The 55,693-nt window shown below is 60.8% G+C and carries 56 protein-coding genes and 2 tRNA genes (2 of these 58 cut by a window edge); 34 read left to right on the top strand and 24 right to left on the bottom strand.

The annotated features are described in order from the left end of the window. Positions 1-1,103: the 5' portion of a HAMP domain-containing sensor histidine kinase gene (locus I6E81_RS05005; RefSeq protein ID WP_197106271.1), read on the bottom strand. The gene continues 619 nt to the left of window position 1, outside the view; 1,103 of the gene's 1,722 nt are visible here — the first part of the coding sequence; it begins with the start codon at positions 1,101-1,103; its stop codon lies beyond the left edge, outside the window. A gap of 93 nt (positions 1,104-1,196) precedes the next feature. Next, the gene (locus I6E81_RS05000) at positions 1,197-1,889 is read right to left on the bottom strand and encodes a response regulator transcription factor (protein WP_197106270.1); all 693 of its coding nucleotides are present in this window, start codon (positions 1,887-1,889) and stop codon (positions 1,197-1,199) included. A gap of 143 nt (positions 1,890-2,032) precedes the next feature. On the opposite strand from I6E81_RS05000, the gene I6E81_RS04995 reads away from it, so the two are divergent. Continuing rightward, a complete protein-coding gene (locus I6E81_RS04995) occupies positions 2,033-2,305 on the top strand; it encodes a hypothetical protein (protein WP_197106269.1) in 273 nt (90 codons plus the stop codon). Positions 2,306-2,315: 10 nt separating this feature from the next. Here I6E81_RS04995 and I6E81_RS04990 read toward each other — a convergent pair whose 3' ends face one another. Further along, the gene (locus tag I6E81_RS04990) at positions 2,316-2,879 is read right to left on the bottom strand and encodes a hypothetical protein (RefSeq protein ID WP_197106268.1); all 564 of its coding nucleotides are present in this window, start codon (positions 2,877-2,879) and stop codon (positions 2,316-2,318) included. 10 nt (positions 2,880-2,889) lie between these two features. Then, positions 2,890-3,078, bottom strand: a complete 189-nt coding sequence (locus I6E81_RS04985; protein WP_197106267.1) for a hypothetical protein — start codon at positions 3,076-3,078, stop codon at positions 2,890-2,892. Between the two features lie 181 nt (positions 3,079-3,259). Between I6E81_RS04985 and I6E81_RS04980 the strand changes: the two genes are divergently transcribed. Beyond that, a complete protein-coding gene (locus I6E81_RS04980) occupies positions 3,260-3,730 on the top strand; it encodes a nucleoside deaminase (protein ID WP_197106266.1) in 471 nt (156 codons plus the stop codon). A 67-nt stretch (positions 3,731-3,797) separates the two neighbouring features. On the opposite strand, the gene I6E81_RS04975 is transcribed toward I6E81_RS04980, so the two are convergent. The 3 genes from I6E81_RS04975 to I6E81_RS04965 are packed head-to-tail and all read right to left on the bottom strand — an operon-like array spanning position 3,798 to position 7,581. After that, the gene (locus I6E81_RS04975; RefSeq protein WP_197106265.1) at positions 3,798-5,447 is read right to left on the bottom strand and encodes a DNA repair helicase XPB; all 1,650 of its coding nucleotides are present in this window, start codon (positions 5,445-5,447) and stop codon (positions 3,798-3,800) included. A gap of 24 nt (positions 5,448-5,471) precedes the next feature. Further along, positions 5,472-7,328: a helicase-associated domain-containing protein gene (locus tag I6E81_RS04970; RefSeq protein WP_197106264.1), complete on the bottom strand. Its 1,857-nt coding sequence runs from the start codon at positions 7,326-7,328 to the stop codon at positions 5,472-5,474. Continuing rightward, entirely contained in the window at positions 7,315-7,581 is a 267-nt protein-coding gene (locus I6E81_RS04965; protein WP_307783812.1) for a hypothetical protein, read from the bottom strand. The genes I6E81_RS04970 and I6E81_RS04965 overlap by 14 nt, the downstream gene beginning before the upstream one ends. A 64-nt stretch (positions 7,582-7,645) precedes the next feature. Between I6E81_RS04965 and I6E81_RS04960 the strand changes: the two genes are divergently transcribed. Both I6E81_RS04960 and I6E81_RS04955 read left to right on the top strand, forming a co-directional pair. Next, positions 7,646-8,029, top strand: a complete 384-nt coding sequence (locus I6E81_RS04960; RefSeq protein ID WP_197106262.1) for a cold-shock protein — start codon at positions 7,646-7,648, stop codon at positions 8,027-8,029. After that, a complete protein-coding gene (locus I6E81_RS04955) occupies positions 8,022-8,678 on the top strand; it encodes a DUF3027 domain-containing protein (protein WP_197106261.1) in 657 nt (218 codons plus the stop codon). The genes I6E81_RS04960 and I6E81_RS04955 overlap by 8 nt, the downstream gene beginning before the upstream one ends. On the opposite strand, the gene I6E81_RS04950 is transcribed toward I6E81_RS04955, so the two are convergent. Next, positions 8,675-8,920, bottom strand: coding sequence for a DUF2530 domain-containing protein (locus tag I6E81_RS04950; RefSeq protein WP_197106260.1), 246 nt, complete (start codon positions 8,918-8,920; stop codon positions 8,675-8,677). The genes I6E81_RS04955 and I6E81_RS04950 overlap by 4 nt on opposite strands. A gap of 9 nt (positions 8,921-8,929) precedes the next feature. After that, positions 8,930-10,042 carry a phosphoserine transaminase gene (serC, locus tag I6E81_RS04945; RefSeq protein WP_197106259.1) on the bottom strand — a complete coding sequence of 371 codons (1,113 nt, stop codon included), beginning with the start codon at positions 10,040-10,042 and terminating at the stop codon, positions 8,930-8,932. A gap of 40 nt (positions 10,043-10,082) precedes the next feature. Here serC and I6E81_RS04940 point away from each other — a divergent pair, with 40 nt between their 5' ends. The 18 genes from I6E81_RS04940 to I6E81_RS04855 all read left to right on the top strand — a co-directional run bounded on the left by I6E81_RS04940 (position 10,083) and on the right by I6E81_RS04855 (position 26,208). Then, positions 10,083-10,784, top strand: a complete 702-nt coding sequence (locus I6E81_RS04940; protein ID WP_197106258.1) for a metal-dependent transcriptional regulator — start codon at positions 10,083-10,085, stop codon at positions 10,782-10,784. A gap of 336 nt (positions 10,785-11,120) precedes the next feature. Continuing rightward, positions 11,121-11,618, top strand: a complete 498-nt coding sequence (locus I6E81_RS04935; protein WP_197106257.1) for an HNH endonuclease — start codon at positions 11,121-11,123, stop codon at positions 11,616-11,618. A gap of 80 nt (positions 11,619-11,698) precedes the next feature. Beyond that, entirely contained in the window at positions 11,699-12,697 is a 999-nt protein-coding gene (locus I6E81_RS04930) for a CHAP domain-containing protein (protein ID WP_197106256.1), read from the top strand. A 67-nt stretch (positions 12,698-12,764) separates the two neighbouring features. Further along, positions 12,765-13,163, top strand: a complete 399-nt coding sequence (locus I6E81_RS04925; RefSeq protein WP_197106255.1) for a hypothetical protein — start codon at positions 12,765-12,767, stop codon at positions 13,161-13,163. Positions 13,164-13,220: 57 nt separating this feature from the next. Next, positions 13,221-13,292, top strand: a tRNA-Arg gene (locus I6E81_RS04920). A gap of 114 nt (positions 13,293-13,406) precedes the next feature. Further along, entirely contained in the window at positions 13,407-13,835 is a 429-nt protein-coding gene (locus I6E81_RS04915) for a hypothetical protein (RefSeq protein WP_197106254.1), read from the top strand. 95 nt (positions 13,836-13,930) lie between these two features. Then, positions 13,931-14,533 carry a glycerol-3-phosphate responsive antiterminator gene (locus I6E81_RS04910; protein WP_197106253.1) on the top strand — a complete coding sequence of 201 codons (603 nt, stop codon included), beginning with the start codon at positions 13,931-13,933 and terminating at the stop codon, positions 14,531-14,533. A gap of 201 nt (positions 14,534-14,734) precedes the next feature. Continuing rightward, positions 14,735-15,520: a glycerophosphodiester phosphodiesterase family protein gene (locus tag I6E81_RS04905; RefSeq protein WP_197106252.1), complete on the top strand. Its 786-nt coding sequence runs from the start codon at positions 14,735-14,737 to the stop codon at positions 15,518-15,520. Further along, a complete protein-coding gene (locus I6E81_RS04900; RefSeq protein WP_197106251.1) occupies positions 15,517-16,272 on the top strand; it encodes a glycerophosphodiester phosphodiesterase family protein in 756 nt (251 codons plus the stop codon). Before I6E81_RS04905 ends, I6E81_RS04900 begins: the two co-directional genes overlap by 4 nt. Beyond that, positions 16,269-17,102, top strand: coding sequence for a glycerophosphodiester phosphodiesterase family protein (locus I6E81_RS04895; protein WP_197106250.1), 834 nt, complete (start codon positions 16,269-16,271; stop codon positions 17,100-17,102). The genes I6E81_RS04900 and I6E81_RS04895 overlap by 4 nt, the downstream gene beginning before the upstream one ends. Further along, the gene (locus I6E81_RS04890) at positions 17,099-18,181 is read left to right on the top strand and encodes an ABC transporter ATP-binding protein (protein WP_197106249.1); all 1,083 of its coding nucleotides are present in this window, start codon (positions 17,099-17,101) and stop codon (positions 18,179-18,181) included. Before I6E81_RS04895 ends, I6E81_RS04890 begins: the two co-directional genes overlap by 4 nt. Next, the gene (locus tag I6E81_RS04885) at positions 18,178-19,059 is read left to right on the top strand and encodes a carbohydrate ABC transporter permease (RefSeq protein ID WP_197106248.1); all 882 of its coding nucleotides are present in this window, start codon (positions 18,178-18,180) and stop codon (positions 19,057-19,059) included. Before I6E81_RS04890 ends, I6E81_RS04885 begins: the two co-directional genes overlap by 4 nt. Then, positions 19,056-19,994 carry a carbohydrate ABC transporter permease gene (locus tag I6E81_RS04880; protein ID WP_197106247.1) on the top strand — a complete coding sequence of 313 codons (939 nt, stop codon included), beginning with the start codon at positions 19,056-19,058 and terminating at the stop codon, positions 19,992-19,994. The genes I6E81_RS04885 and I6E81_RS04880 overlap by 4 nt, the downstream gene beginning before the upstream one ends. Before the next feature lie 86 nt (positions 19,995-20,080). Then, positions 20,081-21,406, top strand: coding sequence for an extracellular solute-binding protein (locus I6E81_RS04875; protein WP_197106246.1), 1,326 nt, complete (start codon positions 20,081-20,083; stop codon positions 21,404-21,406). Between the two features lie 194 nt (positions 21,407-21,600). Further along, entirely contained in the window at positions 21,601-24,258 is a 2,658-nt protein-coding gene (locus tag I6E81_RS04870; RefSeq protein ID WP_197106245.1) for an HAD-IC family P-type ATPase, read from the top strand. A gap of 241 nt (positions 24,259-24,499) precedes the next feature. Then, on the top strand, positions 24,500-24,967 hold the full coding sequence (locus I6E81_RS04865) for a plastocyanin/azurin family copper-binding protein (RefSeq protein ID WP_197106244.1): 468 nt from the start codon (positions 24,500-24,502) through the stop codon (positions 24,965-24,967). A 56-nt stretch (positions 24,968-25,023) separates the two neighbouring features. Then, a complete protein-coding gene (locus I6E81_RS04860; RefSeq protein ID WP_197106243.1) occupies positions 25,024-25,695 on the top strand; it encodes a hypothetical protein in 672 nt (223 codons plus the stop codon). A gap of 93 nt (positions 25,696-25,788) precedes the next feature. Further along, positions 25,789-26,208 (top strand): hypothetical protein, encoded by a 420-nt coding sequence (locus I6E81_RS04855; RefSeq protein ID WP_197106242.1) that lies wholly within the window; start codon positions 25,789-25,791, stop codon positions 26,206-26,208. Here the strand turns inward: I6E81_RS04855 and I6E81_RS04850 are convergent. From I6E81_RS04850 to I6E81_RS04840, 3 genes are all read right to left on the bottom strand, one after another. After that, complete coding sequence (locus tag I6E81_RS04850) at positions 26,171-27,478, bottom strand: ABC transporter permease (protein WP_197106241.1); 1,308 nt, start codon at positions 27,476-27,478, stop codon at positions 26,171-26,173. The genes I6E81_RS04855 and I6E81_RS04850 overlap by 38 nt on opposite strands. Next, on the bottom strand, positions 27,475-28,173 hold the full coding sequence (locus I6E81_RS04845) for an ABC transporter ATP-binding protein (protein ID WP_197106240.1): 699 nt from the start codon (positions 28,171-28,173) through the stop codon (positions 27,475-27,477). The genes I6E81_RS04850 and I6E81_RS04845 overlap by 4 nt, the downstream gene beginning before the upstream one ends. 85 nt (positions 28,174-28,258) lie before the next feature. Further along, entirely contained in the window at positions 28,259-28,555 is a 297-nt protein-coding gene (locus I6E81_RS04840; protein ID WP_197106239.1) for a hypothetical protein, read from the bottom strand. Between the two features lie 135 nt (positions 28,556-28,690). Between I6E81_RS04840 and I6E81_RS04835 the strand changes: the two genes are divergently transcribed. Continuing rightward, positions 28,691-29,587, top strand: a complete 897-nt coding sequence (locus I6E81_RS04835) for an SDR family oxidoreductase (protein ID WP_197106238.1) — start codon at positions 28,691-28,693, stop codon at positions 29,585-29,587. A gap of 224 nt (positions 29,588-29,811) precedes the next feature. Next, positions 29,812-31,029: an ammonium transporter gene (locus tag I6E81_RS04830; protein ID WP_197106237.1), complete on the top strand. Its 1,218-nt coding sequence runs from the start codon at positions 29,812-29,814 to the stop codon at positions 31,027-31,029. 167 nt (positions 31,030-31,196) lie between these two features. Here the strand turns inward: I6E81_RS04830 and pdxH are convergent, their stop codons facing one another. Both pdxH and nhaA read right to left on the bottom strand, forming a co-directional pair. Further along, entirely contained in the window at positions 31,197-31,838 is a 642-nt protein-coding gene (gene pdxH, locus I6E81_RS04825) for a pyridoxamine 5'-phosphate oxidase (protein ID WP_197106236.1), read from the bottom strand. A 37-nt stretch (positions 31,839-31,875) separates the two neighbouring features. Further along, entirely contained in the window at positions 31,876-33,183 is a 1,308-nt protein-coding gene (gene nhaA, locus I6E81_RS04820) for a Na+/H+ antiporter NhaA (RefSeq protein WP_307783814.1), read from the bottom strand. Positions 33,184-33,384: 201 nt separating this feature from the next. Here nhaA and I6E81_RS04815 point away from each other — a divergent pair, with 201 nt between their 5' ends. Further along, a complete protein-coding gene (locus I6E81_RS04815; protein ID WP_197106235.1) occupies positions 33,385-33,666 on the top strand; it encodes an iron-sulfur cluster assembly accessory protein in 282 nt (93 codons plus the stop codon). Positions 33,667-33,744: 78 nt separating this feature from the next. On the opposite strand, the gene I6E81_RS04810 is transcribed toward I6E81_RS04815, so the two are convergent. Next, positions 33,745-35,043 (bottom strand): hypothetical protein, encoded by a 1,299-nt coding sequence (locus I6E81_RS04810; RefSeq protein ID WP_197106234.1) that lies wholly within the window; start codon positions 35,041-35,043, stop codon positions 33,745-33,747. A gap of 262 nt (positions 35,044-35,305) precedes the next feature. On the opposite strand from I6E81_RS04810, the gene I6E81_RS04805 reads away from it, so the two are divergent. After that, complete coding sequence (locus tag I6E81_RS04805; RefSeq protein WP_231603975.1) at positions 35,306-38,956, top strand: ATP-binding protein; 3,651 nt, start codon at positions 35,306-35,308, stop codon at positions 38,954-38,956. After that, positions 38,956-39,204 carry a hypothetical protein gene (locus I6E81_RS04800; protein ID WP_197106232.1) on the top strand — a complete coding sequence of 83 codons (249 nt, stop codon included), beginning with the start codon at positions 38,956-38,958 and terminating at the stop codon, positions 39,202-39,204. The genes I6E81_RS04805 and I6E81_RS04800 overlap by 1 nt, the downstream gene beginning before the upstream one ends. A 60-nt stretch (positions 39,205-39,264) precedes the next feature. Here the strand turns inward: I6E81_RS04800 and mscL are convergent, their stop codons facing one another. The 3 genes from mscL to I6E81_RS04785 are packed head-to-tail and all read right to left on the bottom strand — an operon-like array spanning position 39,265 to position 40,648. Continuing rightward, entirely contained in the window at positions 39,265-39,666 is a 402-nt protein-coding gene (mscL, locus tag I6E81_RS04795; RefSeq protein ID WP_197106231.1) for a large conductance mechanosensitive channel protein MscL, read from the bottom strand. A gap of 30 nt (positions 39,667-39,696) precedes the next feature. Further along, positions 39,697-40,050, bottom strand: a complete 354-nt coding sequence (locus tag I6E81_RS14605) for an FmdB family zinc ribbon protein (RefSeq protein WP_197106230.1) — start codon at positions 40,048-40,050, stop codon at positions 39,697-39,699. A gap of 7 nt (positions 40,051-40,057) precedes the next feature. Continuing rightward, complete coding sequence (locus I6E81_RS04785) at positions 40,058-40,648, bottom strand: 5-formyltetrahydrofolate cyclo-ligase (protein WP_197106229.1); 591 nt, start codon at positions 40,646-40,648, stop codon at positions 40,058-40,060. 38 nt (positions 40,649-40,686) lie between these two features. Here I6E81_RS04785 and galU point away from each other — a divergent pair, with 38 nt between their 5' ends. The 3 genes from galU (at position 40,687) to I6E81_RS04770 (ending at position 43,315) form a co-directional block, all read left to right on the top strand. Then, entirely contained in the window at positions 40,687-41,577 is an 891-nt protein-coding gene (gene galU, locus I6E81_RS04780) for a UTP--glucose-1-phosphate uridylyltransferase GalU (protein ID WP_197106228.1), read from the top strand. A gap of 3 nt (positions 41,578-41,580) precedes the next feature. Beyond that, positions 41,581-42,240, top strand: coding sequence for a GNAT family N-acetyltransferase (locus tag I6E81_RS04775; RefSeq protein WP_197106227.1), 660 nt, complete (start codon positions 41,581-41,583; stop codon positions 42,238-42,240). 136 nt (positions 42,241-42,376) lie between these two features. Next, positions 42,377-43,315 carry a hypothetical protein gene (locus I6E81_RS04770; protein ID WP_197106226.1) on the top strand — a complete coding sequence of 313 codons (939 nt, stop codon included), beginning with the start codon at positions 42,377-42,379 and terminating at the stop codon, positions 43,313-43,315. 92 nt (positions 43,316-43,407) lie between these two features. Here the strand turns inward: I6E81_RS04770 and I6E81_RS04765 are convergent, their stop codons facing one another. The 3 genes from I6E81_RS04765 to I6E81_RS04755 form a co-directional block, all read right to left on the bottom strand. Continuing rightward, positions 43,408-45,042, bottom strand: a complete 1,635-nt coding sequence (locus I6E81_RS04765; RefSeq protein WP_231603865.1) for a cation acetate symporter — start codon at positions 45,040-45,042, stop codon at positions 43,408-43,410. Next, on the bottom strand, positions 45,039-45,320 hold the full coding sequence (locus I6E81_RS04760) for a DUF485 domain-containing protein (RefSeq protein ID WP_231599878.1): 282 nt from the start codon (positions 45,318-45,320) through the stop codon (positions 45,039-45,041). The genes I6E81_RS04765 and I6E81_RS04760 overlap by 4 nt, the downstream gene beginning before the upstream one ends. A gap of 162 nt (positions 45,321-45,482) precedes the next feature. Further along, on the bottom strand, positions 45,483-47,498 hold the full coding sequence (locus I6E81_RS04755) for an AMP-binding protein (protein WP_197106224.1): 2,016 nt from the start codon (positions 47,496-47,498) through the stop codon (positions 45,483-45,485). A 119-nt stretch (positions 47,499-47,617) separates the two neighbouring features. On the opposite strand from I6E81_RS04755, the gene I6E81_RS04750 reads away from it, so the two are divergent. Both I6E81_RS04750 and I6E81_RS04745 read left to right on the top strand, forming a co-directional pair. Beyond that, entirely contained in the window at positions 47,618-48,472 is an 855-nt protein-coding gene (locus I6E81_RS04750) for a LuxR C-terminal-related transcriptional regulator (RefSeq protein ID WP_197106223.1), read from the top strand. Between the two features lie 77 nt (positions 48,473-48,549). After that, positions 48,550-48,625 (top strand) — tRNA-Ala (locus I6E81_RS04745). A 54-nt stretch (positions 48,626-48,679) separates the two neighbouring features. Here the strand turns inward: I6E81_RS04745 and I6E81_RS14600 are convergent. From I6E81_RS14600 to I6E81_RS04730, 3 genes are all read right to left on the bottom strand, one after another. Beyond that, a complete protein-coding gene (locus I6E81_RS14600) occupies positions 48,680-51,334 on the bottom strand; it encodes a LuxR C-terminal-related transcriptional regulator (RefSeq protein WP_197106222.1) in 2,655 nt (884 codons plus the stop codon). Positions 51,335-51,441: 107 nt separating this feature from the next. Beyond that, positions 51,442-53,196 (bottom strand): biotin carboxylase N-terminal domain-containing protein, encoded by a 1,755-nt coding sequence (locus I6E81_RS04735; RefSeq protein ID WP_197106221.1) that lies wholly within the window; start codon positions 53,194-53,196, stop codon positions 51,442-51,444. Between the two features lie 78 nt (positions 53,197-53,274). Next, positions 53,275-53,919 carry a nucleoside triphosphate pyrophosphatase gene (locus tag I6E81_RS04730; RefSeq protein ID WP_197106220.1) on the bottom strand — a complete coding sequence of 215 codons (645 nt, stop codon included), beginning with the start codon at positions 53,917-53,919 and terminating at the stop codon, positions 53,275-53,277. A 21-nt stretch (positions 53,920-53,940) separates the two neighbouring features. On the opposite strand from I6E81_RS04730, the gene I6E81_RS04725 reads away from it, so the two are divergent. Together I6E81_RS04725 and I6E81_RS04720 are read left to right on the top strand one after the other, a co-directional pair. Then, positions 53,941-55,173 carry a class I SAM-dependent RNA methyltransferase gene (locus tag I6E81_RS04725; protein WP_197106219.1) on the top strand — a complete coding sequence of 411 codons (1,233 nt, stop codon included), beginning with the start codon at positions 53,941-53,943 and terminating at the stop codon, positions 55,171-55,173. Between the two features lie 81 nt (positions 55,174-55,254). After that, positions 55,255-55,693 carry the 5' portion of a response regulator gene (locus tag I6E81_RS04720; protein ID WP_197106218.1) on the top strand. 272 nt of this gene lie beyond the right edge of the window, so only the first 439 of its 711 coding nucleotides appear in the window; the start codon lies at positions 55,255-55,257; its stop codon lies off the right edge, out of view.

Raw genomic sequence — 55,693 nt, 5'->3', positions numbered from 1 at the left:
TCTGCCTTGACGATCGCGTCGGAGTCAATGCGGGGGTTGGTGTTGATGACGGTGACGACGCGGCCGGTCGAGGCACGAGCATCCATCGCGGCATCATTGGCCAGCGGCAAGAGGTCGACTTCGGTGAACTGCACCGGTTTGCTGCCATCGATGCGCGCCAGCTCGAGGAGGTCTTCGACGAGCCCGCCCATGCGGATCGCTTCTTTCTCGATGCGCTCCATGGCCTGAGCGATGTCGTCCGACTTAGTGATAGCGCCCATGCGGTACAGCTCGGCGTACCCACGCACGGTGACGAGGGGGGTGCGAAGTTCGTGGCTGGCGTCACCGACGAAGCGGCGCATCTGATCAATCGTGCGCGCGCGGTCGGCGAATGCGCGGTCGATTCGGCCAAGCATGGAGTTGAGGGAGCGGTTGAGCCGCCCCACTTCTGTGTTGGGGGTGGCGACAGAGAGTCGCTGATCGAAGTCCCCGTCGGCAAAACGCGCAGCGGTCGCTTCCACTTCGCGCAGTGGCGCGAACGTCGAGGTGACCAAGAGGCGCGTGAGCGCTCCACCGACGATGACAACGGTGAGGCCGAAGAACAAGAAGATGGCGGCGTAGCGAGCCACAATGGCGTTGGAGTCGCTCAAGTCGCGGGCGATGACGATCGTCACAAAGTCAGGGCCGATGGTGCTGATCGCGGGGTAGGCAATCACTCTCCATTGCCCTCCGATGGCTGTGCTGGGAAGAGTGAACGGGGCGGTCTGTGAGTTTGCAACGGCGATCGTGAGGCCGTCGAGAACGGGGCGCGAGGCATCCTCTTCCCGGCTGTTGCAACGCATGCTGCCGTCGTGGTTGAGCACCGCGAAATAGAGGTCATTGGGCAGGCGAGACACACTGCACTGAGGATCGCGGGTCGTGCCGGTGTATTGGATGCGGCCATCGAGCCCATCGGCGGCGGCGGTGATCTTGTCGTCCGTTTGCTCGATCAGATAGTCGCGCAACACTGCGGCGGTTCCGACACCGGCAACGAGGAGCCCCATGGTGAGCAGAAGCACCGTGACTCCGGTGACCTTGGTGCGCAAAGAGATGCGGCTCCAGGCGTCGGGGATGTTCTCCTGCATGATAGTGAACGGTACCTTGCGTGTCTGGGAATCGGGAACGAATATGGCCAGCCGAACATGAACAATTACATGTCAGCTGGCCATCGTTGGTGGTTACGGCTTTGCTGCCTTCAGCATGTAGCCGAATCCGCGCTTGGTTTGGATGATCGGCTCTTCGGTGTGCTGATCGAGCTTGCGGCGCAGGTAGGAGATGTAGCTCTCTACGATGCCGGCATCGCCGTTGAAGTCGTACTCCCACACGTGATCGAGGATCTGAGCCTTCGAGAGCACGCGGTTGGGGTTCAGCATGAGGTAGCGAAGCAGCTTGAACTCGGTGGGGCTGAGTTCAATTTGTTCGTTGCCGATCGATACCTCGTGGGTGTCTTGGTCCATCGTGAGGTCACCGGCGCGGATGATCGTCTCTTCGTCATCTTGCATCGTGCGGCGAAGAATCGCCTTGATGCGGGCAACGATTTCATCGAGGCTAAACGGCTTCGTGACGTAGTCGTCACCACCGACGGTGAGGCCGGTGATCTTGTCTTCGGTGTCGTCTTTTGCCGTGAGGAACAGGATGGGGGACGTGTAGCCGGAGGCACGGAGGCGTTTGGTCACGCCAAAGCCGTTCATGTCCGGCAGCATCACGTCGAGGATGATCAAGTCGGGTTCTTCTTCGAGAACAGCCGAGATGGTCTGGGCGCCGCTTCCTACCGCGCGCACCGCAAATCCCGCGAAGCGCAAGCTCGTCGTGAGCAGATCGCGAATGTTCGGTTCGTCGTCAACAATGAGAATTTTCGGTCCGTCAGCCATGTGCCCAGTATCTGCGTGTTTCCTGAATGTGACCTGATAGCTCAGGGCGTGTCGGCAAGTTGTTCACCAGATCGTTCATTGAGTATTTGTTAATTTTAAGCATAGGGTGGCTGCATCGAGATCAGGCGAAGGGGAATCAACTGATGAAGAGATTGATCATAGGAACGCTTATCGCATTCGGCGTGGGAGCCATCGCACTCGCCGCCATCACGCTTCTGTCGAACCTCGCTCGGTCGCAAGACATTACCTGGTGGAGCGTCAATGGGGTCACCCCAATGTGGCCACTCAGCGTCGGATTCGGCGCTCTCTGGCTGATGGCCCTGAGCTTCGCTTTTCTCGTTGTGCTTTCGGTGGTCGGCCTGGCGAAAGACTTCATGATCAAGCGTCGTGCTCGCCTCGAGGGCGAACCAGTCTGAACGAAGTCGGTTATCCGGTGAGTTGAAACAGGTACGCGAACGCAGTTTTTGTGTACGCGATACCTCGACCGCTGGCGCGAATGAGGTCGGCGGTGGCCTGTTCTGGTTTCTTGGGAATCAGATAGCGATCGAGATCGCTGCTGTCGATTCTGTAGCGTCCATCGCGGTGGTGGACGCCGCCCACCAGGGTCAGACGTGGATCAAGGGCGGCGAGGCTTGCATCCCCGTGGCTGCTATTGGCCAGGAAGAGCCCGCGCGGCGCCAGATACCGCGCGCAGGAATCCCATGCGGGGCCGGTGAACAGGGCAATGATCAGGTCGAAGGATGCGTCGGCCAGCGCAAGCGGCTTCAGGAAATCGGCCTTGAGGAAAGTGATCTCGGCCGCGGCTCCCGGCAACGTGGCGCCTTCCAGCTCACTCCGGACCCGCTCGGCGTCGGCGAAGAACGCGGCGGCCCGGCGGTCGGTATCGACATAGGTGACGGCGGGGATGCTGGTCGAGGGAGACAGATCGAGGTAGCTGCCCACATTGAGGGCAGCGACCGGTGCCCAGTGCTCGAGCAGTGCGCGGTACATGCCTGACCGATCACCGATCGACTCTCGATAGCTCAGCCACGATGGGCTTGACTGCGATGACGTGGACGATGGCGACTGTGGCATAGAAAGGGGCCCCTGGGCTCTGTGGTGGGGTTCCACCGTAGCCGGTGCGGTAGCTCTCAACGGTTTGCACGATGCGGCATCCGGGCACCTCGACTTCAGGGTTACCCGGGAGCACACTGGAACGATGGATGACTCAGCCGACACCGTCGTGGGCGGCGTGTCGCCTCCTGCGCCATTTGACGGGCGCGATGCCTCCGCGTAAGTTCGCGGTAATTATTTAGTGGCACGCATCAAACATTTCTATTCATGCAACTCCTTGACTGCCGAGGATACGCACGCCCCGCAGAGGAACCGTCATGAGCGCAACAGATTCCACGAGCATGATCGAAGATGCAATGAGAGCCGCACTCGCGTTGTCACGGCAGGCAATCCAAGCGGGAGAATTTCCGTATGGAGCCGTCGTCATCGATTCGAGCGGTGCGATCGTGGGGCGTGCCCACGATCGTGTCGAGACGGATGACGATCTCACCAGTCATGCAGAAATAATGGCGGTGAAAGATGCCGTTCGCAACCACGGGCGATCCCTTGCCGGATGCACCCTCGTGAGCGGAGTCGAGCCCTGCGCCATGTGCTTCTCTGCCGCCTGGACGGCGGGCGTCGAGCATCTGGTTTTCGGCCTCAGCATGAGTGAAATGCTCGAACTGCGGCCCGACGCCCTCGACGAGATCTCCATCGATTCCACTGCGCTGAGCGCGCTCACTACCCGACGCCTCAGCGTTGCATCGGGTGTGCTCGCCGAGGAGTGCCGAGCCCTCTGGGCGCGCTAGTCCAGAGGCAGCGCTCGGTTGAGGCCAGCAGCGCGACTGGATGCTGGGCGGAGAATTCGCAAGCGACCTAAGCCGTCAGGTCTGCGGCATCCAGAATCGTGTAGCTGTAGCCCTGTTCGGCCAAGAACCGTTGGCGGTTTTGTGCGAAGTCTTGGTCGACCGTGTCGCGTGCCACGAGCGTGTAGAAGTTGGCGGGCAGGCCGCTCTCCTTGGGGCGAAGCAGGCGGCCAAGACGCTGAGCTTCTTCTTGGCGAGAGCCAAATGAACCACTAACTTGCACGGCGACGGTCGCCTCGGGCAGGTCGACCGAGAAGTTGGCAACCTTTGACACGATGAGCACCTTCGTGACGCCGTCGCGGAACTCTTGATACAGACGCTCGCGCTCCGGAACGGAGGTGGCACCGGTCAGCTTGGGAGCATTCAGCTGCTCAGACAGATCATCGATCTGGTCGAGGTATTGCCCGATAACGAGAATGCGCTCGCCGGCGTGCTTTTTCACGAGCGCGCGCACCACTTCAGTTTTAGCGGGTGCTGTTGCGGCCAGTCTGTAACGTTCGTCATCAGCGGATGCCGCGTACTCAAGCCGCTCGCTCTCGGGGAGGTCAACGCGCACCTCGAAGCAGCTAGCGGGGGAGATGAAGCCCTGGGCCTCAATCTCTTTCCACGGGGCATCGAAACGTTTGGGGCCGATGAGGGAGAACACGTCGCCCTCGCGCCCATCTTCGCGAACAAGCGTCGCGGTGAGGCCGAGGCGACGGCGTGCTTGCAGATCAGCGGTGAGCTTGAACACGGGCGCAGGCAACAAGTGCACTTCGTCATAAATGACGAGGCCCCAGTCGAGAGCATCCAGCAACGCAAGGTGGGCGTACTCGCCTTTTCGCTTCGCCGTCAGGATTTGGTAGGTCGCGATCGTGACAGGCAAAATCTCTTTCACCTGCCCCGAATACTCACCCACTTCTTCTTCAGTGAGGGTGGTTCGCTTCAAGATTTCGGCTCGCCACTGGCGCGCAGAAACCGTATTGGTGACCAAAATCAGGGTCGTGGTGTTGCTTTGCGCCATCGCGCCGAGGCCCACCAAGGTTTTGCCGGCGCCACAGGGCAGCACGACGACGCCTGAACCGTGGTCGAAGAAATTGTCGATGGCGTGCTGCTGGTACTCGCGCAAACCCCAGCCCGAGGCATCCAGATCAATCTCGTGAGGGGTGCCTGGCGTGTAGCCGGCGTTGTCTTCAGCCGGCCAACCGAGTTTCAACAACTCTTGCTTGAGCTGCCCGCGGGCCCATGGCTGGACCACAAAAGTGTGGTCGCCGCGACGTTCGAACAGCAGGCTTGCGACCTTCTTGGCGCGCGTGATCTCGCGCAGCACCGCCGGGTCAGTGGCAGTCAGGGTCAACGCGCCGTCGTCATCACGATCAATGACGAGGCGGCCATAGCGGCCAACCGTCTCAGCAATATCTACGCTGACACTCTGCGGGATAGGAAACTTCGAATACTTCTCGAGCGTCTCCAGCATCGCGGGAGCGTCGTGACCTGCGGCCCGAGCGTTCCACAGTCCCAAACGCGTGATGCGGTAGGTGTGGATGTGCTCGGGGGCGCGCTCCAGCTCCGCGAAAACGGCCAAATCATGGCGCGCGTCTTCGGCCAAAGGGTGCGCTACCTCAAGCAGAACCGTGCGGTCAGACTGCACGATCAGAGGTCCGTCGGGTGCTGTGTTCATCCGACCTAGACTACGCCCGGATGCTTAGCGTTCGTTGGTGGCTTCCACCCCGACGATGCTCTTCAGCGGTAGCGTTCGCTCAATATCGGCTGCGCGGTCGAGGCCGCGCATGCGACCAGCTGCCACGCTGGAAGGTTCGAGTGTGTACTGCACGAGATGGCCATCTGGCATTTTTACCGTGACAAACAGCAGCAGTTTGTTGCGAATCGCGACCTCGATTTGTCGCGACAACCACGCCTGATCTTCATCGCCGGTGGCGCCACCCTGGCCACTGCGCAGCTTCGCCAGCAACTTGTCTGGGCCGTCATCTTGAGGCTCTTCTGTGCTTGCAGCACTGACTTGGTCGCGTCGCAGTGACAAGATTGCGCCCTCCGAGTTCTCGGCGGCAACCGGGTAACGGGCATCGCTCAGCGCCCAAAAGAGCTGCTCGACTCCGAATCGCGAGACCAAACGGTCGCCCTCGAGGCGCAATCCGAAGGCACCAAAGTTGGGATCAACCGCGATCGACTGCAGAAGCACTGAGTCAGGAGAAATGACGTAGCTGCCGGCCGCCCCTTGCTGGCCAACCCGCACTAGGCCGTGGCGGCCCGCAGCCTCCGTTAGCAAATACTCGACGGGCTGGGGAACCCCCGTCAATGAGATGTCAGTCAAGAAGCTTCGAATGCTGTCAAGCGTCTCGCCGAGCGTCATGGCATGGTGCAGGCTCGATCGCGAGATGCGATAGGTGGATGCCAGGGCGCGGGTCTCGACGTCGGCAATGACGCGCAGCCGAGCATCCAATTGCGGCGCCAACGGTCCTGGCGAAATCACGCTGAGGTCGGGCTGCACATAAACCTGATGCACTTCGTTGGGAAAGACCGCGGCCATGGCGGCGGTTGCTTCTGTCGTTGTGCGGGTGAGCAGGGCAACGCCTGCGCTGCTGGGGAGGCGATTGGCCGTGACGCCCAGGAGGCCAGCATCGCGGGCGTAGCGACGCACCTTCTCGAGCATCGACTCAACCCCGGCGGGGAATAACCAGCGCGTGTAGTCCTCGACGCCGTCGCCCCAGAAGCTGTGAGTGCGGTCGGCCAAGATGGTGCGGATGTCGTCAGGAATTCCCTGATGCCACGCCTCAGCCAAGTGCACCCAGCGTTCAGCCGCGCCGCGCGACATCCACTCGGTGGCATCGGCGGTTGGCATCCACTGGGCATTCGTGGTGGCGATGAGACCGGCACGTTCTGCGATGTCGACGAGGCCGGCGATCTTGTCGAGAGGAACCGACATCGCTGCCGCCAGCCGCTTTGAGTCGGGGAGGGAGACTCCGCCGCGCGCCAAATCGCGCACGGGACTCGAACGCAGCTGATTGATGAGTTCGGTGACTTCGTTGGTGGTCGCGAACGCGTTCTCGGCGGCGATGCTGTCGATACTGTCGCGCTCGGAGGGTTCAACCGACGTGAGAGTGGACGGTGCGGGAGTGTCGAGCAGTTCGCCCGTGGAGGGCAAGCCATCGAATGGCCAACCTGCCAACTGATCGGTTACGCCGTCAGGGGCGCTGTAGCGACCGCCACGATGAATGAGCAGGGCCAAGCTCACGAGCCGATCGAGTCGACGCTGAACGGCCACCTCGTCGTCACCAAAGTGCCCGACGGCAGAGGCGACTTCCTGCGCGGTAAGGGACGCAGTGTCGGCGACCACCGCGAGAGTGGCAAGCGTGGGGCGGTCGAGATCGCGCAGCACGCGTTCAACCGAGGTGGACTGCTGCAGAGCATCCGCTAGGTCAAAGAAGTCGCTTACAGAGTTGCCGCGCACCGTGCGTGAGCGCAACAACTCAAGAAGTTGATCGTCGTCTAGTGCCCGCAGTTGAGCGGCGAGCAGAAGAGCCGCATCGCTAATTGTGGCCATTCCTATATTCACGTTGGCGACGGCGGCCATTCAACACGAGAAGGGTGATGATGAAAACGACGCCCAAAGGCAAAGCAAAGTAGGGCATAGTGATCACTACGGGCCACACACCGTAATCGAATACGGTTTGGCCCACTGCGGTAGCAACGACTACGGCGACAAAGCTAAGCACAGCGAGTGCGATCGAGATGGCGACCAGGTATGCGAGCACACGCTCGATGCGAAGGTCGCGTTCAGTTGAGTGATTTGTCACGTTGACAAGGATACGCGCCCGTTTACGTTCTAAGCTTGAGTCACGACTACAAAGGAGCATGCCCATGCCTACCGGCAAGGTTAAGTTTTACGACGACGAGAAGGGTTTTGGCTTCATCATGAGTGATGAAGGCCAAGAGGTCTTCTTGCACGCCTCAGCGCTGCCTGCGGGCACGACTGGGATCAAGGCGGGTACACGCCTCGAATTCGGCATTGCTGACGGCAAGAAGGGCGCTCAGGCGCTCTCCGTGCGCGTCATGGATGCTCCTGCAAGCATGGCCAAGATCAACCGCAAGCCCGCCGATGACATGGCCGTGATCATTGAAGATCTCGTCAAGCTCATGGACGGCATCGGTTCTGGCCTCAAGCGCGGTCGTTACCCTGATAAAACCCACGGCGCCAAGATCGCCTCCATGCTACGTAAAGTTGCGGACGAACTAGATGCCTAATAGCCAGTACGAAAAGCTTGCTCGGGGAGCACTCCTCGAGATCACCACTGATGCGTCGATTGGTGCGCTCGTCGGTGAGCAGATCGAAAGCGAAGGCACCGTTTCGGTACTCTTCGCTTCGGCTCTGCCGGGCTATCCGGGCTGGAATTGGACCGTCAGCGTTGCTCACGTTGAGGGTCAGGACCCCACGGTTCTTGAAGCAGAACTCATGCCGGCCGAGGGCGCACTGCTCTCGCCCGACTGGGTGCCGTGGTCTGAGCGTCTTGCGGAGTACAAGGCCGCGCAGGCCGCTACTGAAGCGGCGGATGCTGAAAAGGCTGCTGCAGAAGAAGCCGACGACGATCTTGACGACGACGATGACGATGACGAGTTCGGCTCGTCCGTCTTACACGGCGGTGACCTCGACGGCGTTGACATTGATGCATCGGATGATGATGAGTCAGACGACGACGATGACGACGAAGAGTCAGACGACGACTACGACACTGGCGCATTTCGCGGCGGTGACCACGAGGGCGTGAGCGTTGATGACCTCGACGAGTCGGATGACGACGACGACGATGATGACGATTCAGACGATGCTGAACTCGACGACGATGATGACGAGTCAGATGATGACGACGACGACGATTCGGACGAAGAAGACTAGCGAGTTCGCTTTCCGCGCTGTGCGTGCGTGTAGATCAGGCCGATAAGGCCGAGCACGAGGCCCGCAACGGCAGTCCAGAGCCACCACAGGTTTCCGGATGCATTGAGCGGTTCGATAAAAAGCAGCAGCAGTGCAAGACCGATGATCCACAACACCATGCCCACGAGCATGGCTTTGCGGTCGTCGGTCTGCACCGGCTCAGGATCTGGCCGGCGTTCTGAGTCTTTCAACCAGATACGCACGGTTTCAGATTAGTGGCTGTTGGCGATCACATACTCAATCGATGACACCAATTTGCGGATGTCATCCGGTTCGATGGCAACGAAGGTGGCGACCCGCAGTTGGTTGCGGCCCAGTTTGCGGTACGGATCGGTGTCGACAATTCCGTTGGCGCGGAGCGTCTTAGAGATTGCGGCGGCATCGATTGCATCGTCGAAGTCGATCGTTGCGATGACCTGCGAGCGGTGCTCAGGGTTGGTGACGAATGGCGTGGCGACATCGCTGGCGGCAGCCCAGTCGTAGAGCACCGACGAGGATTCGCGCGTGCGAGCATCCGCCCAGGCCAGTCCACCGTTGCCATTGATCCAGTCGATCTGGTTCTCGAGCAGCAGCAGGGTGCTGAGTGCGGGAGTGTTGAGGGTCTGGTTGAGGCGCGAGTTGTCGATCGCGTTCTTGAGCGACAAGAACTCGGGGATGTAGCGACCCGACGCGGCGATGCGCTCGACGCGCTCGATTGCCGCGGGGGAGAAGAGAGCGATCCACAGGCCGCCGTCTGATGCAAAGTTCTTCTGCGGTGCAAAGTAGTAGACATCTGCTTGGTCGGCGTCGAAGTTCACGCCGCCGGCTGCGCTCGTGGCGTCGACAACAGTGAGTACGTTTGCGTCGTCGAAGCGGCGCACGGGGGCCATCACGCCGGTAGAGGTCTCGTTTTGGGGGAACGCAAAGACGTCAGCGCCTTCGATGTTGTCGAGTTCGGCGAGCGACCCGCCCGGGGCGGTGACGACATGAGGCGATTCAAGGTGGGGTGCTGCGGCCGCTTTCGCGAACTTGGAACCGAATTCTCCGAAGGAGAGGTGCGCGCTGCGACGCTCGATAAGGGCGAAGGCGGCGGCATCCCAGAATGCGGTGGAGCCTCCATTGCCGAGTACTACTTCGTAGCCCTCCGGGATCTGGAAAAGCTCTCCGAGGCCCGAACGTACGCGGCCAACGAGGTCACGAACCGGTGCTTGGCGGTGGGACGTGCCGAGAATGTTTCGCGCGCTAGAAACGAGATGCTCGATCTGTTCGGGGCGCACTTTGGAAGGGCCAGCTCCGAATCGTCCATCGGAGGGAAGGAGGTCAGTAGGAATCGTCAGGCTCGGCATGCGTCCAATTCTATTGGCCAGTTCGGGCTAGTCTGGTTTCATGACCGATCTCGTTGACACCACCGAGATGTACCTGCGCACGATTCTTGATCTCGAAGAAGAGAACATTGTCCCGTTGCGGGCCCGCATCTCTGAGCGGCTCGGCCACTCTGGCCCGACCGTCTCGCAAACCATCGGCCGCATGGAACGTGACGGCCTCGTCGTCGTAGAAGGCGACCGCCACCTCGAATTCACGGTTGAGGGCCGGCGTCGTGCCACGCATGTCATGCGCAAGCACCGTCTTGCTGAGCGGCTCCTCGCCGATGTTATTGGTCTCGACTGGGCGCTCGTTCACGACGAAGCCTGCCGGTGGGAGCACGTGATGAGTGAGCAGGTAGAGCGCAAGCTCATCGAAATTCTTGATCACCCCACTGAGTCGCCCTATGGCAACCCCATTCCTGGCTTGGAAGAGCTGGGTGGTGTTGCTGCGGCATCTTTCAGCGACGGCATGGTTAACATCGTTGAGCTTGTCGCTGAAAGAACCACCCCGGTGACCGGACTCATCCGTCGATTGGGTGAACCCGTGCAGTTCGAACCTGAACTGTTGCAGCAGCTGTTTGGTGCTGGCGTTATGCCAGGCAAGACAGCCACATTCGCTGCTGCAGACTCCTACGTTGCGGTCACCGTTGAAGGGTTTGGCGAAGGTCTCGAGCTGCCCAACGAGGTTGCCGTTCATATCTTTGTGGAGAAGCCGAGCGCGTAGCTTTCGGATTCCGGCGTTCACCGAGGCGTAACCGTCTCGTCATCCGATTCGGCGCGCCCGCGTGCAATGTGCCCCAAAAACTGGGTTAGCCTGTAGCCCTTGGAGTTCACGAATGAACCGGAGAATCGCATGTTAAGTAGGTGCAGCATCCAAACCGTGGATGCGCGTGCCCACTTCCACATACGACACAGCAGTACTGTGCGCAGCAGTTTTTGCGCGCTGAATCACTAGGCATCGTCTTTCGACGGTGCCTTTTTGTGTTTCTGCCTCCTTTTCGCTGAATTTCGGGGAAGTCGATTGCCTGCAAGCCGTGCAGGCTCTTTCGAGAGGATGACAATGCGCACTTTGGTCCTGAACGCCGGCTATGAGCCGCTCGCGGTCGTGTCCTTTAAACGAGCCGTTGTGCTCGTGATGAATCAGAAAGCGACAGTTATCGCTGCCGACCCGGATCATCCGGTGTGGAGCGCGAGTGAATCGTGGGAGCGACCGTCGGTCATCATCCTTCGAAATTATGTGCGTATTCCTTCTACGCGCAGGTTGCCGGTTTCTCGTCGTGGAGTGCTGCGACGTGACGGTCACCGGTGTGGCTATTGCGGGGCTTCCGCAAACACCATCGACCACGTGATGCCTCGCTCTCGCGGTGGCGAAGATTCGTGGGAAAACCTGGTGGCGTGCTGCTTGCGTTGCAACAACGTGAAGAGCAATCGCACTCCCGCGGAGATGAACTGGCGCCTGCTCATCAAGCCGCGTCCGCCGCACACCAGCGCGTGGTTGGTGCGGGGTATTGAAAGAGGACTCCCAGATTGGGAAGAATATTTGGCTCCAGCGGCGTAACTGTTATGCTGTTGTGATTATTCCTGTGTTCAAGGATTTCCCTAGTTTTCTTTGAGCGCGCTCCACCTGAAGGTTCCCGATTGTCCCGTATCTCATCTGATGGCCCGGACGTTTCCGGCGTGCCCTCGGCGGAACCTTCGAGTGAAGCTCCTATCTTTCTTTCGCGTCGCGAAGCACGTGCCGCACGAGATGCTGCGACTATCGGCAAGCCTGTAGCTGCGCCGAAGATTCCTCGTGCTCCCGCTGCGGCCGCTCACGATGAGGCACCGGTTGTGTACACCCCGGCAGCCCCCGCGCTGAATAACCGTGTTGCGCCGATCGTTGCTCAGGCACCTCGTGCCCACTCGGCTCCGAAAGCCACAGCCAAGCGTGTTCGCAAGAGCCCGCTTCGTGCTGTGGCTTCGATGGCTGTTATTGGCGGGCTGTTTGCTGTGGCAGGATTGCCGGCCTACGGCCAAGGCGGTTTGATCTCAGACGAGGGAACACTCGTGTCAGTTTCTGCTGTCGCGGATGCCGCTCAAGCGAGAGTCCAGTCGGTGACGGTTAGCGCTGAGCTGGAATTGCCGGAGCTCACGCGTGATCAGTTCGAGGCGACATCGCCCGAAGATCTTGCAGCGATTCAGCAGCAGGATGCGATTGCCTCGGCAAACGCGCTCTACGCTTCATCGGGCGCTCAAGCATTGGGCGACGACTACCCATGGCCGACTGCAGGCAGCAGCCTTTCACCTTTGAATTACTACTACCGCCAGTGCACCGACTTTGTAGCGTGGCGGCTGAACCGCGACGTTGGTTCCTTCGCGGCACCGTTCCGCTGGGCCTGGGCAGATCTCACGCCGAATGGTGGAGACGCATACCAGTGGAAGTCGGCTTGGGAGACCCACGGCTGGACCGTGAGCGCGACTCCCGTTGTCGGTTCTGTGGCGTGGTTTGGCTGGGACAACCACGTTTCATACGTGAAGCAAGTCAATTCCGACGGTTCAGTTCTGCTTGAGGAATACAACTACGTCTACCTCTCCTATGGTCAGCGCACCATCCCGGCCAGCGAGGTCGAGTCGTTCCTCTACCCGCCAGGCCAGTAACTGTTTGGTGTGACCGCGCGCTGGCGAGCATGAAGCCTGCGAGAGTAACTGTGTGGAGTGATTGATCATGACTGACGACGAACTCATGACAACGTTCGAAAACAACACCATCGCGCCTGCCGCGTTTTCACACGAACGTCATGTTCGCGTGGCGTGGTTGCTTGCTCGTGCGTATGGCGCTATTGACGGCTTCGAACGTCTCGCGGTCGGCATTAAGAGCATGGCCGTGCGGGCGGGCAAACCGGATGCTTTTCACATCACGCTCACTCGCGCCTGGTTCGATCTCATTGCGCTGATAGATGACCTGGATGACGCACCGGAGCTGCTCGACAAGTCCATCATCAAACGTTTCTACTCACCCGAGCGCATCGCTGAGGGTCGCACGCAGTGGTTGGAGCCCGACCTGCAGCCGCTGCAGTATCCGCTGCCAACCGCGATCGATGGTGCAGCACCGCCGACCTCGTAACGCTGGCCCTCTGGCTGAGGGTTCTTCGTGCCGTACTCGGCTACACTCGAAAAGCCAGCCTCTGTAGCTCAACGGAAGAGCAACTCCGTCCTAAGGAGCAGGTTGGGGGTTCGAATCCCTCCAGGGGCACACTCACTTTCTTGCGAACCGGGCTCTTTGGGCCAGGTCATTCGGAGCGTTTCGTTTACGTAACAAAGAATGCTCACCTCTCACGTCGCGCCGCGCTATTCATATGCTCTAGATATGACCAAGACACGGAGAGCGCTGGCAACGGCAGCTCTCGGCGCCGTGGCGATGATGTCGCTCTCAGGGTGTCTCGCTTGCAGCGCCGTCGGCTACGTCAACAACGGTCCTGCCGTGATTGAGCTAGAAGATGCGCTGCACGAGGCTGAGATGCTCTCGGCCTGTTTTGGCGAGGAGTGCGTTGTGCAACCGGTGACTCGAAGCGACGGCAAACAGTGGGAAGTGCCGCAAGAGCCGCCGTACGTGGACGACTCTGTCTTCGTCTTGGGAGGAGAACGCTCGCTCCACGTGGTGGTATCTGACCGCGACGGGTTTGTGATCAGTGACGCAACATATGAGATTCCGGTAAGCGTTGAGCGACGCGGGCTGTTCGGCCAGTGTTCTGGGCCAGTCTCGTTTGAGCCAGTCCTGATCGAAGCACGCCAGTAACATTTCACGAAACGTCGGCTGACAAACTCTCAGCGTTTGTCGTTTACCTGAGCGTTACCGCGCCGCTAACTCCGGTGTTTAGCGTGGGCACCAACATGAGCGAGTTGAGATGGCGTGGCACAGCGGCGGGGGAGTTTCCCCTCATCGCTTCTGTGCAAGAACACGGCATGCTCAAGGATGCACTTGAGAGCGACGTAGCGCGCATCAACCTGCTGGTGGGAGACATCAATTCTCTCGCAGGCATGGTTGCCCGCATCCATGACGCCGGTAAAACAGCCCATGTTCATCTTGAACTCGTGGGCGGAATCAGCCGTGACGGTGCTGCCGTGCAGTTTCTTGCGGAACACGTCGGAGTTGACGGAGTCATCACTACCAAGAGCGCTGCGGTTGCTGCCGCACGAAAGCTCGGCATTGCGTCGGTGCAGCGGTTCTTCGCTGTCGATACTCACGCGGTCGACAACGCGATGCGCCAAGTGCACGCGAGCCGTCCCACCGAGGTCGAGGTGATGCCAGGGCTCATGCCGCGCGTCATCCGCGATCTCAGAGCCAGCATCCAGCAGCCCCTCATCGTCGGTGGGCTCATCCGTAATCCTGACGAAATCGACGCCGTGCTCGACTGCGGCGCCGACTACGTATCTACCGGAAACCCCGCACTGTGGCGGCGTCGACGGTCACGAATTCATACCCGCGTCGCCTAACCTCGACGCTTCCCGAGGCAGATCACCGCCTCACCAGAGTTGCCAGCACCACCCACAACTGAAAACACACCCCAGGGCAGAGTCACTAGAGAGCACCCGGAGGGTCAGCATCATCAACGCGCACGGCACAGCCGTGTGGTGCGTTGGCGCTGCTGACTCCCCGGGTTTTTTTATGCCCAGAACCGAACGAAAGAAGTCCCAATGACTGCGTCACCCCTCATCCTTGGCCACCGAGGTGCCATGGCCTACGCCCCAGAGAACACCCTCGAGGCCTTCGAACTCGGCGCAAACCTAGGCGCGGATGGCATGGAAATCGACATCCATGCCACCAGCGACGGCGTGATTGTCGCCATTCACGACGACACGATCGACCGAACGTCGAACGGTACGGGCCGCGTCTCGGAACTCACTTTCAGTGAGTTGCGCCGTTTGGATTTCGGAACAGGAAACCCGGGCGATTACGCCGGCGCTCTCATCCCGACGCTCGACGAAATCTTTGACCTTGTTGAACGTCGCAGTCTCGTACTGAATATCGAAGTCAAAGACATCTACCGTCACGACAAGGCCTACGGCGAGTTGGCTCGTCGTGCTGCCGATGAAGTACTGCGCCGAGGTCTCGTCGAGCAAGTCTTCTTCTCATCGTTCAACCACACGTCAATGGCTGAGCTCAAGCTCAGCCACCCCGACGTGCGCACCGGTCTGCTCCACATGATGTCACTGCACGAAATCGGCAACTACGCTGCCACGACCGGTGCGGATGCCATCCATCCCGCTCATCTGGCCCTCACGCCCGAGACCATGCGGCAGGCGCGCGCGGCGAACCTTGCCGTGAATGCCTGGACTATGCCAGCGCCATTCTCCAGCCGGAGTGAGGCGGAACAGATCGACGACCTCATCGCCGCCGGTGTTGATTCGATCATCACGAACACCCCGGATATCGCTGTCGCGCGGCGAGCAGCGCTCGCGAAAGTAGAGGCGCTCGTATGACTCTCGTTTTTGCGCGTCGAGGTGCCGCCGACGTCGCACCGGAGAATTCTCTCGCCGCGATTGAGCAGTCGCTTCGCCGTGGGGCTGACGGGGTCGAAATCGACGTTCGACTCTCACGAGATGCTGAACTTGTAGCGCTTCGCGGCGCAAGCGTTCTCTACGATGGCCAGCCAAAGGCGCTTGTCGAAGAGCTCACCTTGGCTGAGCTGAAGACGGTCGACATTGGCGTTGGGCGCGAGGGATTCGCTGGCACCCGAATTCCGACGCTTGCTGAAGTGGTCGAGTTGCTGGCCGGTTCCGATGCCCATCTCATCCTTGATGTGAAGGAAGACCCGCAGCACAGTGAGGGAGCCAGCCCCGCCGCTGTTGCGGTCGCAGAGCTCGTGCACAAGCGTCGTATGCACGAGCGCGTGACAATCACCTCCACTAATCATGTGTCGATGGCGGCGCTTGCTGTCGCGCATCCGTCTCTCAAGATTGGTCTTCGCCACCTTGTCGTGATGGAAGAGGCCGCATCGTATGCCGCCGCGGTCGGAGCGATCGCCCTTCACCCGATCGCTGTCGGCGCCGCCACCGGCGACGTGCATGGTGCGCAAGCTCTCGGCATGATGGTGTGCGCCTCCACCCTGGTTGCCGAGTTCTGGCCCGTCACCGAAGAGGAGCAGCTCGATCAACTCTTCGCTCTCGGGGTCGACGCTGTGGTCACCGATTCGTACCAATCCGCTCTCAACCGTCGAGGAGTATCCGCATGAACCGGTCTGCATTGAGCAGCGGCGATCGACCGACCATCGATAGCCGCATCATCGCCCACCGCGGTGCCAGCAGCTACGCGCCGGAGAACACTCTTGCCGCGTTCGAGCTTGCCGCCGAAATGGGAGCGACCAAGATCGAATTGGATGTTGACGTTACGAGCGACGGACACCTGGTCGTCTTGCATGACCCCCGTGTCGATCGCACGTCAGACGGCATGGGCTGGGCGCGGGATTTCACTCTCGCCGAGTTGCGCGTGCTCAACTTCGATCGCGGGTTTGAGGGCCAGTTCGCTCGCGCGGTTACTCGCATCCCGACGCTCAGCGAAGTGTTGTCGTTCGCGGCCGAGCGAGGCGTCTGGGTCAACATCGAGACGAAAGATTTCACCAACTCGTGGGGTGCTGTCAACGATCTCGTTGCCGCCGAAGTTCGCGCGCATGATGGGGTTGACTCGACCCTGATTTCGTCGATCAACCATCGCGCTATCGCTGGTTTCGCTCGCTCCTACCCAGAGTTCACGACGGCGATCGCATTCGTCGAAACCTTCGCCGATCTGCCCGGCTATGCGCGCCGCTGCGGCGCGAACGTGTTGCACCCCCATTTCTCCCTCATCAACGAGCGATTTGTGGCGGAAGCCCGAGAGCACGGGCTGGGCATCAACGCCTGGACTGTCGACGACGACGCAGCCGCTGACCGCATCCTCGAGTTCGATATCGATGGTCTGATGTCGAATCGACCCGACGTCGGCAACGTCCAGAACCGCGGCGTCGATAACCGCGGTGACCAGCACCCACCACACAGCACATCCCACGACACGGAGGCACGCGCATGAGTCAGATTGAACTGCGAAACATTGGTAAGTCGTATGGCGACAAGGAGATCATCCCGAGCCTTGATCTCACGATCGAAGCCGGCAGCTTCTCGGTTCTCGTTGGCCCGTCGGGGTGCGGAAAATCGACAACGCTGCGCATGATTGCCGGTCTCGAGAAGCCAACCACTGGCACGATCTCGATTGGCGGAAAGACGGTCGACAATGTGACTCCCGGTCAGCGTGGTGTCGCCATGGTCTTTCAGAACTACGCCATCTACCCGACGATGACGGTGGAAGAGAACATCGAGTTTGGCCTGCGCAACAACAAGGTCCCCAAGCTGGAGCGCCGCGAACTTGTGCACGAGATTGCAGAGACCGTTGGCCTCACGCCGCACCTGCGCAAAAATCCTGATGCGCTGTCGGGCGGCGAACGCCAGCGGGTTGCGTTGGCGCGCGCCATGGTCAAAAAGCCTGCCGTCTTTCTCATGGACGAACCGCTCTCCAACCTCGATGCGAAGCTGCGCCAGCACATGCGCATTGAGCTCATCGAACTTCACGAACGCCTCGGGGCAACCTTCGTCTACGTCACTCACGACCAGGTCGAAGCGATGAGTATGGGCACCTCGATTGTGCTCATGGACGCGGGCCGCATCCAACAGCAATCGGCACCGACCGAGCTGTACGCGAAACCGCAGAACGTGTTCACGAGTCGCTTCATCGGAACCCCGCCCATGAACGTCGTGCCCATTGCTGCATTCGGTGCGGATGTCGCCGCCGATGCTCCCGAGGGTGCCGAGTGGCTCGGAGTGCGCCCTGAGCGACTCACGTTTGCCGACACCAGCCGCCCCGTGGTGCCAGGCGAAACTGAGCTCACGGTCACCATCATCGCCCTCGAGAACCTTGGAGCGGAGCTCGTGTACCGCGCCGTGCTGCCCGACGGCTCGCGCATTGCGATTAAGCGATTCGACGAGATCGCGCGCCCCCTCGGTGACGCTCTCGTGCGGGTCGAGACCAACGACATCCACTGGTTTGATGCCAACGAAGAGCGCATCGCCGAACCGGCTATCTCCGGCCAGGTTCGCGAGGTCGTCTCCGCATGAAAACCTCGCTACTGAGAGATCGACGGCTGTTGCCGTACGCGCTCATCGCGCCAGCGCTCGTGATTCTCGCTGTCTTCTATCTGTATCCGATCGGCTACAACGCCGTACTGAGCGTCTTCTCCTGGGACCTTCGTGGCCCGATGAAGTTCGTGGGTTTCGGAAACTTCGCCGAGCTCTTCACTGACCCTGACTTCGGCAAGGTCATCCAGAACACACTCGTGTATATGGGCATGGAAGTGTCACTCGTCATGATCTTCGGTCTGATCTTGGCACTGTTCCTTAATCGCCAAGGCTGGCTCAGCGAGTTCTTGCAGGGCGTCAGCTTTGCTCCCAACGTGATCGCGCTGGTCTCGGTCTCGCTCATCTTTGTGTGGCTGATGGATGACGACATCGGGCTGTTCAACCAAATCTTGAGCGCAGTCGGGCTTGAGCCTGTTGGCTGGCTTTCCGATACCGAAGTCGCCCTGTTCTCGCTGGTGCTTGTGTCGGTCTGGAAGTCGGTCGGGCTGAACGCCTTGATTATCCTCTCGGCGTTGCAGTCGATTCCGCGGTACCTGTTCGAAGCCGCGGACCTCGACAATGCTTCGGCGTGGACCCGCTTTCGAAAGATCACCATCCCAATGATCTCACCCACGCTGTTCTTTCTCGTTCTCGTCAACGTCATCGGGTCGTTTCAGGCCTTCGACACAATCAACGTCATGACGCAGGGCGGACCGCAAAGCTCAACCAACACACTCATCTTCGCCGTCTACCGCGAAGGCTTCGAGTACTACCGAGTTGGTTATGCCGCTGCGATCGCCGTCGTGCTGATGGTGCTCGTGGGCCTCATCACCGTGCTTTACTTCCGCGCGTTCCAGAAAAGAGTGCACTACCGATGACTACGACGATTGCCCCTCCTACGCCACCCACGGCTGCCGGTTCTTCGCGCGGCCCCGTGTCGCCACCGCCACCGCCCGTTACACCGAGCGCTCGCACGGCCCGAAGCGGCACGATTCTGTGGAAAGCGGTGCGCGTCATCGCACGCATCGTGGTGTCGCTCCTGCTCGTGTTGGTGTTCGCCGGTCCGTTCTACTGGATGGTGCTCACCGCCTTTCAGACAGCATCCGAAGCGCTCTCCATTCCTCCGCAGTTCTGGGTGGATGCCGTGCGCTGGGATAACTTCATTGCAGCGTTCGACCGGGTGAACTTCGGCCACTTCGCGTTGAACTCGGTAATCGTCACGGGCGGCACCCTGCTCGGTCAGTTTCTGATCATCGTGCCCGCCGCTTATGCCTTCGCACGTTTCCATTTCAAAGGCCGCGACGTGCTCTTCGGCGTCGTGTTGGCGACGATGATGATCCCTGGCCAACTGATCTTCCTTCCGGTGTTCGCGATGTACGCCAAGATGGGGCTGCTCAACACACACCTCTCGCTGATCTTGCCCTTCATCGCGAGTGGGTTCGGCATCTTCTTGCTGCGTCAAACCTTCATGCGAGTGCCCGACAGCTTGATCGAAGCAGCGCGACTTGATCACGCGAGTGAGTTCACGATCATCCGTCGCATCATGTTGCCGCTGGCCAAACCGACCATCGTGACCATCGGGCTGATCACGTTCATTGGCACCTGGAATAACTACTTCTTCCCGCTGGTCTGGACCACCACGGATGCGGCCCGCACGCTTCCGGTGGCCGTGCCGCGACTCGAAGCGCTCGATGAGATCGCGCCGACCATTGTGATGGCCGGAAACATGCTCCTCGTCGTGCCGATCCTCATCGTGTTCCTGTTTGCGCGCCGTCACATCATCTCGGCGTTCACCTATACCGGCGTCAAATGATGCCCTTCGATTTCCTCGTCCGCATCAACCAACAACGCACCACCTCAACACGCACCACCTCAACCACATCAAAGAAAGGCACCACCATGTCCTCTACCCGTTTCTCGCGAGGTCGGGCACGCGCCGGCGTTCTCGCTTCGATTGCCCTCGGCTCGGTTCTGCTCTCTGGCTGCACCGCAGCCAATGCGGATGCCGCTAGCTACACCTACGAGCCCGGTGAAGAGACCGTCGAGCTTGAGTTCTGGACGGCAGCCGTTGAAGACGTGAACCAGGAGCTCGTTGACATGTTCAACGAGACCCGTGGTGACGAGCTCAACATCCACGTCACCGCCAACTACCAGGGCGACTACGTTGAGACCGAGCAGAAGGTCAACGCGGCAGCGCTCGCTGACACTCTTCCCAACATGTTTGTGGATGAGGTCGGAATGACCGACCGGTTCGCTCGCGCCACCACCACGCTCAACCTCGAGCCGTACATGGCCGCTGTCGAGATGGACGACGCGGACTTCCAGATGGGCGAAACCGACAACCTCTACGTTGATGGCGACATGTACGCCTTCCCGCACATGCGCAGTGTTCCCGTGATGTACGTAAACCAAGACATGATGCGCGAACTCGGCCTCAAAGAGACCGGCCCCGAAACATTCGACGAGTTTGAGGAGTACCTCGAGGCGGCTCACGACTATGTCGGCGGCCCCGCGATGATCTTCTGCGACTACGACTTCTGGGTCATGGAAGCACTCTTCTACTCGTACGGCGGAACCGCTGTGCTCAACGACGACGAGACCGCGTCGATGTATGACACCGAGGGTGCCATCAAGACGATCGAGTGGATCGCCGACCTCGAAGACCGCGACCTCATCAAGGTCACCGGTGCTGCAGACGTGAGCGCGTTCTTCGCGGCAGCCGGCAGCGCAGATACAGCATTCACCTTCTTGAGCTCGGGCGGCATCCAGTCGATCCTTGGGCTTGCTGCCGGTAACGGAGTGGATGTTGGTGTCTCGCTGATTCCCGCCGGTGACAACGGCCAGCGTGGTGTCTCAGTCGGTGGATCGAACATCTACCTCGCCAACACTGGTACGGACCAGGAGAAGGCCGCAGCATTCGAGTTCATGAAGTGGACAAGCGACACCGAGCAGGCTGCCTACTCCTCGTCGCGCACCGGGTACCTGCCCGTGCGTCTTTCGGCTCTCGAAACCGACCTGATCAAGGACCTCATGGAGACCACTCCTGGCTATGCGGTTGCTGCTGAGCAGATCACCTACGGCAAGCCTCGCCCGATGACGAAGGCCTACAGCGAGCTCGAAGACCTCATGACCGAGCGCATCCACGCCATCTACTTCGACGACCTCGACGCGTCAGAAGCGATGCCGGCACTCGCTGAAGAAGTCAACGAAGTGCTGAACCGCTAGCGTTCTCCACACGCACGAAAGCAATGGCCGTGAACGGGGAAACCCGCTCGCGGCCGTTGTCGTTGTGCCGTGAGGGGCACGCGCGAACAGCACGTCGCGGACGGAAGGGTCTTTGGGGCGTTGCCCATCAGCGCACTGTCGCGTTCGCACGCACACCTCTAGTCGTACCAACGCCACCGTTGTAGCGTGGGGCTATGACAACAGGCGTGTCGGAGGAACCGTGGCACGCGCTCGATTCTGCTGAGGCGTTTGTTCGACTGAAGACGAGCGCGCAGGGGCTGAGCGCCGCCGAGGCCGCCGAACGGCAAGCCGAGTATGGGCCGAATCGGTTGGAAGTGCGCAAGCCAACGCCCGCCATAGTGGTGGCATTGCGACAGTTTCGTTCGCCGCTGATCGCGATCCTGTTGGTGGCCGCGACGATTACGCTGCTGCAGCAAGATTGGGTCGACTCGACCGCCATTCTCATTGTGCTCGTGCTGAATGCCTCGATTGGTTTTTGGGAAGAGTCCCGGGCCGAGCGAGAAATGCGAGCCCTCGCCTCGCTCGCTGTTCCACGGGCACGCGCTCTGCGAGACGGCCACGTCATCCGTCTTCGAGCGGTGGATCTCGTTCCCGGTGATGTTGTCACGCTGGAGAGCGGTGAGCAGGTAACCGCAGATGTCAGAATTGTCGATGCTCACGCGCTTCAGGTTGATGAATCGATGCTCACGGGCGAGTCGGAGCAGGTTCACAAAACTCCTGACGCGGTTCCCGTGCATGCGGCGACGGCCGACCGCCGCGGGATGCTCTACAGCGGTACGTTCGTCACGTCTGGCCGTGCTCGTGGTGTGGTCGTCGCGACGGGACGAGACACGGAGCTGGGGCGGATAAACGAACTGATCCAAACCAGCCCGGAGAAGACGCCACTCCAGCGGAGCATTAACAGTCTCGAACACCGCATTGGAGTCTTCGTGGCAGTCGTTGCCGTCGCGGTGATCGCGACTGGTCTGCTGCTCGGCGAAGAACTCGAATCGGTCTTGCTATCGGCGATCGCCATGGCGGTAGCAACCATCCCTGAGGCGTTGCCCGTCGTGATGACGGTCGCGCTGGCACTCGGAGTGCGCCGGATGGCAACCCAGGGCGCGATCGTGCGCACGCTGCCGGCCGCCGAAACGCTCGGCTCGACGACGGTGATTGCGAGCGACAAGACGGGTACGCTCACCCAAAACCGCCTCGCCGTCGAGCGGGTGTGGGTGCCAGACCGCGGCGTCATTGAGGTTGAGGGCATGCGTTACGAGCCGAGTGGGGTGCTGCACGATCTCATCATGGCGGGTGCACTCGTGAACGAGGCACACTCTCGCGATGACGACGAAGGCGGTTTCATCGGTGATGCCGTCGATGTTGCGCTTGCAGTGCTCGCACGCTCGCTTGGTGTTACGAGTGACGATGACGAGCCCGATCAAGTGGCACGGCTGCCGTACGAACCACAGAACCGTTATTCACAATCGCTGCGCCGTAACGACAAGCGGGAGACGGATGCGGCACTCATGCTTTACGTTAAGGGCGCGCCGGAGCTCGTGCTCTCGATGTGTAGCGAGGAGGCCGGGGGAGGCTCCCTCGATGCGACCGCACGCCAGCGGGTGTACGACGCCCAGGCTCAGCTGGCCAGCGATGGTTACCGCGTGTTGGCAATCGCCTGTCGAAGTGTGGAGCACAACGAGCTCACGGGTCCGGAACTTCCGCACCCCAGCAAGCTGCAACTGCTCGGCCTTGTTGCTCTCACCGACCCTCCGCGAGCGGAGGCCCTCGAGTCGATTGCCCTCTGTGTTGGAGCGGGGATCCGCGTCATCATGGTGACGGGTGATCACCCGTTGACGGCTACTACGATCGCACGACGACTCGGAATCGCCGACTGTGACGATGTAATCACGGGGGCTCAACTCGACGAGCTTGACGATGCTGCGCTAGCTGACCGGGTAGCCCACGCCGGCGTGGTCGCGCGTGTTTCACCGTCAGACAAGCTCCGCGTTGTTCAGGCATTGCAAGCCACGGGGGAAACGGTCGCAGTCACGGGGGACGGCGTGAACGACGCCCCCGCGCTGAAAGCGGCCGCTATCGGTGTTGCGATGGGCAAGGCGGGCACTGACGTTGCGCGAGAAGCTGCGGATGTCGTGCTCACCGATGACCGTTTTGCCACCGTTGTCGAGGCAGTTCGGCAGGGTCGCATCGTGTTCTCGGCCATCCGCAAATCAACGTTCTTTCTGCTGTCGACTGGCTTCGGAATCATGTTGGCCGTCGCGATCAGCTTCTTTTTCGATCAGCCGCTGCTGCTTATCCCGGTGCAGGTGTTGTGGATCAACGTTGTCACGAGCGGCCTGCAAGATGTTGCGCTCGCGTTCGAGCCCGCCGAGGGGGACGAGCTTCGGCGGAGGCCGCGGGCAGCGCACGAGGGGATCCTGTCGCGCGAGTTGTGGGTGCGCACCGTGATGTCGTCGAGCTGGATGGCGACCGTGCTGATCATCACGTTCCAGCTGGCGCTCGCGGCTGGCTATGAACTGGATCGCGTGCGCACGATCACGATGACGGTCTTTGTGCTGATGAGCTTCTTCCAAGCAGGTAGTGCGCGCACCGAGCGACGCTCGCTCTTCACGATCAGTCCGTTCAGCAACCCGTTCCTTGTTGCGACCGCCCTCGGCTCGCTTGGGCTGCAGTGGCTTGTGATGTCGTGGCCGGTCAGCGCCAGCGTGCTGCAACTCGTGCCGCTCACGCTCGGGGAGTGGATGGGGTGCGCAGCCGCCGCGTCGACCGTGCTGATCTTCATCGAGGTCGAAAAGCTTGTGCGCCGGGTTTTGGCGGGGCGAACACGATTGTGAGCGCTACGCCTGGGGCCAGTATCGATTTCCCCTCTCCAGATAGAGCAAGAGACGGAAGGCCGAGCAGCCCTCGGGATTCTGCGTAAATACCCGACAGCAAGCACAGCGGCTTCGCTGACCTCCTTCCGGGAGCCGCTCGCCTGGGGCTGTTCAGAATTCCTATTCCGCTTCCCTGCCAAGCTTTTTCTGCGCCCGAGAAATTGATACCAAACCATTTAGCGTTGGGCGCCGAATCATCTACATGTCACTCACCAGAACACTTCGGGCACCGAAAGCCACCCTCGCAGGTGCGCTCCTCTTGCCAGCACTTCTCATTGCGCTTTCGGGATGTGCAGGTTCTCAACCGTCCGCAACGACGCCGTCCGAGACGAGCGGGAGCGAACAGCCCGCCGAAACCGACGAAAACGTTGTCACGACTATCGGCCTGAAGTTCATGCCGAAGGATCTCACCGTCAAGGTCGGCACAACGGTTACGTGGCAGAACGGCGAGACGATCGGTCACACCGTCACCTCCGGAGCTTGGGGTGACGTCAACGAGTCAACTGGTCTCCGCGGGACGCAAACACCAGACGGCCTCTTCGACCACGACCTAGCTCCGAAGGGCCAGGAGGGCGACACGTTCTCCTACACCTTCGACGAACCCGGCGAGTACTCGTACTACTGCCAACCGCACTTGACCATGAACGCAACCGTCACGGTCGAACCGTAAGAACCCGCACGACACAACGCACCACCAACAAAAAACATCAACAAGGAGAAGAAGCAATGCGTAAATTCACAGCAATCACCGGTCTCGGACTCGCAGCGGCACTCACCCTCTCGGGCTGCTCGGCAGCTACAGAGGCTCCGGCCACCACTGATGAGAGCAACTCTTCGATGGTCGTCGACACAGTAAACAGCGACGGTTCCGCGCTGCGTGCATCGCTAACGGCACTGCTCGCTGACCACGTCTACCTTGCCGGTGCAGCCATCGACCAGGCGCTCGCCGATGGTGGCGACCTTACGACGGCTGATGTTGCCGGAGCAGTCGAAACGCTCGACACCAACTCGGTCGAGATTGCAGCCCTCGTGGGCTCGGCCTACCCCGATGCCGAGCAGCCGTTCCTCGATTCCTGGCGCTCGCACATCCCGTTCTTCGTGAACTATGCAGTCGCGAAGGCCACGGATGACCAGGCTGGCATCGACCAGGCAATGTCAGATCTCGGCGGCTACGCAGTGTCGTTCGGCCAGCTGATGAATTCGGTTGTTCCTGAGCTCTCGGCTGAAGATGTACAGGCCGGCCTTGAGACGCACGCTTCATCGCTCATTGCAGCGATCGACGCCAACATCGCCGGTGACCCTGCCTACTTCGCGCTGCTGAAGGAAGCTGCTGGACACATGCCGATGACGGCAACAGCTCTCGCTGGCGGAATTGCAGCCAACAAGGGTATTCAGTAAAACCAATTCACGAGTGAGCCGGCGGGGAGCGATCGAATCGCTCCCCGCCGGTTTCATTGTTTCCGGGAAGTTGTTGAGAGAAAGGGCAAGTACATGAAGATTTTCAGTATTGCGGCACGGATTTGGATTGCACTCGCGTTGCTGGTTAACGCCTACGTGCACTTTGTTCTCGCGACTCCGTTCGATGCCATTGTCGGCTCGCTCGTCAGTCAGGGCGCGTTGTTCCGCATCCAGAGCGTGATGAATATCCTCGCGGCCGTTCTGGTCCTGGCGGTGTACCGCTGGTGGACCGGGCTGGTCGTGGCAGTGATCGCGGCGGGCGGCCTTGCACTCTTGGTGGCATCCGTTTATGTTCCATTGGACCTGAGTGCAATTGGGCTTCCCGTCATCTACGAGCCTGTCTGGTATTCCGACAAGGTGATAGCAGTCATCGCTCAGGGCTTCGCGCTAATCGGCGGCGTCGCGGTGGCGCTGCTTACTCGTAGCGCAAAGACTCAACCGGGTCGGCCTTAGCAGCGCGGGCGGCGGGCAGGGTGCCCGCGAGGAACGCGATGGCCATGACGACCAGGATGATCACGGTGACCGATAGTGGGTCGAAGGCAATCAAGGTGAGCCCCGGGAGGTCAGCGAGGAGTGCCCCGGCGAGCACCGAACTGATGCCTGTTCCGACGAGCATCCCGATGCCGACACCGATCGCGCTCCCGAGGAAGCCGATGATGACAGCTTCGAGGCTGAAAAGTCCGAAGATCTTGCCGCCGCCCATTCCCATGGCTTTCATGAGGCCGATTTCGCGGGTGCGTTCCTGCACCGACATGAAGAGGGTATTCACGATGCCGAAGCTTGCTGCCAGCAGGGCGATGATGGCGAAGGCGTTCAGCACGAGCACGATGGCGTCGATGATGGTTTTGAACGTTCCGAGCTGGTCGGCCACGGTCGTGCCGGTGTAACCGGCATCGGTGAGGCGTTCCTTGAGGGCTGTGACATCGGCATCCGTCGCGGCAGCATCGAAGCGGATGCTCGCCTGGGCGTAGCGCTCTTGCTCATCGAGAGCGATTCCGATGTTCTGCGTCGAGTACAGCTCGTCAGTCAGCGCATCGTTCACGACCAGTCCACCGGCACCAGTGGCGGCGATGCTTTCTTCGGCGACGCCCACGATGGTCGCGTCGACGAGATGCTGGGTGCGTTCCGCGTCAGTGATCGCGATCGTCAGGGTCTGGCCCACCGCGGCATCCGCGTCAGCGAAGCCGAGCGATTCCACATAAGAGATTGGCACATTCAGTTCGAAGGCATCCGAATCGGCGGAGGGAGCTGTGCCGGCTGCAAGCTGCACGGTCTGGCCATCAACGAGTCCGCCCACGGAGGTCAGGTACTGGGGGCCGTCGCCTGACTGGATCCAGTCAGGAGAAATTGACTTGGTTGCCTCAACATCGAGCACGCCGTCAATGCTAGCGAGCGTCTCTAGATCGTCGGGGGTGAGGGCCACCACGGTGGAGCCGGGGCGGTTGAAGCCATCGCTGGCAATCGCATCGGGGTCGTATTCGGCGGGCCCAGAGCTGTCGGCGAAGCCGGCGTTGGCGTCTTGGCTCACTGACACGGTCATAACATCTTCCGCGCCGATCGAGGTCACCGTGTCATCGATGTAGCGATTGATGCCAGTGCCGAGGCCATTGGTGATCGTGAGCGTGAAAGCACCAACGAAGATCGCGAGGATCGTCAGAACGGTGCGGGTCTTCGAGCGGAACGTATTGGATGCGGCGGTGCCGATCAGGTCGAGGGCGTTCATGCGGCCACCTCCGTGGTGTCGTTCACGAGGAGTCCGTCGCGAATATAAATGCGGCGATCACAGCGGGCAGCCAACTCATCGTCATGGGTGACGACAATCAGGGTGATGCCCTTATCGCGGTTGAGTGCGAAGAGAATGTCCTCGACATTGCCTCCCGTCGCGGTGTCCAAGTTTCCGGTGGGTTCATCCGCGAAAATGATGCGCGGGTTGTTGACGAGCGCGCGGGCGATCACCGAACGCTGCTTCTGACCGCCCGACAGGTTGACGGCCTTGTTCGACGCTTTGTCATCCATTTCCAATTGCTCAAGAGCGGCGTGCGCGCGTGCCTTCCGCTCGCTGCGACGCACCCCGGCAATCTTCATCGGGAGCATAACGTTCTCCAGAACGGAGATGTTGGCAGTGAGAAAGAACTGTTGGAACACAAACCCGAACGTCTTGTTGCGCGCACGATTGAGCTTTTTGCCCTTCAACGTGCTGGTGTCGATCCCTTCGAGCTCAACCGTTCCGGCGGTCGGGGCATCAAGAAGCGCAAGCACGTGCATGAGGGTCGACTTTCCCGAGCCGCTCTTGCCGATGATCGCGACGCTCTCGCCCTCGTTGATGTCGAAGGTGACACCTTTGAGCGCGTCAAAGCGGTTAGGGCCTTTGCCGTAGGACTTGTGGACATCCTTGACTCGGATGATGGGGGTAGTCATACGCCCCAGTCTCGCTGACTTCAGCGCTGAGCGAGTCAGCCGAGGGGAGTCACTGGCCTACGGCGAGAGAAGTATCTTCTGCGGTCTACTTCTTGAGCGCTGCTTGGCGTTTCTGCTCAGCAGCACGCTCGAGGCGTTCGATGCGCAACACGTCGACAAGCAGCAGGGCAATGGGCACCACGGATGCGACGCCCCACCATTCTTGATCTCCGCCAGTGTTTACATAGATGACGTTGAACACCACGGCCCAGATGAGCCCGCCGATGAGCCACACCAGTCGCCACCACGGAGTGGTGAGTTGGCGGATGCGTGCCTTCACAAGGGAGGGCTTCGCTGGGGGAATGGCGTTGTCGGGCATGCCTGCTGGCGCGTCGTCGTGCATCCGCCAACTCTACGTTCTCTCTGTGCTCGCTGGGAAAAGCATCATGGTTCGATGGAATTGAGGGGATGCTGAGTAATTCTTTTCTACAGTGAGAGTGGCGCCACCGCGCTAGCCACTTGTGAGAAAAGGGAGACCATGGCACACGACCAATACACCTTCGTTGATCCAACCACTCGCTTCGAGAAGGTTTCGCCTCCGAAGCAGCATCAGCCGGAACCCGGTCTTGACTCAGAGTTGAAGCCGCTCGCTGACCTTGGCGAAGACAGTTATCGTGGCAGCGGCCGCCTTTCGGGCCGCCGGGCACTTATTACGGGTGCCGACTCGGGTATTGGGGGCGCTGTCGCAATTGCGTTCGCGCGCGAAGGCGCCGATATTGCCCTCTCCTATCTCCCGAGCGAACAGAGCGATGCCGAGCGCATTGCAGCGCTCATTCGGGATGCCGGTCAGCAGGCACACCTCTTCCCTGGCGATATTTCGAACGCAGAAGCTTGCCGCACCCTCGTCGCAGACGCCGCTGAAAAACTGGGCGGCCTCGATACTCTCGTGAACAATGCGGGAAAACAGGTCTTTTGCACCAAGCTCGAAGATCTCACCGACGAGGCATTCGATCAGACGTTCAAGACAAATGTCTATGCAATGTTCTGGATCACCAAGGCCGCACTCGAACATTTGCCGGCGGGCTCCACAATTATCAACACCACTTCCGTTCAGGCCTACAAGCCATCACCGGTGCTTGTCGATTACGCCTCGACGAAGGCCGCGATCAATTCGTTCACGAAGGCAACAGCGGCTCAGCTGGCTGAACGCGGTATTCGAGTCAACGCCGTTGCTCCGGGGCCAGTCTGGACACCGTTGCAGGTGTCAGATGGACAGCCTCAGGAGAAAATCGCCAGCTTCGGGCACGACACCCCTCTGGGGAGAGTCGGTCAGCCCGCTGAAATGGCGCCGGCGTACGTGTTCCTAGCATCGGCTGAATCGAGCTATGTCATCGGCGAAACCCTCAACGCGAATGGTGGAATTCCGACGCCTTAGCCACGTGCGCGGCTGGATTCACCGAATACGTTTGGCTTCTTGAAACCTTTACGTAACACCCAACGGTCACGTTTAACGTTCCCGAAACATAACTGAGGGTCTAACGAAACGCTAAGACGGGATGCTTTGTCGTGCGGGTCAGTGGGAGTGGAATAACCCGACACTCACTGACAATCCGCAAAAGCATCCGTGTGCACAGGGCGCACAAAGCGAAAGAGGTTGAGATGGATACAGTCGTATGGGTACTCATTAGCACTGCATTAGTGCTGCTCATGACCCCCGGTTTGGCATTCTTTTACGGTGGACTCGTAAAAGAGAAGTCAGTAGTCAGCATGATGATGATGAGCTTCGGATCGCTCGGCCTTGTTGCCGTTCTCTGGATCCTCATCGGTGCAAACATGAGCTCGATCGACGGATCGGTCTGGTCGTTCGCCGGCAACCCGTTCAGCAACTTCGGTCAAGAAGGCGTCGCCGGCTCTGACCTCCTCGTTGTTGCATTCGGTGGCACCTTCGCCATCATCACCACCGCACTTATCTCCGGTGCCATCGCAGACCGTGCTCGCTTCGGACCCTGGATGATCTACACCGGTGTGTGGGCAACGCTCGTTTACTTCCCCGTTGCTGCATGGGTATGGGGCGGTGGCTGGATCCAGAACCTCGGAGATAGCCTCGGTGGCCTTCCTGCAGTTATCGACTACGCCGGTGGTACCGCCGTTCACATCAACGCTGGTGCAGCTGCTCTCGGACTCGCCCTGGTACTCGGCAAGCGTGTTGGTTTCAACAAGAACATCACCCAGCCTCACAACGTTCCTCTCGTCCTTATCGGTGCAGCACTGCTCTGGTTCGGTTGGTTCGGATTCAACGCTGGTGCGTCTAGCGATCCAGACGAGGCCGGCCTGATCGTGTTCAACACGCTCGCCGCTCCTGCCGCAGCAATCCTCGGTTGGATCGTTGTTGAGAAGCTCCGCACCGGTAAGGCCACCGCAGTTGGCGCCGTATCGGGTGTTGTTGCTGGTCTCGTTGCCATCACCCCCGCTTGTGCAAACCTGACGCCGGGTTGGGCCTTGGTTCTCGGTCTTGTCGCCGGTGCCGTGTGTGCTCTCGCTATCGAGCTCAAGTACAACCTCGGCTTCGATGACTCGCTCGACGTAGTGGGACTCCACCTCGTCGCCGGCGTCATCGGAACCATCTACCTTGGCTTCTTCGCCACCGACACCGGACTCTTCACTGGTGGAGATGCAGGACAGCTCGCCGTTCAGACGATCAGCGTGCTCGCCGTAGCAATCTTCTCCTTCGTAATGTCCTGGTTGATCGGAACCGCGATTCAGAAGACCATCGGATTCCGCGTTACTTCGGAAGAAGAAATTGCTGGTATCGACCTCGCCGTCCACGGCGAGTCGGGTTATGCACTGTCGACGCAGGAAACTGTATCGGCTAAGTAGAACCCACAACCTCGGGAGGGGCACAGTTGTTATCGCAACTGTGTCCCTCTTTTGGTGGTTAACGAACAAACCCCGCGCCCTCTGGTCCATGCCAGGGGAAGCGGGGTTTCGTCGTGCGCGTGCGCGTGCGCGTGCACGGAGGTAGGCGTGCGCGTCGTCGAGGCAGGTTACGGCTGCAACCGCATCCGCTCCCACTCGCCAGAGGCGGCACGCGTGAAGCGCACGCGGTCGTGAAGGCGGGAGCTGCGGCCCTGCCAGAACTCGATCGTCGAGGGCTCAACGACAAAGCCACCCCAATCATCCGGTCGGGGCACGTCGCGGCCTTCGAACTCAGCCTCGAGCTCGATCACACGGGCTTCAAGCACGGCCCGGGATGCGAGGGGTTGCGATTGTTCGCTGGCGTGCGCCGCGATCTGACTACCTCGCGGTCGCGTGGCGAAGTACGCGTCAGAAAGGGCAGCAGCGACAGGCCGAGCGGTTCCTTGCACGAGCACTTGCCGGTGGATCGAATACCAGGGGAAGACGAGCGCCGTGGCGGGATTCGCCAGCAGCGCGCGGCCCTTGATGGAACTGTAGTTCGTAAAGAACTCGAATCCGGTGTTGTCGATGGCGCGCAGCAGCACGGTGCGGCTACTGGGGGAGCCGTCGGCGTCAACGGTCGACAGCACCATCGCATTGGGTTCGTAGACATTCGCTTCGCTGGCATTGGCTAGCCAGAGGCGGAACTGCTCTATGGGGTCAGCGAGCACATCCGAATCATTGAGCGGCAGCTGGCCGTAGTCGGTGTGGGTGCTCAAAGGGTCGGACACGGTGCATCCTTTCGACAGCGCGCGCGGTGCGCGCTGGTTAGTCCTCGTCTTCGATGAGGGCCTTGTTGCGGTCGGGGATGCCGTCCTCGTTCATGTCGCGCTTGCGAGCGAGTCGAGAATCCCAGCGGAGGCTGATCGCGGCGAGGATCGCCGCGAGTCCCGTGCCGATGAGAATGGCAAGTTTTGCACCAGTGGTGTGTTCGCTGTCGGGGAAGGAGAGCTCTGCGATGAGCAGGGAGACAGTGAAGCCGATTCCCGTGAGGAATCCGATGGGCAACAGGTCTCGCAACCCGATCGAGTCGGCGAGACGGAACTTTGTCACCTTGGTGATGAGAGCGGTCGTGCCGAGCACTCCGATGATCTTTCCGACCACCAGCCCGACGATGATGGCAGCGACAACGGGCTGCACAATTACGTCGCTGACGCTTTCACCGTCACCACCGAGGGAAACTCCGGCGGCGAAGAAGGCGAAGACGGGCAGCGCGATTCCGGATGACGTGGGGCGGACCGCATCGTCGAACGCGTGCGTGCGAGTGTCTTTCTCTCCGTGGATGAGTTTCGCTGGAACGGTGAAGCCGAGAACGACGCCTGCGATAGTCGCGTGAACTCCGGAATCGTGCATGAATGCCCAGGCAACGAGCGCAAGGGGAACCAGCAGCCACCAGCGAGGCTTGCGTGAGCGAACCACGAAGCCGAAGAGCACGATCGCGATAAGTGAGAACAGCAGCGAGAGGAGGTCGATGCTCTCTGTGTAGAAGAGGGCAATGATGATGATCGCGAGCAGGTCGTCGACGACAGCCATTGTGAGCAGGAAGGTGCGCAGGGCGCGGGGGAGTCCGCGACCGAAGATCGCGAGCACTGCGAGGGCGAACGCAATGTCGGTGGCGGTGGGAATCGCCCAGCCTCCGAGCGCAGTCGAGTCACCCGAAACGAGGATGATCAGCGTGAAGAGTAGCGCGGGAAAGAGCATCCCGCCGATTGCAGCAAAGACAGGAACGGCGGCTTCGCGCGGTTTGCGCAGGCTGCCAGCAACAAGCTCCTGCTTAAGCTCGACGCCAACCACGAAGAAGAAGATCGCGAGTAGGCCGTCTGCCGCCCAAGTGGCCAGCGAGAGATTCAGGTGAAGAGCCTCAGGGCCGATGGTGGTCTCGGCAAGAGCTGCATAGCCGTCGCGCCACGGCGAATTGGCCCAGATGAGGGCGATCGCTGCGGCTACCATCAGCAGCACACCGCTGGTGGTCTCCATGGTGACCCACCGGCGTACTCGCTTGCGGGGGCTCAGTTTCTTGACGGATGTGGTCACAAAATTCCAGACGTTGAGGTTCGTCAGCGGGGTCGCCGACACAATCGCCGACCAGACTTCCCGGCACTCCGCTCGCAATTCTACCGGTTGTGCGCCTGAGGGAGTGCACGGAAAGGCCGCGGGCCTGTCCATGCGCTCCACTGACCATGGGAGTTGTCTCAGAATCACGCCTCAGGCTTGCTGACAGCCACTCACTAAGGAAGCGTGGGGGTTTCATCTCGCTGAACCTGGAAGGACGAACATATGCTCACCCTCACCGAAACAGCCACCACGGTCGTCAAGACGATCGTCGAGCAGGACCCCAATACGGAAGCCTCGGGCCTCCGCATCAACGGGGAACCTGGTGCCCCTAACCTCACCGTTGCCGTCGTTGCGGCACCCGAGGCTGGCGACTCTGTCGTCGAAGCTGACGGCGCCCGCGTTTTTCTTGAAGAGAACGCCTCGGTCGCATTGAGCGACAAGACGCTCGATGCCAGCGTGGGCGAGAACGGCGCAGTGAACTTCGCCATCGTCGACAACGCTTAACTAGTTACTACTTTTGTAGCTAGACCAGATTGTAGCTAGACCAGAATTCGTCGGCGCGCGGTCGATTGAATTCTGTACCTAGTAGCGGGCGAGAGCGTCAGCATCTCGAGCATGAGTAACTGACCGGCGAATAGCATCCAATGCTTCAACCGGATCAGTCTCAGCTTCAGCGATCATTAGCTGGCGCTCCGCCTCTGCTAGTCGAGTGCGGGCGCGCGCACTTGCGCCGCTGCGTCCCACAAGCTCGTGCACGACGGAGATCTGACTCCGTGCCGCCACCAGAGTCCCTTGGTAGGCAGCGCGTGCGTGTTCAAACCGCTGTTGCTGGTTACGCGCCGTCGCAAGAGCCGTATCCAGCTCAGCAGCAGCATCCCCGAGCAGGGCCAACTGCTCAAACGGATCATGAAGAACTCCGGATGCCGGCGCCGTCTGCTCGAGCGCTCTTTTGTTGGCAGCGATTGCAGTCACAATGCGCGCTCCACTCGTCGGATCGGGAGCAGTTTCTCGTGCCACCCGCGCTTCGAGCAGGTCGCTCGCGCTGTCCGCGCGCATCCGAGTCACCGCAGCGTCGGCTTGGGCTAGTTCGTTGACGGCGCTCTCGGCAGCAGACACGGCGCGATCGGCGCGATGAAGAGCAGTGGCGGCGGCGCGAAGGGTGTCGGTGACCGCATTAACGCCGGTGGGGCTGATGCCGGGCGCTGCGGCATCCAGTGCTGTCTCGCTCTCATCGAGGGTGGTGCTCGCTGTATCGAGGTGGTGACGTGCAGCTTTCACCGCTGACTCAACGTAGGTGGTTGCGAGCTCCGCGACTGTGTCCTGCGCCGTGGTCTGCCGCAACCGCACAGCCGTCAATCGGGCTCGCAATTGCTGTGCTGTTTCCGCTGCGCCTACCTCGCTCCGACGCCGCTCAGTGAAGGCGGTATCGAAGCGATCGAGCTTCGCGAGTGCCTGTTCGCACAGGGCTGTCATCTGCAAGGTGATGCGGCGGCGCACATGGTCGGCCGTCGCGGAGACGTCGTCACGCTGCTGGCCGAGTCGAAAGGCTTCTGTGAGCTGGCCGCGCGCTTCGGCAAGAGCACTCGCAAAGTCGCGGGAGGCTGCGGCGCCGAACTGGGCCACCGCAAAACCGAGTTCGTAGTCGGCCTCGCGCACCCGATCATCCAGCGTCACTAACAGACTGGCCGCGCGAGATTCCAAGGCCGACTGCGACGACGTTCCCCGGATGCCGCGGTCGCCTCCGCGACGAAACAAGACGACGAAAGCGATAACTCCGATCGCCAGCACGAGCACGACGACCGTGGCGACGGCGATCGTGGTGCCGCGCAGGAGTTCGGCGGTGTCGGTGGCGACGAGGAGGGGCAGGGCATGAGGCACCATGCACCGTATTCTAGGGCGGTTTGTCGCGAGAACTGGGGGTGGGGCTACCGGGTGAGTCTGGCGAAACTCGTGGTTGTTGCACGCTTTCTGGAGGTAACTCGCTTAAGGTGGCGGTGTGTGGCGTGCAGATAGAGTTTCCGATGATTTCACGGTCGACCCAGATTCGGGCGACCATGACGTTGCCGACGGCGAAAACGAGCACGCTCACGCCCACGTTCAAGTAACAGCGCCTCACACGCTGAGTTTTGGTGAGCCGAACATTATGGCCGGAAACGTTGCAGAGCCCACGTGGACGCTGTGGCGTTCGCAATTGTCAGAACTGGGTGGGCGTTCGCCGCTCGTCCACTTCGTTGATTCGCCTCGCACGCGAGTCGATCTTTCGACGACGCATCCCGGTGGTCTTGCCCAGTTCATCACCGGTAAGCGCACTCTGTTGTCGAGTCTGATTCGCGATGATGTCGCCCTGCGCTCGGCGAAGACAGCCGCTGGGGCTGTCGCCGCGAAGGGCCTTGAGCTGGCAACTGCCCGCGGCATTGACTCGGTGCACCTGGGAATCGGTATCGCTCGCTGGACCCACGATGATGTCGAATTCTGCGGCCCCGTCTTGCTGCGCCCGCTCGCTATTCGCCGTCACGGTCGTGACTTTGAACTCAAACTTCGTGGTGCCGCCTTCTTGAACCCTGCGCTTGCCCGCGCTCTTGACGAACAGTTCCATTTGCGGCTCGATGCTGAATCGTTTGTCGCGCTCGCCGATGCCGACGGCACCTTCAAGCCGAACCCGGTTATTGACCGGTTGCGTGGTCTTACCTCGCACCTCGACGCTTTCTCGGTCAGCCCACGCCTCGTGGTGTCGTCCTTTGCGGACGTCGCGCACGGTTTGGCCGATGACGCTGTAGATCTCAAGCACCCCATCCTTGACGCGCTCGCCGGCAACACCGCTGCCGCGTGGACCATCAAGGAAGGTTATGCGCCGGTTCCCGCTCTCTCCGCTGATGAGCGCTCGCCGCAGACCGACAATCTTCTGCTGGATGCGGATGCCGAACAAGAGAATGTGATTGCCCAAATCGAGGCAGGCAACTCGCTCGTCGTTCGCACCCTGCCCGGCACCGGTGGCACGCAAACCATCGTGAACGCGGTGGGTGCCCTTGTTGCTCAGAACAAGCGTGTTCTCGTTGTCAGCCCCCGTCGTGCATCGCTGCAATCGATCGCTGACCGCTTCGCTGACATCGGGCTGCCGGGTCTCTCGGTCGCACCGCGCACGCTTCGCCGCGACATCATCCGTTCCATTTCTCGCAGCGAGAAGGCCAGCCGTCCACAGATCGAAGACGTGGATGACGCCCTGCTGCGTTTGCGCAAGATCATGCTCGACTACCGCGAGTCCATGTCGGTTGCCGACGGTGTGCTCGGTGTCTCGGTGCTCGATTGCGTCTCAGAACTCAGCCGTTTGGCGCTGTTGCCGACACCGCCGTCTACGACCGCTCGTTTGTCGCGGGAGGCAGTGGAGAAGCTCGCGAAGGATCGCAGCGCAGCCACCGGCGTGATTATTGCTGCCGCCAAGCTCGGCGAATTCAAATACGGTCCCGGAGATTCACCCTGGTATGGCGCCCAGTTCGCCAATGGGGGAGAAGCTCTCAAGGCCCACGGTATTGCTCAGCGTGCGAACGAGCAGTTGTCGTCGCTGCTGGATGTCGCTAACCGTCTTGTCTCGAACACCCGCATGCGTCCGTTCCAGAGCATCGATGAGCTTGGCGTCTACTTGCGGCTGCTCGTTGATCTTCGCGAAACGCTTGACCGCTTCGTGCCGACCGTGTTCGACCGCGCCATCACTGAACTGATTGCCGCTACTGCTCCGCGTCGCGATTTTCCGGACATGACGAGCGCTAACCGTCGCCGTCTCAAGAAGCTTGCCCTCGAATACGTTCGCCCCGGCGTTCGCGTGCCCGACATGCACGGCGCTCTCAAGCGCATCCAGAAGCAGCGGGTGCTGTGGCACCGTTTCGTGGCCGAAGGCGCGAGCCCAGCCGTTCCCGTGGGAATCGGTGAAGTGCAGCGGTCGTACCAGCAGGTTTCTGACGATCTCGCAGCCCTCGACATCCCGCTGGGCATCGCTGACTCGCACATGAACCTCTCGAGCCTTCCGATCCCGTTCTTGATCGAGAAGGTCGAGTCGCTCGCGGCCGAATCTGATGTGCTCAACAACCTGCAGGAGCGCACCGCCCTCATGGGCAGTTTGCGTGACCTCAAGCTGAACCCGCTGATCGAAGATTTGGCTCAGCGCCATGTTCCCGAAGATCAAGTGGCGGCAGAACTCGAACTGTCGTGGTGGAAGTCGGCTCTCGATTCCATGCTCGAAGTTGACCGTGCGCTGCTCAACGCCAACACGAGTGTTGTCGACCGTCTCGAAGCCGATTTCCGTCTCGTCGATGAAGCTCACGCTTCTGCCAATGCCAAGCAGCTCTCGTGGCAGATCGCCGAAAACTGGAAGATCGGTCTCGTCGACTGGCCCGATGAGGCTAGTGCTCTCAAGCGCGCTCTCGCCAAGGAACGACTCACCTCCTTCGACGTGCAAACCTCGGCACCCCACTTGTCGCGCACCATTGCGCCCGTGTGGCTTGCTTCGCCCTACGAAATCGATTCGGTTGTCGACACCATGCCGTTCGATACCGTCGTGCTGGTTGACGCCGGTGCTGTGACGGTCGCCGAAGCGGCCGGAGCAATCCGCCGCTCGAAGCAAGTCGTCGTTATTGGCGACCCTGTCATCCAATCGCCGACACCGTTCGAGACGGCGGTACGCGATGCGACCGGCGATGCTGCACCGCTCGTTGACGACGACACGCGCGAAGCCCTCGTTGACGATTCTGCTTTCGCGAAACTCAGCGGCTTGTTGCCGACCCTCACTCTCACGCGCAGCTACCGCCCCGGCGGTGAAGAGCTCGCCGAACTGGTCAACCGTCGTTTCTATGACGGCCAGATCGAGTCGCTGCCCTGGGCGGGAAGTTTCCTCGGTCACGGCAGCCTCGCTGTCAGCTACGTCGCTGACGGAATTGGAATGCCCGACCCTGACTCTGGCGCTGTTGAAAGCCCTGACGCCGAAGTCTCTCGCGTTGTCGAACTCGTTCTCGATCACGCCACCAAGCGTCCGCAAGAGTCGCTCATGGTCATCACGGCAAGCCCCGTGCATTCTGTTCGTGTCATGCAGGCGGTCTTGGATGCCGTCAGCCGTCGTCGCCCGGAACTGCTCGATGTCATCATCGGCGATCGTGCCGAACCGTTTACGGTCACCACGATTGATCAGGCTGTGGCGCAAAGCCGCGACCGCGTTATTTTCTCCATCGGATATGGCCGCACACCACACGGTCGCGTGCTCTCCGACTTCGGTTCGCTTGGTGAGCCCGGGGGAGAGCGCCTGCTTGCTGTCGCGATGACGCGGGCACGTCGTTCGCTCGAAATCGTCACATCGTTCCGCTCAGAAGACCTCGACGACGGGCGCATGAAGCACGGCGCTGTTGCTCTGGCTGAAGTGCTCGACGAAGTGGATGCCCGCTTTGCTGAAGTTCCTGTGCCCGACGACAGCGACCCCATGCTCGTTGACCTCGCTCGCCGCCTCGAAGCTCGCGGACTGCGGGTTTCGCTCGGGCACCGTGGCAAGCTCGGCCTCGTCGCCTCGCGCGGTGGTCGCTGTGGCACCATCGAGACCGACGCTATGGTTCACGAATCAAGCCTGCGCGAATCGCTGCGATTGCGTCCTGAGTTGCTACGTCGTCTCGGCTGGCACTACTTGCGGGTGCACGCGTTCGAACTCTTCAGCGACCCCGATCAGGTTGCCGACAAGGTAGCCCGGATGCTCGGAGCAGAACCTGCTCCCACGACCGAGCCCATCACGATCATCCCCGCCACCCGCCCGCAGCAGTAATGGCAAACAGCACCCATCCCGAGCAGTCGGGCGCACCAGCGAGCGATCGAGCGTCTGAGGGCGAGCAGTGCAGTGCGGCGGAAGCCGAGCAGTCGGGCGAGCCGCGCGCGAAGCCCACGAAGCGTCGCCGCGTGACGACGGCTCCGCCGGCGGGGTCAGATCCGCATCCGCCTGCTGAACCGGAACGGCATCAGGTTAACGAAAACGACGAGCGGCTCAAGGGCGACAAACCTCCGCATTGGGGGTAAGTGCCTTGGCCGCTCGCCGATAGTGTGTGAGCTACTGCGTTAGCTGCGAGCTGCGGTGCGCTAGCTGTTTTGCTTAGCGAGCAGGTCGCGAATCTGCAGAAGCAATTCTGCTTCGGTGGGGCCGGCTTCAGGTTCAATAACGACCGGCTTGCGCGCGTTCGCGAGCTTGTTGGCGTAGTTCATCGGGGCAACGATGGCGAAGTACACGACGGCTGCGACGAGCACGAACTGGATGATCGCCGCGATGACCGCGCCGAAATAGATCACTGCCCCGCTGGTGCCAACCGCGACCGGGAGTGCTGTCGCCAGTGACTCTGCACTAAACAGGGCGCCGATGAGCGGGTTGAAAACCGCTTCGACAATGGTGTTGACGACTGCCGTGAACGCAGCACCAATGACGACTGCTACGGCTAAGTCAATGACATTGCCACGCAGAATAAATTCTTTGAATCCGCTTAACATGGGGGCTCCTTTTAGTAGGGGATACGTCAACTATGACGCTTTAGCGGCCGATGATGAAGAAGATGACGAAGAAGTAGTGGAAGAAGTCGACGAGCTCGACGACCCTGAATCACTCGAACTTGAGCCGGATGTCTCCGACGATGACGGCTTTGAGCTCGAGGAGCTGGAGCCCGAGGAGCTTGAGCTTGAGTCGCTCGAACTCGTGGTGGAACGGGAATCGTTGCGGTAGAAGCCTGAGCCGTTGAAGGTGACTCCGACGGCGGAGAAGATCTTGCGCAGTTTGCCTTGGCAGGCGGGGCACACCGTGAGCGAGTCGTCGGTGAACGATTGCTGAATATCGAACGCGTTGTCGCACTCGGTGCAGCGGTAGGAATAGGTAGGCACGAGATCCTTAGTTGTGCTCGGTGATGGTCACAATTCCCGTGGGGGTAACTATGCCGTTTACTGGTTGGTCATGAATTTCGGTGGGAACTTCATCCACAAATTCGCTGTCGAAGATCACGGCGTAGACGGGCGGCTTGGTCTCCATTGAACCGAGGGTTTTGTCGAAATAGCCGCGCCCCCAGCCCATGCGCATGCCGGAACGATCCACGGATGCCGCAGGCACGATGATGAGGTCGACATCATTGATGGCGATCGGGCCGAGCACATCGCTCGTAGGCGCTGGCATCCCGATGAGGTCCTGGTCTTCATCTTCGCCGTCGTAGGGAGCCCAGTCGAGCAGACCGTCGGCGCGCGAGATGGGAAGCAGCACGGTGATGTCGTGTTCGCAGGCCCAGTGCAAGAATCCGCGGGTTTCTGGTTCGTCGGTGGTGGACAGGTAGGCGGCGATCGAGGTAGATCCGAGTCTCTGAGTGAGCTCGATGAGGTGCTCTGTTACACCAGTGTTAAATTCTTCCCGCTCTTTGGCGGTGCAGATGCGTCGGCGTTCGCGTAATTCGGCCCGGAGTGCACGTTTATCGTGACTGACGTCGTCGGTCATATAAGCATTCTACGAGACTGGCCGACTACGCTGTACCTATGGCTACGAAGATTACTAAAGCGGTTATTCCTGCTGCAGGTCTGGGCACACGATTTCTCCCGGCAACGAAAGCTATGCCGAAGGAGATGTTGCCGGTTGTAGATAAACCGGCCATCCAATATGTCGTAGAGGAGGCGGTTGCCGCTGGCCTCACTGACGTGTTGATGATCACTGGGCGTAACAAAAACGCTCTTGAAAACCATTTCGATCGAATGACCGAGTTGGAGTCGACGCTCCAGCAAAAGGGCGACACTGACCGGCTATCCAAGGTCGAGTTCTCTAACGACCTCGCCGACATGCACTACGTACGTCAAGGTGACCCGCGCGGTCTCGGCCACGCCGTTCTCCGCGCCAAAATGCATGTGGGTCACGAACCGTTCGCCGTATTGCTCGGTGACGACCTCATCGACGACCGCGACGTTCTGCTCTCCCGCATGCTCGAGGAGCAAGAGGGCCGCAACGCGACCATCATTGCTCTCATGGAGGTCGACCCCGCGCAAAGCCACATGTATGGCATCGCGACGGTGGAACCCACCGATGACCCCGATGTTGTGCACATCACCGGACTCGTCGAGAAGCCGGCTCAGGGCACAGCGCTCTCCAACCTCGCCATCATCGGCCGCTACGTGTTGAGGCCAGAAATCTTCGAGGTTCTTGAGCGCACCGATCCCGGCAAGGGCGGCGAAATCCAATTGACGGATGCCCTGCAGGAGATGGCCGAGAACGATATAGCCGGTGGTGTTTACGGCGTCGTGTTCCGCGGTCGTCGTTATGACACTGGTGACCGTCTCGACTACATCAAGGCCATCGTGCAGCTTGCTGTTGAGCGCGACGACCTGGGCCCTGACCTGCGCCCGTGGCTTAAGCAGTTCAGCTCAACACTGGACTAGCGGATGGCGTTTGGCATTCCGACGCTTGGCGACGGAAACATCAGTATTCGGCCCATTCGGGTGCGAGACGCTCGTGCGTTAGAAACAGAACTCCGTGACAACCGGGGGTGGCTTCGCAAGTGGGAGGCCACCAGCCCGGTTGGTCCGTCGTCGTTCGACGTGAAGTCGAGCATCCGCGGTCTACTGCAACAGTCTCGCGTGGGCACCGGTTTGCCGTTCGTCATTGAATACGACGGCGTAGTCGCTGGCCAACTCAACGTGTCGTCCATCACGTACGGGTCGCTCGCTTCGGCATCCCTCGGGTACTGGGTGTCAGAACGCTTCGCTGGCAAAGGTCTCACCCCAACCGCGGTAGCGCTCGCCACCGATTACTGTTTTTTTCAGCTCGGTCTTCACCGCATGGAGATCTGTATCCGGCCGGAGAACGAGCCGAGCCTTCGTGTGGTTGAGAAGCTGGGGTTCCGTTACGAGCAACTGCGTCGCCGCTTCATCCACATCGATGGCGACTGGCGTGATCACTTCTGTTTCGCGCTCACGGTCGAAGAGCTTCCTCAGGGAGTCTTTCAACGGTGGAAATCAGGAAACGCCCCCGAGCAGGATGCTCATATTCCCGCCGAGGACCGTGTGCGGGCCGCGCACCCCTTGGCGCTTCCCCAGCGCTAAGTCGCTCTCGCGCATCTCGTCGGCGAGCGCACATCGACACGCTGTAGCCGCTGTTACCGGGGGACTCTCAGCAACTTGTCACGTCACTACCGCGTGCCGACAGCCCGACACCCACGGATACTCGTAGCGTATAGCCATGGAACTCACCAGCATCGGCGGCGGCGTCATGATCGCGCTCGCTGCGGCGCTGTGGCTCGTGTACTTGGTGCCGAACTGGTTCAAGAATCGCGAGTACTTGGCTACCGAACGAAATGCCGTTCGACTTCAGCAAACAATCCGCATTCTGGCGCAGACCTCAGAGATCCCGGACGAGGTGCGCGCCGAAGCTGTTGCACGGCAAGCGGCGGAACTCGCCAAGGCAAGCGTGAACCAAGGACCGGTCGCGGTCGGTCGCGCCGTTACCCCACCCACTCGAGAGCAAGCTCTCGCCCTCTCCGCGCGACGCTTGCGCCGCACGCGCGCCTTCACGGGCGCAGTCCTCCTCGCGAGCGTTGCCGTTATTGCTGTGCAGATCGTCATGATCATCACAGCCGGAGCCGCCATCATTTCTGGCACCTGGCTCGTTCTCGCCGCCGCCACGATGGCGGGTATTAGTGCGAGTGCGATGCTGTCGCGGCTAGCAGAACGCTCACGCAGCCGTCGCGAGAGCAGTGCACCACGAGTTCGTACCGCCGCACCCCGCCGTCGCGTTGTTCTTTCGTCAGAAGCTCCCATCGAAGACGTCACGTCAAAGGTCAGCTGGACCCCGGTTCCCGTGCCGAAGCCCATGTACTTGACCCGCAGCAACGCACCGGAATCAGCCGTTGCGGCAGCCCGCCACGCCGGGCAGATCGACAGCGAGCTTCGGGCCGCGGCGGAATCCGCCGAGCAGGCTCTGCGCGCAAACACTGTCGCGATGGCCTCGGCTACTCGCGAAAGGGAACTTGCGCGTGATGCTGAGCGTGCAGCGACCGCCGCGGCGGAGACTCCGGTTGTGGCATCCGTCCCTAGTCGTTTCGCTGGGATGGGCATCGTCGAAGAATCGGGCAACTCGCTCGACCTCGACGCCGCGCTCGCTCGTCGTCGCGCGAGCTAGCACCTCGCGCTCCTGATTCGTTGCTCGGCACCGGGCAGAACAATAGGGCGTGCCGTGCGGTGATTCTCCGCACAACACGCCCCGTCGCAGTTCTAGTGTGCTGTCGCTGTTTCAGCCCCGTGACCGCTGAGTGAACGCACATCCATCTCGGCGGCAAGCGCCGGATCTTCCTTCTCACGCGACGTGATCGTCCCCAACCAACCGAGCGCGAACCCGAGTGGAATCGAGACGATGCCGGGGTTCTGAAGGGGGAAGATAGCGAAATTCACGCCTTCACCCAGCATTGATGTCGGTGTTCCGCTCATGACGGGCGAGAACACGATCAACAGAACCGCTGCCGAGAGGCCACCAACCATGCTCCACACTGCGCCGCGAGTGTTGAACCGCTTCCAGTACAGGGAGTACAGGATCGTGGGCAGGTTCGCGCTTGCCGCAACAGCGAACGCGAGAGCTACGAGGAAGGCAATGTTCTGACCTTGAACACCGATACCTCCCGCGACGGCGAGGACACCGATCACGACGACGGTGCGACGAGCGATCTTGACTTCCGCATCCGGGTCTCCCTTGCCCTTCTTGATCACGTTGGAGTAGATGTCGTGAGCGAAGGACGCCGCTGCCGTGATCGTGAGCCCGGCCACCACCGCGAGGATGGTGGCGAACGCAATCGCCGAGACGAAGCCAAGCAGCAGTGGCCCGCCGAGTTGCAGCGCCAGTAGTGGAGCCGCAGAGTTCACTCCGCCCGGAGCATCCAGGATCGTTGCGGAACCTACGAGGGCTGCCGCACCGTAACCCAACACGAGGGTGAGGATGTAGAAGCCGCCGATGAGCCAAATCGCCCACACGACTGAGCGCCGTGCTTCTTTGGCGGTTGGCACCGTGTAGAAGCGCATGAGCACGTGAGGCAGGCCTGCCGTGCCCAGCACGAGGGCGAGCGACAGTGAGATGAAGTCCAGCGGATTCGCGCCGTACTTGAGCCCCGGCGCCAAAATAGCGTCAGCGGGTGTCGCCACGGAGTTGTCGACCGCGCTCTGCAACACGCGCGACAGGTCGAACCCATTGAGCACGAGCACCCAGATCGCCATCGCGATTGCGGCGCCCACGAGGAGGAACGCTTTCACGATCTGCACCCACGTGGTGCCCTTCATGCCGCCAATCAGCACGTACAGGATCATGAGTCCACCGACGATGGCGACCACGATGGACTGACCGATCTTGTCGTCAATACCAAGGAGCAGCGAGACGAGACCGCCAGCTCCGGCCATTTGAGCGAGCAAGTAGAAGAAGCAGACGGCGAGCGTCGTTAGCGCTGCTGCCATTCTCACCGGACGCTGCTTCAGCCGGAAGGAAAGTACATCCGCCATCGTGAACTTGCCGGTGTTGCGCATGAGTTCAGCTACGAGGAGCAGGGCGACCAGCCACGCCACCAAGAAGCCGATGGAGTACAAGAAACCGTCATAGCCATTGATCGCAATGGCGCCAACAATGCCGAGAAAGGATGCCGCCGAGAGGTAGTCCCCGGTAATGGCGAACCCGTTTTGCGGTCCGGTGAACGAACGACCGCCCGCGTAATAATCTGCCGCCGACGCGTTGTTGCGGCTGGCGCGAATAACGATGAACAGCGTAATTCCGACGAACCCGATGAAGATCGAGATGTTGAGAACCGGATTGCTCTGGGACTCAGCATCAACGGCCGCGGCGGCGAGCATTCCGAGGGTGGTGGCGATCATGCTGCAGACTCCTTTGCTGCGAGATCTTCTCTGATCTGGGCGGCGAGCGGATCCAACCGCCGATTAGCGAACGATACGTACGTCATGGTGATGGCGAACGTGGTGATGAACTGGCCGAAGCCGAGCAGCAATCCAACGTTGATGACGCCGAAGACGGGCGTTGCCATGAAGTCATGCGCGTATGCGGCCAAGATCACATAGGTGAAATACCAGACGAGGAAGAAGACCGTGAGCGGGAACACAAACGAGCGGTGTCGCCGTTTGAGTTCGATGAACATGGGGTTCTTCTCCTCCTCTTGATAATCGAGCCCCGGCTTCACGCTCGGCGCGTTGCCGGTCTCGCCGGGCGGGGAGAGCACATCTTTCGTGGGGGAACTTTCATCAGACATTTGGGGCCTCCTTGCCACAAACAATTGATAGGGGAATGGGTGAAGCGGGAACTAGGGGGAGCGAGTGCGGCCGGCAGCGGTGTACAGCGCATCAAGCACGGTGACGTCTTCAATCGTCGGAGGAATGCGCACCTCGTCGCCGTCGAAGATCTGGCGAATAGTTTTGCGAAGAATCTTGCCCGAGCGCGTCTTGGGCAGCCGCTCGACAACCATCACGTCCCGGAAGGCGGCGACCGGGCCGATGACCTCGCGCACCAGCGCCACGAGTTCGATGGCGAGATCGTGCTCCAGGCGATTGCGGCCGTGCTTCATAGTGATGAACCCAGCAGCTCGCTGGCCTTTCAGCTCGTCGTGCAATCCGAGAACCGCGCACTCAGCGACATCCGGATGCTGCGAAAGCACTTCCTCCAGCGACCCTGTCGAGAGGCGATGTCCGGCCACGTTGATGACGTCGTCTGTGCGACCCATGACAAAGAGGTAGCCGTCGTCATCAAAGTAACCCGCGTCGCCCGTGGCGTAGTACCCGGGAAACTCGTCGAGGTAGGAGCTCGCGAACCGTTCCGGACTGCCCCAGAGCCCCATGAGGGCGCCGGGAGGAAGGGGCAACTGGATAGCAATGTTTCCCTCGGTGCCCGGCGTCGTCACATCGTTGCCGTCACCGTCGAGGATGCGGGGTTGGAAGCCCGGCATCGGCACGCCAGTCGATCCCGCCTTAGCCGGTAGCTGCTGAACTCCGCGCGGATTTGCGCAGATTGGCCATCCCGTTTCGGTCTGCCACCAGTGGTCGATGATGGGAACACGGATGCCGTCGTTGGCCCAGTGCCAGGTCTCAGTATCGAGGCGCTCACCCGCGAGATACACCGCTTGCAGGCTGGAGATGTCATATTTTCCCAGCTCATCGAGCGCGGGGTCTTCACGGCGGATAGCGCGGAGCGCCGTCGGGGCCGTGTAGAGCACGTCAACTTTGTAGTCCTGGATGATGCGCCAGAAGGTTCCCGCGTCGGGGGTGCCGATAGGTTTGCCCTCGTACAAGACGGTGGCCGCGCCGGCCAGTAATGGGCCGTAGACGATGAAGGAGTGGCCAACGACCCAGCCGACATCCGAAGCGGTAAAGATCGTGCTGTCGTTGCCGACATCGTAGATATGACTCATTGCCCACTGCAGTGCCACGGCGTAACCGCCGGTATCGCGAACGACTCCTTTGGGGCTCCCGGTGGTGCCCGAGGTGTAGAGGATGTAGAGCGGGTCTTGAGCGCGCATTTCGACGGCGTCAGCCGGCACAGCGGCGGCCTCAAGCTCATCCCAGTCCAGCCAGGCCACGTCGAGAGAGCCTCCGCTGGTGGTGCCGGTGGAGCCGGTTGCGTATTCGGCGATGTCGCCGTTGATGTGCGGGCGTTCTTTGACCACGACGTAGCGCACGCTTCCGGTGCTCAGCGCAATGGCTTGGTGCACGATCGGCAGGTACTCCACGGTGCGGGATGGCTCGAGGCCTCCCGTCGCGGTCACGATCACGGATGGCGTGGCGTCGTTGATTCGAACGGCCAATTCGTTGGCGGCGAACCCTCCAAACACGACGGAGTGGATGGCGCCGATGCGTGCACACGCGAGCATCGCCACAACAGCCTCAGAAATCATTGGTAAGTAGATCAAGACACGATCGCCAACGCCGACTCCGAGCTCCTGCAGTGCGCCGGCGAACGAGCGAACGCGTTCGAGCAGTTCCGCGTAGGTGAGGACTTGTTGCTCGCCCGTCATGGCGGAGTCGGTGATGAGAGCAGGATTGCCTCCTCGACCGGCGGCAACATGGCGGTCGAGGGCATTGACGCTCATATTGAGCGTGCCGTCGGCGAACCAGCAGCCCTGGTCGGTTCCGGGTTCGTGGGCGTGCGTTGGAATGGAAAGCGTTGGCGGGGTTATCCACTCAACGCGGGAGGCTTGCTGGAGCCAAAACCCGTGCGGGTCGTGAGTGGCGTGTTCCTGAATCTCAGCGAAAGAACCGCTCTGCTGGCGCGAGCGCACAATCGTGCTCTGCGCCGAGACTCGCTCGAGCGAAGGGGCATCTGACATCGATTTCTCCTTTGAAATGCTTGATGTGGATTCTCAGTTGAGGCGGGAGAATCCCGTGCTAGCCTCAGATTACGGAGGGGCGTACAGCACGTAATACCCCCGAAAGTTGGGAATCCGCAATGACGCAGATGTCTGAACCAAGTGACTTCGATTTGATCCAACAGGCCACTCGGGAGATCGCCGCGAGCACTGGTTTCAGCCTGTCGTTTGGCGGCCTCACCTCGGGAATTGAGCTCACCGTCAACGCGTTTAGCGGTGCTCGAACGGGCAAGCTCGATGGTCTAAAAGTGCGAAAAGAGCGCGGCCTTGGTGGGCTAGCTATGGCTCAACGCAGCCCACGTTTTACTCGCGACTACGAGCACTCGCCCGACATTACCCATGACTATGACGGTGCTGTCTTGGGCGAAGGCGTCGTGTCACTCTTGGCGATCCCGATCATTGCCGGGGGAACGCTTCGCGGCCTCATCTACGCCGGCTCGCACTTCCTCGTGGAGCCCGATACTGCGGCGGCACGACCTGCAGTGGCCATTGCTACCGCTCTGGGTAATGAGCTTGCCATTCGCGACGAAGTCACGCGTCGAATGCTGGCGCTGCGCTCGAATCAGGGTGGCGGATTGTCACCGGTCGCGGAGGAACACCTTCGGGAACAGTTCGCTCAGCTTCGCCAACTTGCGGCCACGGTTTCGGATCGGGAGGTGCGGCAAAAGCTTCGCGACATCGGGCGCGGAATGTCTGAAGCGTTGTGCAGCGGAGCTGACGCTGCGCAGGCTCGCCCGACCGTGCAGCTATCGCCGCGAGAGACGGATGTGCTTTCATGTGTCGCGCTTGGCTACAGCAACGCGCGCACTGCTGCACTCCTCTCGCTCACGGAACAAACGGTTAAGGGATACCTGGGGAGCGCCATGAAGAAGCTCGATGCGTCGTCACGCTTCACTGCCGTCTCCACCGCACGCAAGCTCGGGTTGATGCCCTAGGGCTGGCCGAGTGCCACGGCAGTCGATCTCAGGTGTCGAACGCTCGTTCCTGAGTGATATCGTTGGTGCTGTAGTACGGGCCCTTGGCGCAGTTGGTAGCGCGCCTCGTTCGCATCGAGGAGGTCAGGAGTTCAAATCTCCTAGGGTCCACCACTCGCTTAGCCAGAGCCATCGGCCAGTTCGCGAAACACGAAAGAGCTGCGGTCGCTAGATAAAGCCGTTCTCGGTTGCCACCCGCACGGCATCTGGGCCAGAGCTGACATCGAGCTTGCGGTAAGCGTTGCGCAGCTGAGATTTCACCGTGTTCACGGAAATGAAGAGAATCTGTGCCACATCTTCCAGGCGTGACACCTGTGCAAGAGTGGCGAGCACCTCACGCTCTCGAGGGCTCAACGGGTTGATGAGCGCGATCCGAGCGAACGGCTGGGCCACGGCATCAAAGAGTGTGACGAGTTCTGGTGCACGACGCGAGGCAAGCTCTCGCAATTCCGTGTGGGGGACCATCACGCTAGGGCTCGTGAGACCATGGCGCGACATGAGGTCGGCCGCTCGTCGGAGCGACTTCTCGGCATCCGTCTCATGGCCGCGGAGAGCGTCGCGTGCGGCGTCCAACAGCAGCGCTTCGGCAAATTCTCGTGGTGTTCCGTGTGCGTGAAGGAACTCAGGATGCTGGGTGCTGGACGGCGTAGGGGTTGAGCCAGAGGAAAGCGCGAGTCGCTCCCGAGCGAGCATCGCCGCGCACGTGTCCGAGCCAGTTGCGCGGTCAAGTTGCTGTTCAGCAGTCGTGCGGTGGCCGAGCGCTAGCTGAAGGTCGGCTTTCATCGATTGCAGGAGTGAGCGCGCATAGTCGCTGATTGGGCGGAACTCATTTTGCTTTACCGCAGCAGTCAGCTCATCGAACGCGACCTGGGGGCGGCCAGCGGCAAGCTGCAGTCGGGCCCGAGTCCACACGATGGTTGGCCAGTGTTCAAGGTGGTCGAGGCGTGCGCCGACGAGGGCGATAGTGCTAAGTCCGCGTTCCGGCTGACCGTCTTCGAGATCCCGCAAGGCCGACGCAATGTGCCAGCCGGTCGACGGCACGCTCGTTCGCCAACCAGGACGGTTGACGTGGGTCACGGCATCCAATTGGGCAGAAGCGTCACGCATGTTCCCGGTGAACGCATAAACATAGGCCAGCAAACTCGAGCGGTGTTGCGTGCGTCCTTCATGGTGATCGGCAGCGAGAAGGTGGGCAATGCTGATTGCCCGTTCCCAGCGTCCGAGCAGAATATTCGTGATCACGATCTGGATGATTCCTGCGCTGATGGCGTGCATCGTCGCGCTACGGGTTGCAGCGCTGAGAAGTTCGACTTGGGCGACAAATCGGTCCCCCTCGGCGGCGGCGTCCTCGTAGCGACGCGCGGCTCTGAGCCCAGCAAAGCGTGCCAACGAAAGCAGCAGTCTTTCGCGCGGCAGGGAACGCGGCCACTCCGAATCGACACTGTCAATTCCGTGCGCGACGAGCTGGCGCAGACGGGCGGAGGGAGTGCGTTCTCGCTCGCTCATGACAACGGCTAATGAAATGGCCGCGGTGCCGTGCAACGCCACGATGTCGGTCGGCAACTCGCTCAGAAGGGTATGAAGTTCATCCTGCTGGTAGACGATAAGTTCGGAGAAATGGTGGGCGACAGTCGGCCACAACTGTTCGTACGCTCCTGCACTGATGAACAGTTTTATGGCCTCAAGGCCGTTGCCGCTCTGGCTCAACTGCGTGGCGCTCGTGAGGCGGGCAATGCGCAATTCTTCGGCGCTGAGGCTGTGTGCTGCGTGAATCTGGAGCGCCTCTGAGATCAGCGGATGAAACCGGAACACAAACGTGGAACCAACTTCGCGGAACTCGCCAAGACCCTCATTCGCAAATTCTTCAAGAGTCGATTCAGCGTCGACAATGCTCCGGCCGCTCAGCGTGCTGGCTAACGCGATCGACAACTCAGGGGGGAGCGACGCAACTGCCGCAAAATGCAGTTGGTGTGCATGCGCAAACGCCGGCAGAAGGCTCTGGGCGATGTGGGCGGCCAACTGGCGCGTGAGTGCAGCGGGGTCAGCGACGGGTGCGTCCACTGACTCGGGGCGCTGCATCAGAAGGGTGACAGCGATGCGCGTCGCGAGGGGGTGGCCTCGGGTCGCCGCGTGAGCAATGAGGGCGTGCTCCGCCGAGAATCGTGTTGCATTCGCGAAGAGGTCGCGGGTTTCTTCCGGCGTGAAAGCGAGAGCGTTCTCGGTGATGACAGTCGAGTGGATGCGCGCCGCGACGTCGAGGGCTTCAAAGTGACCGCGGCGTCGAGTCGTAACGACAACCGTGAGCCAGTGGCTCTGTTTGAGTAGCCAAACGATGTCGAGCGCATTGTCGTCGTCGACGAGGTGAAAGTCGTCGAGTACCAGACGAGTGGCAATGCGGTCGTGCTCGAGCTGGGCCAATACCAACCCCGGAACGTCATCGAGCTCCGCGTAGCCCAGAATGAAATTGGAGAGGGGGCTCTCGTCAGTCACAGAACCGATTGCTTGGAAAGCACGGACGATCCTGCGCCAAAAACTCGAGCGTGAGCGAGCTCCATCGTCGAGCGAGACCCACAGATCTCGCTGGGGCGCTGCCGCCGAAGGAGATTGGTCGCGTAACCAGGATGCCACGAGACCGGATTTTCCCGAGCCGCCGGAACCACGCACCACGATAAGGGCGCTATCTCGCGCCGAATCGAGCAGAGAACTCAGACGAGTGCGCTCAATGAATCCGTGTGGGATAAGCGGGATGCCGCTGCCGTCGGTGCGACGCGCGGAGGCATCTCGACTCTGGGTTGGCACTGTCATCCGATTCTGGGCACGCACAAAGCACCCCTCATCACCATTCTCGCGGTGGGTAGCACCCGATTTCAACGGGACACAGCACTGCGGGGTGAAAAATGGGGTGAAATGTGGATCGGCGTGCAGAATTCCTAGTCGGCGATGTTCAGGAGCAAATGACCCGAGGACACCGTGAGGCCGACACTGGCGTTCATTGTCGCGATAACGCCATCTTTGTGAGCGACGAGTGGCTGCTCCATCTTCATGGCTTCAAGCACGAGGATGAGGTCGCCCTTGACGACCTTGTCGCCCTCGGCAACCGCGACCTTCACGATCGTTGCCTGCATCGGTGCCTTGACCGAGTCGCCCGTGATGGTGTTGACGCTGGATGCTGCACGACGCTTCGGAGCAGCTGAGAGCGTTGCGCCGGTCGAGGTGCTCGGTACCAGTTTCGAGGGGAGGTTCACTTCGACACGCTTGCCGTTGACCTCAACGACCACGTTGTGGCGAGCTACAGCAGGCGTCTCGTCAGCGAGTGATCCAGTCCACGGCTCAATGTCGTTGTCGAACTCGGTCTCGATCCAGCGTGTGTAGATGGTGAACGGTTCGCTCGTGAACGCAGGATCGCGAACGATCTTGCGGTGGAACGGAAGCACCGTCGGGAGACCAGCAACCTCGAACTCGTCGAGGGCGCGGCGTGAACGCTCGAGAGCATCCTCGCGGCTAGAGCCGGTAACGATGAGCTTGGCGAGCAGGGAATCGAAGGCTCCACTGATCTCGTCGCCGGTCGTGACACCGCTGTCGACGCGGATGCCAGGGCCGCCAGGCATGCGCAGAACGTGCACGGGGCCGGGGGAGGGCATGAAGTTGAGTCCGGCATCCTCACCATTGATGCGGAACTCGAAAGAGTGACCGCGCGGGATGGGATCGTCGTAGTCCAGAACTCCGCCTTCAGCGATGCGGAACTGCTCCCGCACGAGGTCGATGCCCGTCACTTCTTCGGAGACGGGGTGTTCGACCTGGAGGCGCGTGTTCACTTCGAGGAACGAGATTGTGCCGTCCTTGGCGACCAAGAACTCACATGTGCCGGCGCCGAGGTAGCCCACCTCGCGCAGGATCGCTTTGGACGATTCGTAGAGGGCTTTGTTCTGCTCATCGCTCAGGAACGGGGCCGGCGCTTCTTCCACAAGCTTCTGGTGGCGGCGCTGCAGCGAGCAGTCGCGAGTAGAGATCACGACGACGTTGCCGTGAGCATCCGCAAGACACTGAGTTTCAACGTGGCGCGGCTGGTCGAGGTACTTCTCGACGAAGCACTCGCCGCGACCGAACGCGGCGACAGCCTCGCGGGTAGCGGAATCGAACAGTTCGGGGATCTCTTCGCGAGTGCGGGCAACCTTGAGGCCACGACCGCCGCCGCCGAATGCTGCCTTGATGGCAACGGGAAGACCGTGAAGGTCAACAAAGTCGAGAACCTCAGCTGCGCCCGAGACCGGGTTCAGCGTTCCGGGAGCGAGCGGTGCGCCGACCTTCTCCGCAATGTGGCGGGCGGAAACCTTGTCGCCCAGCTTCTCGATGGCATCGGGTGAGGGGCCGATCCAAATGATGCCAGCGTCGATGACGGCGCGAGCAAACTCGGCGTTCTCGGCCAAGAAGCCATAGCCGGGGTGAATGGCGTCCGCCCCAGAGCGGCGAGCGATCGACAAAATCTTGTCGATCACGAGATACGTCTCAGCGCTCGTGGAGCCCTCGAGGGCATACGCCTCGTCGGCGAGCTTGACGTGCCGAGCATCCCGGTCCTGATCGGCGTAGACCGCCACTGAACCGATGCCACTGTCTTTAGCCGCGCGGATAACGCGAACGGCGATCTCTCCGCGGTTGGCGATGAGAACCTTCGTAATACGAGCCATAGTGACCTAGCTTATGGGGATGAGGGCCGAAGCCTTGGGGTGAAGCGCACAAAAATATGGGACAAGCACTGTGAATGCCTACAGAGCGGGCCGATCGATGTTCCAGAGATCCGTCCACTCGGCGTCAAACTCACGCATGAGCTGGCGCACCAACGACACCGAGAGTCCCACGACAGCGTGCGGATCACCCTCGATGCTCTCGATGAAAGCGGCGCCGAGACTGTCGATGGTGAACGAGCCGGCAACTTTCAGCGGCTCTCCGGTAGCGACGTAGGCGTCGATTTCGGCATCCGAAATATTGGCGGCGAAGCTCACGCTTGCGCTGGAGACGGCACCGGTGGCGCCACGAACCTGGCCTCCGCGGTGATCGATGAGCCAGTGTCCGGAGTGCAAGACGCCGGTTCGGCCGCGCTGGGCAAGCCACCGCTGTCGCGCGATCTCTGGCTCATGTGGTTTTCCGAATAATTCGCCATCCAATTCGAAAGCGGAATCGCCGCCCAGAATAAAGCCATCAATCGGGGCACCATTCACCAGCGCGCCCACAACCGCTTCGGCCTTGGCGCGAGCCAACAAGTCAACAAGCGCGGGGCCGTCGAGAGGGCCAGGGGCCGCAGCAGCGACTGCGTCTTCGTCAACGCCAGAGGCCAAAAGCACGGGGTCGACGCCCGCCGCGCGCAGGGTTGCGAGTCGCGCAGGAGAGGTGGACGCAAGATAAAGGCGCACAAAGGCTCCTATGCTCAAGGGATGGGTGAATTGCTTGGCGAAATGATCGAAGTAGACGTTACCAACATTGCGCACGGGGGTGTCAGTGTGGCGCGGCACGACGGCCGTGTCGTGTTCGTCTCCGACGCGATCCCGGGAGAACGGGTGCTCGCGCGCATTACCGACGACACAAAGAAGTCGTTCTGGCGCGCGGAGACAGTAAAAGTTGTAACGCCGAGTGAATACCGTCAAGAGCATGTGTGGTCGGCGGCGAGTGTTGACCGCGACCCCGACAACCGTGCGGGCGGAGCCGAATTCGGTCACATCGAGCTCAGCCATCAGCGCGAGCTCAAAGCTCAGATCCTCAGCGAGTCTCTCGAGCGCATGGCCAAAGTCACGCTCGCGCCCGTCGTCGAAGCCGTTCCCGGTGACGATGAACGCAAGGGACTCGGATGGCGCACCCGCGTCAGCCTGCACGTTGACGAACACGGAAATGTTGGCCCGTTCGCGGCCCGTTCGCACCGCGTTATCTCTGTCGCCGACCTGCCGCTCGCCACTCCAGAGCTCTCTGCCGGTGCACCGCTCGGTGAAAACTTTGATGGCTTCGAGCGCGTAGACATCCTGAATCCCAGCTCGGGCGGAGTTCGCCTGATCATGGGTAAGCAGAAGCCGCAGGTCATCACCGAAACTGTGGGGGAGCGCGAATTCACGCTGCTCGATTCCGGATTCTGGCAAGTGCACCACGGCGCTGCCGCGATGCTGACGTCTGCCGTGCAAGACGCGATCGATCCCGCTCTGTTTGACCCTGCGGCATCCAACCTCGATTTGTATGGGGGAGTCGGGCTGTTCGCCGCCGCGGTGGGCGACAAGTTTGGTCCAACGACCAAGATCACTACCGTCGAAGCCGAGTCGTCGGCAACCGATCACGCCGCCAATAATCTCTCGGACTGGTTGGGCGCCCATGCCGAAACTGGCCGCGTTGACCGGTGGCTGCGTCAGCACCTCAAAGAAGCTACGGCTGTTGAGCGTGACCGTCTGGAACGCTCCACGATCATTCTCGACCCGCCGCGGTCGGGTGCTGGTCGGGAAGTTGTCGACCTCGTTGCCAAGGCGCGCCCTGCGCAAATTGTGTACGTTGCGTGTGACCCTGTCGCCTTCGCGCGGGATGTTGCCTTCTTCTCCGAGCGCGGCTACGGACTCTCGGGAGTTCGAGCGTTCGATCTCTTCCCGCACACTCACCATGTCGAGGCTGTGGGAACGTTCACACGTAACTAGCTCAGTGTGTTGGGCTGACAAAGCCGCATGTTCGCGCTCTCTCGCACTACTATGGGGGACAGAAACTCAGGAGGACGCCACATGGCCCAGACAGAACCATCCGGGACAGAAACGCCCAGTGAGAGTGCCCAGCGCAAAATCACCGTCGCTGTTGTCGATGACCACGAATCAGTGCGATTGGGCCTCAAGGCTGCCTTTATTGATGAGGGATACGACTTCGTTCTCGCCGCAGCAACCGTGAAAGAACTTGTAGAAGGCCTCAACGGCCGTGAAGTCGATGTCGTTGTGCTCGACCTGTCGCTCGGTGATGGCTCGACCGTCACCGACAACGTCAAGAATGTTCAGGCCACTGGCTCCGCCGTGCTCGTGCACAGCATCGCCGACCGAGTCGCCAGCGTGCGAGAAGCTCTTGCTGCCGGTGCCGCCGGAGTGATCCCTAAGTCGTCGGCTACCAAGACCGTGCTCGCTGCCGCTGCAACCGTCGCCCGCGGAGAGGTGCTCAACAATCTTGAATGGGCCA

It is taken from the genome of Salinibacterium sp. NG22, from assembly GCF_015864925.1.
GTDB lineage: Bacteria > Actinomycetota > Actinomycetes > Actinomycetales > Microbacteriaceae > Rhodoglobus.
This window is presented reverse-complemented; position numbering and strand designations above follow the sequence as displayed.

What these genes read in the sequence shown, in the direction of transcription:
- I6E81_RS05000 (WP_197106270.1), bottom strand. Translation starts at nt 1,889, where the DNA reads ATGGCTGACGGACCGAAAATTCTCATTGTTGACGACGAACCGAACATT.
- I6E81_RS04995 (WP_197106269.1), top strand. Translation starts at nt 2,033, where the DNA reads ATGAAGAGATTGATCATAGGAACGCTTATCGCATTCGGCGTGGGAGCC.
- I6E81_RS04990 (WP_197106268.1), bottom strand. Translation starts at nt 2,879, where the DNA reads ATGTACCGCGCACTGCTCGAGCACTGGGCACCGGTCGCTGCCCTCAAT.
- I6E81_RS04980 (WP_197106266.1), top strand. Translation starts at nt 3,260, where the DNA reads ATGAGCGCAACAGATTCCACGAGCATGATCGAAGATGCAATGAGAGCC.
- I6E81_RS04975 (WP_197106265.1), bottom strand. Translation starts at nt 5,447, where the DNA reads ATGAACACAGCACCCGACGGACCTCTGATCGTGCAGTCTGACCGCACG.
- I6E81_RS04970 (WP_197106264.1), bottom strand. Translation starts at nt 7,328, where the DNA reads ATGGCCACAATTAGCGATGCGGCTCTTCTGCTCGCCGCTCAACTGCGG.
- I6E81_RS04960 (WP_197106262.1), top strand. Translation starts at nt 7,646, where the DNA reads ATGCCTACCGGCAAGGTTAAGTTTTACGACGACGAGAAGGGTTTTGGC.
- I6E81_RS04955 (WP_197106261.1), top strand. Translation starts at nt 8,022, where the DNA reads ATGCCTAATAGCCAGTACGAAAAGCTTGCTCGGGGAGCACTCCTCGAG.
- serC (WP_197106259.1), bottom strand. Translation starts at nt 10,042, where the DNA reads ATGCCGAGCCTGACGATTCCTACTGACCTCCTTCCCTCCGATGGACGA.
- I6E81_RS04940 (WP_197106258.1), top strand. Translation starts at nt 10,083, where the DNA reads ATGACCGATCTCGTTGACACCACCGAGATGTACCTGCGCACGATTCTT.
- I6E81_RS04935 (WP_197106257.1), top strand. Translation starts at nt 11,121, where the DNA reads ATGCGCACTTTGGTCCTGAACGCCGGCTATGAGCCGCTCGCGGTCGTG.
- I6E81_RS04925 (WP_197106255.1), top strand. Translation starts at nt 12,765, where the DNA reads ATGACTGACGACGAACTCATGACAACGTTCGAAAACAACACCATCGCG.
- I6E81_RS04915 (WP_197106254.1), top strand. Translation starts at nt 13,407, where the DNA reads ATGACCAAGACACGGAGAGCGCTGGCAACGGCAGCTCTCGGCGCCGTG.
- I6E81_RS04910 (WP_197106253.1), top strand. Translation starts at nt 13,931, where the DNA reads ATGAGCGAGTTGAGATGGCGTGGCACAGCGGCGGGGGAGTTTCCCCTC.
- I6E81_RS04905 (WP_197106252.1), top strand. Translation starts at nt 14,735, where the DNA reads ATGACTGCGTCACCCCTCATCCTTGGCCACCGAGGTGCCATGGCCTAC.
- I6E81_RS04900 (WP_197106251.1), top strand. Translation starts at nt 15,517, where the DNA reads ATGACTCTCGTTTTTGCGCGTCGAGGTGCCGCCGACGTCGCACCGGAG.
- I6E81_RS04895 (WP_197106250.1), top strand. Translation starts at nt 16,269, where the DNA reads ATGAACCGGTCTGCATTGAGCAGCGGCGATCGACCGACCATCGATAGC.
- I6E81_RS04890 (WP_197106249.1), top strand. Translation starts at nt 17,099, where the DNA reads ATGAGTCAGATTGAACTGCGAAACATTGGTAAGTCGTATGGCGACAAG.
- I6E81_RS04885 (WP_197106248.1), top strand. Translation starts at nt 18,178, where the DNA reads ATGAAAACCTCGCTACTGAGAGATCGACGGCTGTTGCCGTACGCGCTC.
- I6E81_RS04880 (WP_197106247.1), top strand. Translation starts at nt 19,056, where the DNA reads ATGACTACGACGATTGCCCCTCCTACGCCACCCACGGCTGCCGGTTCT.
- I6E81_RS04875 (WP_197106246.1), top strand. Translation starts at nt 20,081, where the DNA reads ATGTCCTCTACCCGTTTCTCGCGAGGTCGGGCACGCGCCGGCGTTCTC.
- I6E81_RS04870 (WP_197106245.1), top strand. Translation starts at nt 21,601, where the DNA reads ATGACAACAGGCGTGTCGGAGGAACCGTGGCACGCGCTCGATTCTGCT.
- I6E81_RS04865 (WP_197106244.1), top strand. Translation starts at nt 24,500, where the DNA reads ATGTCACTCACCAGAACACTTCGGGCACCGAAAGCCACCCTCGCAGGT.
- I6E81_RS04860 (WP_197106243.1), top strand. Translation starts at nt 25,024, where the DNA reads ATGCGTAAATTCACAGCAATCACCGGTCTCGGACTCGCAGCGGCACTC.
- I6E81_RS04855 (WP_197106242.1), top strand. Translation starts at nt 25,789, where the DNA reads ATGAAGATTTTCAGTATTGCGGCACGGATTTGGATTGCACTCGCGTTG.
- I6E81_RS04850 (WP_197106241.1), bottom strand. Translation starts at nt 27,478, where the DNA reads ATGAACGCCCTCGACCTGATCGGCACCGCCGCATCCAATACGTTCCGC.
- I6E81_RS04845 (WP_197106240.1), bottom strand. Translation starts at nt 28,173, where the DNA reads ATGACTACCCCCATCATCCGAGTCAAGGATGTCCACAAGTCCTACGGC.
- I6E81_RS04840 (WP_197106239.1), bottom strand. Translation starts at nt 28,555, where the DNA reads ATGCACGACGACGCGCCAGCAGGCATGCCCGACAACGCCATTCCCCCA.
- I6E81_RS04835 (WP_197106238.1), top strand. Translation starts at nt 28,691, where the DNA reads ATGGCACACGACCAATACACCTTCGTTGATCCAACCACTCGCTTCGAG.
- I6E81_RS04830 (WP_197106237.1), top strand. Translation starts at nt 29,812, where the DNA reads ATGGATACAGTCGTATGGGTACTCATTAGCACTGCATTAGTGCTGCTC.
- I6E81_RS04815 (WP_197106235.1), top strand. Translation starts at nt 33,385, where the DNA reads ATGCTCACCCTCACCGAAACAGCCACCACGGTCGTCAAGACGATCGTC.
- I6E81_RS04810 (WP_197106234.1), bottom strand. Translation starts at nt 35,043, where the DNA reads ATGGTGCCTCATGCCCTGCCCCTCCTCGTCGCCACCGACACCGCCGAA.
- I6E81_RS04805 (WP_231603975.1), top strand. Translation starts at nt 35,306, where the DNA reads ATGGCCGGAAACGTTGCAGAGCCCACGTGGACGCTGTGGCGTTCGCAA.
- I6E81_RS04800 (WP_197106232.1), top strand. Translation starts at nt 38,956, where the DNA reads ATGGCAAACAGCACCCATCCCGAGCAGTCGGGCGCACCAGCGAGCGAT.
- mscL (WP_197106231.1), bottom strand. Translation starts at nt 39,666, where the DNA reads ATGTTAAGCGGATTCAAAGAATTTATTCTGCGTGGCAATGTCATTGAC.
- I6E81_RS04785 (WP_197106229.1), bottom strand. Translation starts at nt 40,648, where the DNA reads ATGACCGACGACGTCAGTCACGATAAACGTGCACTCCGGGCCGAATTA.
- galU (WP_197106228.1), top strand. Translation starts at nt 40,687, where the DNA reads ATGGCTACGAAGATTACTAAAGCGGTTATTCCTGCTGCAGGTCTGGGC.
- I6E81_RS04775 (WP_197106227.1), top strand. Translation starts at nt 41,581, where the DNA reads ATGGCGTTTGGCATTCCGACGCTTGGCGACGGAAACATCAGTATTCGG.
- I6E81_RS04770 (WP_197106226.1), top strand. Translation starts at nt 42,377, where the DNA reads ATGGAACTCACCAGCATCGGCGGCGGCGTCATGATCGCGCTCGCTGCG.
- I6E81_RS04765 (WP_231603865.1), bottom strand. Translation starts at nt 45,042, where the DNA reads ATGATCGCCACCACCCTCGGAATGCTCGCCGCCGCGGCCGTTGATGCT.
- I6E81_RS04760 (WP_231599878.1), bottom strand. Translation starts at nt 45,320, where the DNA reads ATGTTCATCGAACTCAAACGGCGACACCGCTCGTTTGTGTTCCCGCTC.
- I6E81_RS04755 (WP_197106224.1), bottom strand. Translation starts at nt 47,498, where the DNA reads ATGTCAGATGCCCCTTCGCTCGAGCGAGTCTCGGCGCAGAGCACGATT.
- I6E81_RS04750 (WP_197106223.1), top strand. Translation starts at nt 47,618, where the DNA reads ATGACGCAGATGTCTGAACCAAGTGACTTCGATTTGATCCAACAGGCC.
- I6E81_RS04735 (WP_197106221.1), bottom strand. Translation starts at nt 53,196, where the DNA reads ATGGCTCGTATTACGAAGGTTCTCATCGCCAACCGCGGAGAGATCGCC.
- I6E81_RS04725 (WP_197106219.1), top strand. Translation starts at nt 53,941, where the DNA reads ATGGGTGAATTGCTTGGCGAAATGATCGAAGTAGACGTTACCAACATT.